Raw genomic sequence first — 57,671 nt, 5'->3', positions numbered from 1 at the left:
CCCCATGCCACGGTCGCGCTCGGCAAAATGCTCCGCCCCGCTCTCTTTCATCTGCTGGCGTATTCGTTGGCTTTCTTCAGTCTCGCGGTATAGCAAGGCGGCTTCGGGCGCGCCGTGCCTTACATTGCTGAGCGCCAACACTTCCACTTCTATCTGCATATCCTTGTTTTTTATACTCACGCGCATGCCGGGCTTCATTTCACGTGCATTTTTGGCGCGGTCGCCATCAATGCGCACCTTGCCGGCATCGACGGCGTCGGCCGCCAGACTGCGTGTTTTAAAAAAACGGGCGGCCCATAGCCATTTGTCTAGTCGGCAACCGTCGTCTTTTTCTGGCGGTGCCTCTTGCTTGCGGTGATGCGTGCGTGGCATAAATCAAAAATGTTGATGGTCTTGTTGTTGCTGGATATAGGCCATACGCGCCTGATTACGTTCCAGCGTTTGCCGGTAGCTGGCGAGTGCAGCTTGCGCGCGTGCCATGAGCGTATCACCCTGATAGGTGCCATCCGCCTCTTGCACGCCGGCTTCGCAGTCGGTCAGATGGGCAATGCCTTCCAGCACATGGTCAATGGCAATAATTTTGAACATGCCATTATTCACGGCCGTGACGACGGTCTCATCCAGCAACAGGTGACGCTGGTTACGTTTGGGGATAATGACGCCCTGCTCGCCGTTCAAGCCCAAGGCCTGACAGACGCGGAAATAGCCTTCGATTTTTTCATTGACGCCACCAATCGGCATCACTTCACCAAACTGATTGAGGGCGCCGGTGACGGCCATGCCTTGCTTGATCGGCAAGCCGGTCAGCGCAGATAACAGCGCAAACAATTCGGCACAGGAGGCAGAGTCGCCTTCTACGCCATTATATTCTTGCTCAAACACCAGCGAAGCGTTCAGGCTCAACGGCGCCAGCGCCCAAAAACTGGCACTGAGCCAGTTTTGCAGAATATAAATGCCTTTGTCATGCGTGGGGCCGCTCATATTTACTTCGCGGTCAATATTGATCACGCCACTGCGGCCAGGATAACAACGGGCGGTAATCCGGATAGGCGAACCAAAACTGGCGTCGCCCAACTCGATATGCGTGAGGCCATTCACCTGCCCGACCACACTGCCATGCACCTGAATCAATAACTCATTATCAATAATCGAGTCACGAATCTGTGTTTCAAAAAACTGCTGACGCAACAAGCGCGCAGACAGGGCCTGCTTGACATGCGCATCGGTCACCAGACGTGCTTCAGCAGCCACTGCAGCACTCTCATGCATGAGCTGATCCAAATGCACAAAGCGCGTACTGATACGGCCTTGGTCCTCTTCCAGCCTGTGCATGAACTGCAACAGCACATTCACCGCCGCGCTCGTAAAATGTGGCATCACCTGTTGCTGGCATTTACGCGCAATATAGCCGGCCACCCAGGCATAATTGTCTAGTGTGGCGGCAACGCGGTCTTCAAACTCGACTTTTACCGGAAAGAAGTCAAAGAAATCGGGCTGCGCTTCAAGGCAGTCGTAATAATCTTCGCGGCTGGCAATCATGACAATTTTGACATGGACCGGCAAGGCGCCATGGCGATTGCCGCCAGCCCCTTGCTGTGCATGGTTGGCCCAGTCTTCAATCTGCACCTCGCGGTTACGCATGAGACGGTAAAGCTTTTCGAGCAAGGCACTGCCGTTGCCTTCGTCTTGCATCAGATCACGCAAATGCAGCAGCAACATGCCTCCATCGGCCTGGTGCACACTGCCGGCACGCAAGCGTAAGAACTCCGGCCATTGCGCCGACTCTCCTGCAGCGGTTTCCAGCATGCCAAACAAGGCGGCAAAGCCGGGATCTTTGTCTTCCACCACAGGCTGCTTGATGCCGGAGGTGAGGTTAGCGCGCTGATCGACCAGCAGATTTACCCGAAAACGCGATAAGAAGCCGTCATTGACCAAGCCGTCAGTGCCGCTGTCGCCCTCACTGCCGACTTGCTGCCAGGCTTGCAGATACCCCAGCACCTCGGGTTTGATCAGATTAAAAAATGGCGATAACTTGGCGCTGCTTAATTGCGAGCGCAAACCATCCACGCGCTCCTCAAGCCAGGTTTCGGCCTGCGAAAAATTGACCTGGCCATTGGCATCCACCCATTGCTGCATCTCTGCCACCAGCGACTTGATAAACGACTCCATCACAGTCCGCAACTGGGCGCCCAGCCCGGCCGGCAGCTTGATGTAGTTGGCGCAGGATTGCTGGCTAAAATCATACAGCGCCACCAGGTCGGTCAGCGTGGTATCAATCCCGGTCATGGCAGAGGCTTTCATCGCCGCCAGTGTGAGTCCGGCTCGACCAGAACCAGGCGTCCCCAGCACCAGCACATTACAACCATCCTGTTGCAGCGACAGGCCCATCATCAGTGTTTTCTGTGCTTCTGGCTGTAGTTTCCAGCCGTAGTCGGTCAGGCTAAGCTCACTCGCATCCAGCAGGTCGGCGGTGGACTCAAATGACATGGGTGACAGTTTGTAGGAAACGGTCATTTCTTCAGGGCTGAGGACTTGCATCATTTAGTGCTGTTTCCATTGTTGTTTTGCTTGTTCATCAGAGGCACGGGCTTCTACCCAGTGTTCGCCAAACGCGCCGATTTCTTTTTTCCAGAACGGCGCATCGGTCTTTAAATAGTCCATCATAAAGGCACAGGCTTCAAAGGCTGCCTGGCGGTGCAAGCTGGTAGCGGCCACCAGCACAATCTGCGCCTGAGCAGCCAATAGGCCGACACGGTGGATGATACGCACCCCAAGCAATGGCCAGCGACTGGCCGCCTGTTGCGCAATACCCTGCAAGGCCTTTTCTGTCATGCCAGGATAATGTTCGATTAACATCTGGCTTAGCTGACCTTCACTGGCGTGCTCTCTTACCCAGCCGACAAAATTCACCAGCGCACCGGCTTCTGGCGAGGCTAGGCGCAAGCGCTGCAACTCGCTGGCCAGGTCAAAATCCTCAGGCTGAACAGAAATATCCAGAAATGGTGGCTTGCTCAAATCAGCCTCCGGTCACAGGTGGAAAAAACGCCACCTCATCACCTTCATCAAAGGTTGCCATATCGTCGACCAGTTCATGATTGATGGCCGCACGCACTACCCCGCTGCCGTTAAACAGTTTTTGCCAGGTCTCGCCGCGGCCAGACAACCAGGACTTCAGTGCGACGATGGTTTCTATCTCATCCGGCAGCTCTACGTCTTCAGAGGAGTAATTCACCACCTCTTTAATGCGTGCAAAATATAAAATGGTGATCTTCATGTAGGGGTGCTCTTTCCAACCTCGTCTAATTCGTCCAGCAATTCCAGCGTTTCCAGACCAGCCTCTGCCAGCTCGACTTTTTCAATCTGGGCGAAGCGTCTGGAAATCTTCTGGCTGCTGATATGCACGTCTTGCGCATTTTCATGCGCCTGCCGGATATTATCAGCCAGTTTTTTCATGCGGGTATCAAAGCGGTCAAAATCTTTACTTAATTTGCCCAGCTCGTCTTTGATGATATGCACCTGTTTGCGCATCTCCACATCTTTGAGCACTGCGCGTGCCGTATTGAGCACCGCCATCAGGGTGGTCGGCGACACCAGCCACACGCGTTTCTGCATCGCGTAATCGACCACATCCCTATGATAGGCATGAATCTCGGCAAACACCGCTTCAGCCGGGATAAACATGACCGCGCCATCGGAGGTCTCGTTGGCGATGATATATTTGCTGCTGATATCATCAATGTGTTTTCTGATGTCGGCCTTGAATAACTTGGCGGCTTGCGCCTGCACCAGATCGCCCTGGCTGCTATCTATCATGCGATGGTAGTTTTCCAGTGGAAATTTACTGTCAACGGCCACTGTGCCAGTTGGCTCGGGCAAAAATAAAGCACAGTCCACGCGTGCGCCGTTACTCAGCGTATGTTGCATGGCAAAACTGCTATTGGGCAACACATTGCGGATCAGCCCTTCCAGTTGCACTTCCCCATAAGCACCGCGGCTGCGCTTATCCCCCAACAGTTCCTGCAAACTGACCACATTCACACTGAGACCATCAATTTTCTTTTGGGCTTCATCAATGGTGGCCAGTCGCTCCATCACACTCACAAAGGTCTCATTGGTTTTTTTGAACCCTTCTTCCAGGCGAATAGACACCTTGCCACTCATTTCCTCCAGGCGGCCATCGACGACTTTGGTCAGTGCTTCAATGCTTTGCGTCAGGCTTTGAGTCGTTGTTTGCAAGGCGGTTTTAAGCAAGTTTTGCTGGGCAATGCCCTGCTCCGACAAGCCATTACGCAAGCTCAGGCTGAGTTGTTCAGTGCTCTGGCTCAAGTGGTCGCGCTGGGCAACCTGTAACGCCTGCATCGCTTCACGCGTCGCGGTCAGCTCTTGCGACAATTGCGCCCGCAAACGGTCTTGCTGGTCGGTATTCAGGCTTTGCAAGCGATCAGCCAGATGATTGAGTGACTGGTGCATCTCCTGCATCATCATGCGGTGTTTCTCTTCAAGCTGCTGCGCCAGTAACTGTGCCAGCGCCTGCTGCGCAGCCTGTTGTTGCCTGCGAGATTGCCACACTAGCATGGCAATAATCACCACTAATAAAAGAAGCTGAATAATTTGAAACGTCATGCAGGCATTATAGCCGATGACTGGGAGGGCCACACTGCCCGGCTGCAAATTCGGCCGCCGGGCGGCAAGCCCATCGCATGCGCTTTGCGATCAGAGCAATCAACACGTATTCTTTGCGATGCCTGGGCATGCAGTCCAGACATCGCTAGCGATCAGGCCGACGCGACTAATGATGATGCGACTGCAAGCCAGGCGCATCGTGCGCTTTGGCCAGCCATTGCATTTCGGAAGGGTTGTGTTCCATATCGCCCAAATCGGCATAATCTACATGCTGGTACTGGCTCAACGCAGTCAAAGAGGTTTTGGGCGCGATTTCGACGGGCTGACCAGGCTTTGCTGCCGGTTGCAGCGCCTGCAACTGTATGCTGACCGTGTGTTGTGGATAGGTATATTCGACCTTGTAGGGCAATTTCAAGGCCGGAATCCACCAGACCTGACTACGGATCCCGTTGCCCAAGGTGCCACTATACTTCTCAATAGCATAGCCATACTGTTCGCTGGCTTCTTCTGCCACTTTTTGCAGGCTGGCCAACTCGCTATCGGTGACCAATTGCGTCTTCAGTTGCCATGTGGCTTCATCCATTTTGATCGCCAGCAGTTTTAAATCCACATCGCTGTAATCAATGGTGCGCTGCTCGTCATGCATCAGGTAAATATAGCTGAATTGCCCACCCGGTTTTTTCTGCCACAAGCTGCTGTGGTGTGCTGGCTCGCCATTTTGATACAACTGACGAATTTCCACCTCATCCTGCTCACGCATCAGCCACCATTGCAAGTGCTTGGCGGCATCGGCCTGGCATGGCAAGGCGCACTGCACGGTGTCATAGCGTGCATTGACGATTTCTTCGGCCTGCGCACCAGCGCTTGCCATCGCCATCACCAGCGCAAAACGGCCAGCGGTTTGTTTCAATCTCATGATGATTCCATTTCTTACTAAAGGCAGAGGGCAGCTTGCGCTGCCCCACTGTTAAAACAATTGATGTTCAGGTCTATTCTAAAGACAGTCGATTAAAAACCGAATGCATCTTTCATGACTTGATAAATGTAGCTTTGCTCTTGTACCCCATGGACCAGATAGGCTTTAGGGCCGACGGCATAAATCGCAACCTCTTCACCAGCATGCGTTTCAGAGCTCAGTGGCACCAGTGCCTCCTGGTGGAAATCTGGGTCCTCAGTATCCACGCCTGACATGTCGACCACGCGGCCTGCAGCAATCGCCTCATTGTAAACCGCATCACCTGGTGAGTTAGTGTGATAGCCTGGGCCGTTGGCAAAGCTCACGGTGGTGTAAGGCTTGCCATCAGCCGCCAGGGTTGGCGTGGTTTTACCTGGCTCAACCACTTTACCCAAAATCGGGTTACCGCGTTTTGGATAGCCGCCTATGGTCAGGGTGTGGCTATGGTCAGCTGTGACAATAATCAAGGTATCGTTCAGATTCACTTTGGAAGCCGCTTCACGCACCGCATCTGACAGCGCCACCGCATCTTTAAAGGTACGGTAAGCATTGCCTGCATGAGAAGCATGGTCAATCCGGCCACCTTCCACCATCAGGAAGAAGCCATTCTGGTTTTTCTTCAAAATGTCGATGGCCTTGCCCGTCATCTCTGCCAAAGAAGGCTCACCAGCGATATCGTTAGGACGGTCTTGCTCGTATTCCATGTGGGAGGGGTTGAACAAGCCCAAGACTTTATTGGTCGTGGCTGGATTCAAGGCATTGAATGCCGATTGATTTTCGATATAGACGCCACCAAACTTGTTCACATATTCTTGCGTCAGGTTACGGCCATCGGTACGGCGGCCTTTGGCGCCTTCGATATCCTTAATACTGTTAGGCAAAAAGTAGCTACGGCCACCGCCAAATACGACATCAACGCCATCGCCAAGCTTGCCATTGCCAAAGTTATCAATCAGTTGTGCGGCAATATCCTTGACGCCATTGCTAGCCGCCGCCGCTGACAGGTTAGCGTTGGCTTCCCAGTCACGGTTGGAAATATGTGCATAGGTGGCTGCCGGGGTGGCATGTGTGATACGGGCAGTCGACACCACACCAGTGGCTTTGCCAGCTTGCTCGGCCTGTTCCAGCAGGGTGGTTACTTTATTCGCATTGATCACAGCAGGGTTAGCCTCATTGCGCGGAACAGACTGGTTCAATGAAATGATGCCGTCATTGGTTTTCACGCCAGAAATAATGGCGGTCATGGTCGGTGCAGAATCCGATGTCTGCTGGTTGGTCGAATAAGTTTTGGACAGGGCCACATAAGGGAACTCTTCAAAAGACAGTTTGTTGCGCTCACCATCCTTGCCTTTGAGCTGACCTTCAAAAATACGCGCGCCAGTGACCGTCGAAATCCCCATACCGTCGCCGACAAACAAAATCACGTTTTTGGCTTTGCGTGCATTCGGTACCAGTTTTTTACTGTCGCTCAGGCTGGCTGCGCCATCGTTGAGCCAGAACTGGGCGTTTTCTTCCGCCATCAAAGGTTGGGTCATGGATGCCCCTAGCAACATGGCCAGCAGAGCAGTACGTTTTAAATTAAACAATGGCATGATTTTTCCTAAAAATATTCGTTATCAATTATTGTGCGCGTCTACGCATGATGGCGGCAATCAGACCAAGCCCCACCAGCATCAAGGCATTGGTATCGGCTTCTGGTACCGCTGACGCCGTTTGCAGGCTGACTTGATCAACGCCCAGTTGCAGTGAGTTCTGATTGGCAACACTGGCAAATCGCAACATGAACTGGCCGCCGCCGGACAGGAGTGGAGTCAAGTCAAACTGGTAGCTCAGGTAGTTGTTGGCTGCCAGCGTGCCATTGGCACCGCCCAGATACAGGCTCTGCAGGACATCGCCCTGGCTGGTAGAAAAAGGATCACTGCCCGCCTTTAAGATATCCACACGGACATGCTGGTTTGGATGATCGGTCGCGTCAACGCTGTAATCCAGACCGCCTGCGTCCACCGCTGTGCTGACTGACTGATTGTTGACAAACATTTGGAAGGTCAAGGTCGCCTGGCTGACCGCAGACGTTGTGAAGTTCTGATACAACACGTTACTGGCCAGGCCGTAATTATCGAGCAAACCGTAATGTGTGCCCTGGTAAGCGCCAACAGTCGTGTTTGCAGTGACTTCAGAAGTGGTGCCTTGCTGTGACAGTACGCTGCCAACCACGCCGGCTTCAGCCACTTGCCAGCCGACGAGGTCATAGGCGTCTACGCCCTGCACCTCAAAGCCACCATTTTGGATTAATTCTGCGGCGTGCGCTTGAGAGAGCAAAGCCGCTCCCACAAACCCAGCCATGAGCCAAGGTTTCAATGTCATCATTCATCCTCTCACAGATGGTTATATTATGTCTTTGTACACTTAACGTGTTTGTCATGTCACAAGTCATTTGCTTGTGTTAGCCCATGCATTCTTGAAAAACTCTGTGTCAGAAAAGTTGCGGAAAAATGAAATTTATATGACGGACCTGACTAGTTTGATGCCGTTCAACACCGCCTAAAATATTAAAAAATGTAAGCCAGCGCTGGTTTCACGGAACCTTCATAAAACCATCACGCCCGCTAGTCATCATGAGCTACGTTTCAGGCGCCGGACCACCGAATGCCTGTTACAAAGCCACGTTAGGATTTTTCGGGCTCAAGAATTGTTCTTGCGCTCTTGATATGGGGATGATTTATGAATTTTTTTCGTTTGTTACCAATTTCAGCAGCAGTATTGATGGCCTTAAGCGGCCAAGCTTTGGCTGCTGCCAGCACCTCTGGTGTCGTGATCGGCTTGCATGGTGCCAAGCTTGCCAATACCTTGGTGTGTATTGACGCCAACCTGAATGCCCGTTGTGACGGCAGTGAAGTCAGCACACAGACCAATGCCAACGGTGAATTTAACCTGGCAGGCAATGGCGCCGTGGTCGCGGAAGCAGGCAAGTTTGTGTATCGCGCAGCGGCACAAAACGCAACTGCGGTCAGCGCGTTGAGCACTGAAATCCTGGCGCTCATGGAAGGCAGCAATCTTGACTACATGACTGCACGTGACCGTCTGGCCGCCAGATTACATGTCAGCGGATCCCAACTCGAAGGTGACTTCACACAAACGAGCACAGGCGCAGACCTTGACAGCCTGCTGACCGAAAACGATGAGTTGCAAAACCGTCTTGCCGAAGCGGTCCGTGAAGCTGGTAGCAAAGGCAACTTGAATAAAGCCCTTAGCAACCGTCTGAATCTGGACAAAATCGAGCATTTTGTGGTGATCTACCTCGAAAACCGCAGCTTTGACAATCTGTTTGGCAAATATCCAGGCGCAAATGGTTTGAATACACCCCAAGCCAAGGCAATCAAACAAGTAGACCGTGACTACACCACCCCCCTGACCACCTTGCCACCCGCTTGGGGCGGCATGCTGGCCAATGGGCAGAAAAATACCGCGGGCCAGGCAATCACCCAGGCACAAACGACCGGTGTTTGGCCGAATGCGCCCTTCCAGGTAGATGCCAGCAGCGACCAGTTTGGCTATGGCCTGGTCACTGGCAACAACATTACCCGCGATTTGTACCACCGTTTTTTTGAAAACGCCATGCAAATCAATGGTGGCCAGAATAACCTGTATGCGGCCTTTAGTGATGCCGGTGGTTTATCCATGGGCTATTTTGATGGCAGCAAAATGCAACTATGGAGCCTGGCGAAAAAATACACGCTGGCAGACAACTTCTACCAAGCTGCATACGGCGGTTCATTCCTGAACCATCAATACCTGGTTTGTGCATGTGCACCAGCGATTTCCGCCGATACCGTCGCCAATAACAAGGCCTCGCTCAATGTATTGACTACGCCAGTGAATGGCGTGCCGCAATTGGCCCGCAATAGCGCCATGAGCGCGTCTGCGATTGGCACCAATGCCACCAACACTTCCTTCAAGAGCGGCAACATCGCGCCACTGGATTACTTTGGTGCAGGTGATGGCTACCGTGCCGTCAACACCATGCAGCCACCCTTCCAACCAAGCGGGAATGCGCCCGTGACCAGTGCAACCGGCAATCAGCTGCTGTATGCCAACCCATCGGCCTCCACAACCTTGCCAGCACAAACCATTACCACGATTGCTGACCTGCTGGATGGCAAGCAAATTAGTTGGAAATGGTACTCCGGCGGCTGGAATGATGCCGTCAACGACCGCAGCAATGTCTACAAATCCAATAGTTTTGGGGTTGCTGACGCCAGCCACGGCGACTTCCAGGCACATCACCAGCCATTCAACTACTATGCGAATTTCGATCCCATAGTACACGGCAGCTATCGTAATAGCCACTTGCAGGACCGTGCTGATTTGCTGAATGACATTACACAAGGCACCTTGCCAGCCGTTTCATTCTACAAACCGATTGGTAACCTGAACCAGCACCCTGGCTACACCAACGTGACCAATGCAGATGATGAAGTCATGACCATCATCAACCAGTTGCAAAACAGCCCGCAATGGAACAACACGCTGGTGTTGATCACCTATGATGAATTTGGTGGCCAGTTTGACCACGCGGTTCCACCCAAAGGCGATTTGGTCGGTCCAGGCACCCGTATTCCTGCCTTGATCATTTCACCTTTCGCCAAAAAAGGGGCCGTGGATCACACCCAATACGACACCGGCTCTGCCTTGCGTTTTATCAGCCACCGTTACTCACTGCCACCATTGGATGGCCTGAAAAAACGTGATGAAACCTTGCAAAGCAATGGCGCCAACATCATGGGTGACCTGACAAACGCCCTGGCATTTTAATCATAAAAAATACAGCGCAATTGAGCCCCTCAATTGCGCTGACTGAATCTTAATTTTTGGAGAAGAATCATGATCAAATCTTTGGGCTTTGCCAGCTTGGTAGCCTTCACCTTGGCATCTAACAGCAGCTTTGCGGCCACCCCTACCATCGTGTTTTCCAGTGCGGACTATGTGAGCGAATCTGCCGCCGTCGGTAGCTATATCATCGACAACACGGATTACCTGGGCGTGCGCCTCACCTTGAGCAACAGTATGGATATTTCCTACATTGGCGGAAACTTTAGCCAATTCTCAGATGGCAATATTTTTGGTGCCATTGTCAAAGCGGGCGACTGGAACAGCAGCACCTTGGCCGCCAACAGCCTGGCACATACGGTTTTTTCTGCCAACGGTGGCGATCAACTCGCGTCCCTGGGCAGCACCGTTCACCTGACAGCAGGCAGCTATGACATTATTTTCGGTTCAGGCCAATTTGGGGCGACTGGCTATAGCGCACTGGTAGATACACAAGATGCGGCCAGCACCAGCAACATGTTCCAAAGCACCGACGCAGGCGTTACCATCAGTGCGCTCTCCGGAAGTGCTGTGCGCGTCACCGCCGCGGCCGTTCCTGAAGCCAGCAACACGGCAATGATGCTGGCTGGCTTGGGCTTGACGGGTCTTATGTTGCGCAGACGTCAGTCCAAATAATCACCTCTTTGTGATCAACAAAGCGGATGAGCAGCTTGTTTATCCGCTTTTTTACTCACTTCAGTCACGACCATGTCCACCTTGAAAACCTTATTGCTCTACCTGTTTTGCCTTGCTGCATTGCCATTGACCGCGCATGAAGATGACGCCTTCTCCGTAGTGCCCGCGCAAGCGTCACAACCCGCCAATGCCTTGTCAGCCGCCGCACGTCACCAGACATTAACCGCACTGGGGAAGCAACTGTTCCATGATAGGCAACTGTCGGCGTCGGGCAAACTATCCTGTGCCAGCTGCCATCAGGCGGAGTATGGCTTTACGCCAAACAACCCCAAACCGGTACAAAAGGGCGGTGAGCATATGCAACTCATGGGGACAAGGGCCGTCCCTACGCTGATGTATTTGCAATCCACACCCCCTTTCACAGAACATTACACTGAAGATGAGGGGCTACAGCCGGGGTTTGATAATGGGCCAGCCGGTGGCTACACTTGGGATGGCCGGGTAAATACCTTGGCAGAACAAGCAAAAATTCCTTTGTTCTCAAGCAATGAAATGGCCTCAACGCCAGCGCTAATCGCAAAAAGAATACGCACCACCTATCCCCAAATGTTCACACAACTGTTTGGCGCAGAAAGTTTGCAGTCAGACGCCGCCCTCACAGATTCGGTTTTATTGGCCTTGCAAACCTACCAGCAAGACGCGGCAGAATTTGCCCCCTACTCCAGCAAGTTTGATCACGTCATGCAAGGCAATGCCAGCTTTACACCGCTGGAAGAAAAAGGCTTTCGGCTATTTATGGATCCCAATAAAGGTAACTGTGCCAGTTGCCACCAGGCAGCAGTCGTCCATGGTGCCCTGCCGCAATTTACCGATCATGGCTATGCTGCGCTGGGTCTGCCACGCAATCCACACATCGCGCAAAATCATGACCGGCACTATTACGACCTCGGCTTGTGCGGCCCGGCCAGACAGGATTTGAATGCAGAGTACTGTGGCTTGTTTAAGGTGCCGACGCTGCGCAATGTGGCGCGCAAAAAAAGCTTTTTTCATAATGGCGTGGTACACACCCTCAGAGATGCCGTGCGCTTTTATGCCGAACGCGATACCGCGCCAGAAAAATGGTATCCGCATGACCGTACCGGCAAGCGCCTCAAATTCAATGACCTGCCAGAAAAGTATCAAGACAATATCGAGATGAAAGCCCCGTTTGGCCAACAGCCTGGTGACCCCGCTCCGCTGGATGCAAAGGAGATCGACGCGATTGTGGCCTTTTTAAAAACGCTCAACGATGAAGCGCGCACTGGCAGCCGCCTGGCCAGAGCACCATAATCGCAGCGCGCTATCCCCAAAAAGAAAAAGCCCCGACGGGTCGGGGCCAAAGAGACTTTAAACTTGAAAAACACGCCACAATTACACAAAAGCATCCAAAATGCTGACAATGAGCAGGATGAGCAATCCAAACCATAATACTTTTAGATTAAACCCTGTCATTTCTTGTGTCCTTGCGATGTGTGTAGAATACTTGCCTGGTTAAGCCGCCACAATGGCCCGTTCGGGTCATCTGTTTCAACCTCCGACCACGCCAGGCCAGACTGACAAATGTGAGCATGACCGCCATGGCTGATTAATGTTTTTACCGAATATCCAGACATTGCAGCCCTTAAACCCACTCCCGTGCCCGACACTCGCTTTTAAGGTAGGCATAGTAAACCGGCGCAGCGACGATGCCCGGCAGCCCAAAGGTGGCCTCCATCAGTAACATGGCGACCAGCAACTCCCAGGCGTGCGCGCGGATTTGCCCGCCAACAATACGCGCGTTTAAAAAGTATTCCAGCTTGTGAATGACGATGAGAAAAGCCAGCGAGCCCATGGCGATCACAAAGGAATGACTGGTACTGACTATGACAATCACAGTATTGGACATCAGGTTGCCCACCACAGGCAGCAAGCCAACCAGAAAAGTAATCGCAATCATGGTCTTGGTGAATGGTAGATGTACACCGCACAACGGCAAAATCACGATCAGGTAAATCGCGGTCAGGCTGGCGTTGACCGCGGAAATTTTCACCTGCGCAAACACGATATTTTTAAACGCCAGCGCAAACAGCGTGATGCGATTGAGCAGGCTTTGCGCAAGCGGTTTATGGTTACCGTGTGTTTGCACATCATGCAAGGCGACCATGGCCCCGATCACCATGCCGATCAGAATATGCGCCAGATGATGCCCGGCCTCCTTGCCCAGCAATTGCCAATCTGCCGAATGTGAACGTAACCACTCAATCACGGTTTGCTGCAAGGTAATCGCATCATCAGGCAAACGCTCGTTGAGCCAGGGCGGCAACACTTTGCGCGAGTCTTCAATGATTTTAGCCAGTTGATCAAACAACATGGCCAAACCGCCGCTGTCACTGCGGATCAGCGTTACAATCCCCATGCCCAAGGCAACCAGCAGACCGATCACCAGCGTGGCAATCAGCATGACTGCCAGCCATTTGGCATATTTACCCGGCAATTTGCGTGCAATGAGCGGCGAAATGACATGTATCAGCTCAAACACCAGCATGCCAACCAGTAACGCGGGCAATAATTGCACCTGCAATACCAGCCACATTAACCCTACCATGAGCAAACAGGTGGCAGTATCCAGTCGTTGGGTTTGGTTCACGTCGAACTCCGGTTCCTCAGTTGTTCAGTCTATTGCGCGACTAAAACTTGGCGCGTATTTGTTGGGCGGCATCCATGGGCAGCTTGAGCAGAAAATGCACAGCCTCATCAAACTGCTTGTCCAGAATTTCGCCCTGGCACTTTTGTACTTCGCGGGTCAGTTCATCTACCCGTTTATAACTGGTTGAGATCTTCAGTTGCACCATCTCGACGAAAGGCATGTTTCCGGCTTGATCCATGGCCTGCTTGGCCGTGCCACCATACGCGCGCACCAAACCGCCAGTGCCTAAATTGATGCCACCATAATAGCGCACCACCGCCACACAGCAATTGACATAATTCTGCCCATCCAGCATTTGCATGATGGGTTTACCCGCCGTGCCTGCCGGCTCACCGGCATCTGAAAACCGCGCGACCATGCCCTCTGGAGTTTTCATGCGAAACGCATACGCCAAGTGGCCGGCAGTTTGATGCTCGCTGGCAAACTGACGTAAAAACAGGGCCAGTTCGCGCTCGTTTTCACAGCGCTTGGCGCGGGCGATAAAGCGGGATTTATTGATGGTTTGATCGGCTTGACCGAGTTGGCTAAACGTTTGCATGACACAGACTTCAGGATAACCCCTGTATTCTACCATCTGCATCGACGCTAATCCGGCTGCTGGCGGGCTGTTTGGGCAAGCCGGGCATGGTCATCACGTCTCCACAGATAGCGACGACAAAGCCTGCACCACGCGACAAACGCAGCTCTCGCACATGCAATACATGATCCGCGGGCACATTGCGCAACTTGGGGTCACACGAGAACGAATACTGCGTTTTGGCGACACACACCGGCAGGCCCTGGCTCACTTCTGCCAGACGGGCAAGTTGCTGTTGTGCCAGCACACTAAAGGTCACCCCGCTGGCGCCATAGAGTTTTTGCGCAATAGTGTCTAGCTTTTCAGTCAGGGACAAATCGTCTGCATACAATAACGAAGGCGTCGATGCTTGTTGGGCCTGGTCAGCCACCGCGTGCGCCAGCGCAATCGCCCCGGCGCCGCCCTGTGCCCAGTGATGGCAGACATGCAGACTGGCGCCCAAGGCTTGCACGGCTGCCTGTACTAACGCGATTTCGGCCTCGGTATCCGCGGTAAAATGATTCAGCGCCACCACCACCGGCAAATTGAAATGCTGGCGTAAATTCGTCACATGCTTGCGAAGGTTGGCCACGCCTACCTGTAGAGCGGCAAGGTTTTCGCGGTTCAAGTCCGCCACATCCACCCCACCGTGATATTTCAAGGCGCGCGCCGTGGCAACGATCACCGCCACATCCGGCCGCAGGCCAGACTGGCGGCATTTGATATCCATGAATTTTTCTGCACCGAGGTCGGCACCGAAGCCAGCTTCAGTCACCACATAATCCGCCAGGCGCAAGGCGGTCTTTGTCGCCACCAGAGAATTACATCCATGGGCAATATTGGCAAACGGTCCCCCATGTACCAGCGCCGGCGACCCTTCCAGGGTCTGTACCAGATTGGGTTGAAAAGCATCTTTAAGCAAGGCAGCCATGGCGCCCTCAGCCTGCAAGTCACTCGCCAGAATCGGGCTGCCTGCTGCACTCAAGCCGACCTGAATCCTTCCCAGTCTAGACGTCAAATCGGCCAGATCGGTCGCCAAGCAAAAAATGGCCATCACCTCACTGGCGACGGTGATATCAAAGCCGGTATGGGTATTATTTTCCAGCGTGAGCCGTCTTAAGGCGCGATCATTCATATCTATACAGCGGCGCCAGCTGACGGTGTCAAACTGCAGCGCATTGCCCTGATATATATGGTTATCTACAAGGGCAGCCAGCAAATTATTGGCCGCACTGATGGCATGAAAATCACCGGTAAAATGCAGGTTAATATTTTCCATTGGCACCACCTGCGCGTAGCCGCCGCCGGTCGCCCCGCCTTTCATCCCAAACACCGGGCCCAAAGAGGGTTCACGCAAACAGGCCATTGCCTGATACCCGGCCTGATTCAAGGCATCGGTCAATCCTATCGTGGTCGTGGTTTTGCCTTCGCCTGCCGGGGTCGGATTGATCGCCGTGACCAGGATCAGTTTGGCTTTGGCAGGTTGCGCCTGCAAGCGGTTGACGGTGGCCTGCGTCAGTTTGGCCATATGCTGACCATAGGCATGCACATCGTCCGCCACCAGCCCAAGTTTGCTGGCTATGTTAACGATGGGCGTTAGCGTGGCGGCCTGGGCGATCGCGATATCACTGAGCATGTCTCTTCCTGACTGACTTCACGGTTAACGCTTGCTTTTGCCATTCCCCATGATGGAGCCTAGCACGCCACGGATAATCGCCCGCCCCAGTTGTGAGCCGATGGCGCGCGCGGCTGATTTGGCCGCAGACTCCAGCACCGAGTCTGAGCGGCTGGTTTTACCGCCCAGGATGCCGCCCAAATCAAAGCCTGAACTTTCTTCCTGTTGTTGTGCCTGCGTCGCAGCACTGGCCTGCTCCGCCCGCTGCTTGAGAATCTCATACGCAGATTCACGATCCACCAGCTTGTCGTATACGCCCACCACCAGAGACTGCGCCATCACCTGCTTGCGCTCCACATCGGTCGCCGGTCCGATCCGGCTCTCGGGTGGACAGACAAACACGCGCTCAACCGGCGTCGGCGCGCCTTTTTCATCCAAAAATGATACCAGCGCCTCGCCCACGCCTAACTCGGTAATCGCTGTGGCAACATCCAGCTTGGGATTGGCACGAAAGGTTTGAGCCGCCACTTGTACCGCTTTCTGGTCGCGCGGGGTAAACGCGCGCAAGGCATGCTGCACCCGATTACCCAATTGACCCAACACCACATCCGGAATATCCAGCGGGTTTTGCGACACAAAGTAGACGCCCACGCCTTTGGAGCGCACCAGGCGCACTACCTGCTCGATTTTTTGCATCAGAATGGTCGGCGCATCATTAAACAGCAAATGCGCCTCATCAAAGAAAAACACCAGTTTTGGCTTTTCCAGGTCACCGACTTCAGGCAGTTTTTCAAACAACTCGGAGAGCAACCACAGCAAAAGCGTCGCATACACGCGTGGCGAATTTAGCAGCTTATCCGCAGCCAGAATATTGATAAATCCCAATCCTTTGCCATCGGTTTGCATCATGTCTTCGAGATTCAAGGCTGGCTCACCAAACAGCACATCACCACCTTCGGTTTCCAGCTGCAACAAGGCACGCTGAATGGCACCAACACTGGCGGTAGAAATATTGCCGTACTGGGTCTGATAGGTGGCGGCATTTTCGGCACAATGTTGCGCCATGGCGCGCAAATCCTTTAAATCCAGTAGCAGCATGCCATTGTCATCGGCGATTTTGAAAATCGCATTCAAGACACCGCCCTGCACCTCATTAAGGTTCAGCATGCGTGCCAGCAGCAACGGTCCCATCTCACTCAAGGTGGTGCGCACCGGATGGCCTTTTTCACCAAACATATCCCAGAACATGACTGGATAGGCTTTATTCGCATAGCCAGTCAGCGCCAGCTGCTGCACACGCGCCTCCACCTTGGCGTTGCCACCGCCAACCTGACTCATGCCAGACAAATCGCCCTTCACATCAGCCATAAATACCGGCACACCAATACGCGAAAACTGCTCCGCCAGGCTTTGTAAAGTGACCGTTTTACCTGTCCCGGTAGCCCCGGCGATCAGGCCATGACGGTTGGCCATTTTGGGCAGCATCACACTTTCGATGTCATTATTTTTTGCGATGAGCATAGGTTGAACCATGGAATGCACTCTTAACAATTAAAGTTAAGTTGAGTATAGGGGATGGCTCTAAAAAGTGGAAGATTGTTGTTTTGCCTTAAATGAGAAATCGTTTAAAAAACTTTTAGCCACAGAGAACACCGAGAAAAGCGATGAGTGTGCACCACAGTAAATCAGAACATAGCGGATTGATGCTGCTCCCTCTGTGGCCTCTGTGTTCTCTGTGGTTAAAAAATGTTTTTATAAGAACTATCAAAAATCCCCACGTCGGGCTTTTTCCATCAACTCAATCAAGGCATTTTCAAGCTGTTGTGCCGAGGCTTGCGCCCTGGCGGTGGGATGCTTGATATTTTTCAAGTCATGCGTGGGTCTGTCCAGGCCCAGATAAAGTTGCCGCTTGCCGTGCGCATCCGGCTTTTCATAAATGGCCAGGCGACAAGGCGCAAACACCAGAAATTCGGGGTGATCGAGGATAATTTCGGTACCCATGCTCAGGTTACAAAAGGTGCGGACTTCTTTGATGCCTTGCGGATCCTGGCCGCGTTGTTTCATATGGTCACCAATCGGGAAGTTTGCAGGGTTTACAAAATTCATGCCCTCAGAGAGCGATTTAAGGCTATCCACCAGATCCTGGTAGCTCACGTCAGGCTGCACCGGCACTTCATAAATGGCGTTATCGAGATCGACGTCTGGCATGCCATGACCAATGACACGGACATGCGCCGGCGCGGCCCAAACCGAGCAATGGATAAAAAAACAGAGGCAACACCATCCCTTGAGGTGACTTAAACGCATGAAAGACCTCTCTATCTGTAAAGACTATGCAGCATTACAGCATGCCGCTACGCAGACCAATGTGACGCGCATCACAAGTCCTGATGCAAGGCCCGTTGCACACTGCGCTTGTCATATTGCGGTGACAGCATGGTAATAAAGTTAAGCATGTAATCACGCAAAAAAGCATCCCTGCGCACACCCAAATAAGTGGTACTGTCAGGAAAAAGATGGCTGCAGTCCAGGCTTTTTAGCGGTGCATCGCGAGTTTCCTCATAAGCCATATTGGCAATCAACCCAATACCCAGCCCCAGATTGACATAGGTTTTGATCACGTCGGCATCAATCGCCGTAAACACCACATTGGGCTGCAAACCGGCATCGTGAAAGACTTTAGACACCAGTGTGCCGCCAGTAAAGGCAAAGTCATAGGTGATCAGCGGATAGTTGACCAGATCTTTCAGGCTGATGGTTTTCTTTTCCAGCAAGGGATGTTGCGACGGCACGACCAGACACCGGTTCCAGCTGTAGCATGGCAAGCACGACAAACGGTCATCCTTGCTGATGTTCTCGGTCGCAATGCCGATATCGGCTTCTCCGGCAGCAACCTGTTCGGTGACTTGCGACGGGTTGCCCTGATGAATCGTCAATTTCACATTGGGATACTGCGCCATGAACTGCTTGACCGCAGCAGGCAGGCGATAACGCGCTTGCGTATGGGTAGTGGCAATGGTCAGTTCACCACTGTCTTCGCGGCTGTATTCGTCGCCCACCCGTTTGATATTCTGCATGTCCAGCATGACACGTGCGGCCAGCTCGACAATTTTACGGCCAGGCTCAGTCACGCCGATGAGGCGTTTGCCATTACGCTGAAAAATCTGCAATCCCAACTCTTCCTCTAACAGCTGAATTTGCTTGCTGACCCCAGGTTGGGAGGTATGCAATGCCTCAGAGGCAGCAGAAATATTCAAATGCTGCCGCACCACCTCATGCACATACCGTAACTGGTGAAACTTCATAGATCACCCTTTATAACCAAAAGCTATATCATAGAAGAATTTATTATTAAATCAACACTTAAAAACTTGTTATGATGCCGCGCTTAACTTTTCAAGATACTCCTCATGGAATTCGGATACATATTGGCAGGCTTTGTCGTGGGCTTTTTGGTTGGTCTGACGGGCGTTGGCGGCGGCTCATTAATGACGCCGATTCTGTTGCTTATTTATAACATCAAGCCCGCCGTCGCCGTAGGAACAGACCTGCTCTATGCCTCGATCACAAAATCTGTGGGGATTTTTGCGCATGGCAAACTGGGGAATATTGACTGGCGTATCGTCAAACGCTTGGCCATGGGTAGCGTTCCGGCGTCTCTGTTAACCCTGTGGGCCTTGCACAGCATGGATTTACAGTCAGGCGCAGTGGTATCCACAATCAAATTCTGGTTAGGCATTGCCTTGATGGTGACCTCAGCGGCCGTGCTGTTACGCAACAAATTAATCGCTTTAGTCTCCAAAGACGAATGGATTCCAGCCCATTATGTACCTCCGGCCACCGTATTACTTGGGGTGGTACTGGGCGCGCTGGTCACGCTGACCTCGGTCGGTGCGGGCGCGCTAGGGGTAACAGCGCTGATTCTGCTATATCCCAAGGAGAAAATCACCACGATTGTCGGCAGTGATATTGCGCATGCCGTGCCGCTGACGCTGGTGGCCGGCCTGGGCCATGCCTCTCTGGGTACCATAGACTACCAGTTACTCGGCACCTTGCTGATCGGTTCCATACCGGGCATTTACCTGGGTAGCCATATGAGCTCACGTGTTGCAGAACACTGGGTACGTATTGCCTTGGCTATGATATTGATTTATGTAGGCTTTAAGCTAGTTTTCCATTAAAATACTGCCTCTTCGCTTTTTGCGAACAAAGTGACTCAAGCATGTACAAATACGATCCTATAGACCAACAAATTGTCAATGAACGTGTCGCCCAGTACCGCGACCAGACCAGCCGCTATTTGGCAGGCGAACTCACGGATGAAGAGTTCCGCCCACTGCGCCTGCAAAATGGCCTGTATATCCAGCGCCATGCACCGATGCTGCGGATTGCCGTACCTTACGGACTCATGTCCAGCAAACAATTACGCAAACTGGCAGACATTGCCAAGCGCTATGACCGTGGCTATGGTCACTTTAGTACCCGTCAGAACTTGCAGCTCAACTGGCCCAAGCTGGAAGATACTCCAGAGATTCTGGCTGAACTGGCGACGGTAGAAATGCACGCTATTCAAACCTCAGGCAACTGCATCCGTAATATCACGACCGACCAGTTTGCCGGCATTGCGCCAGATGAAATCATTGATCCGCGCGCCATTGCTGAAATCATGCGCCAGTGGAGTACCTTCCACCCTGAATTCGCCCTGTTGCCACGCAAGTTCAAGATTGCCGTCTCAGGCACTGAACAAGACCGTGCGATTGTGCAGGCGCATGACATTGGCCTCGAATTTTACAAAGACGCACAAGGCCAGATGGCAATCAAAGTCTGGGTGGGTGGTGGCTTGGGCCGTACACCGATCCTGGGCACCGTGATTCGCGAACATCTGGAATGGCAACATGTGTTGTCTTACTGCGAAGCGGTGATCCGTGTCTATAACATTCACGGCCGTCGTGACAACATCTACAAAGCCCGCATCAAGATTCTGGTGAAGGCGCTGGGCATTGATGAGTTCAGACGCCAGGTAGATGAGGAATGGGCCCACCTCAAAGACGGTCCACTCACCATCACTCAAGCCGAACTAGACCGCGTGGCGCATTACTTTGAGCCCATGCCATACAAAACATTACCAGCGCATGATGCCTCTTTTGATGCTGCCGTAGCCAGCAATCCGGCATTTGCTGCCTGGGTCAAACGTTGTGTCCATGCGCACCGTGTTGCAGGCTATCGCGCGGTGACCTTGTCACTGAAACCACACGGCAAAGCGCCTGGGGACATTACCAGCGAGCAAATGCACGTGGTGGCTGACTTGGCCGATGCCTACAGTTTTGGCGAGCTGCGCTCCTCCCACGAGCAAAACCTGATTCTGGCCGACGTGCAATTGTCCGACCTGTTTGACGTGTGGGAAAAAGCCCGCGCAGCCGGTCTGGCCACGCCTAACATCGGCTTGCTGACGGACATTATCTGCTGCCCTGGCGGTGACTTCTGCAGCCTGGCCAATGCCAAATCGATTCCGATTGCCGAAGCCATTCAGATGCAGTTCGACAATCTGGACTACCTGTATGAAATCGGTGACCTTGAGCTCAATATCTCTGGTTGCATGAATGCCTGCGGCCATCACCATGTCGGCCATATCGGCATTCTGGGTGTGGATAAGGATGGTTCGGAGTGGTACCAGGTCACCATTGGTGGCAAGCAAGGTAATGATGCCAGCATCGGTACCGTGATCGGCCCTTCATTCTCGGCAGAAGAAATGCCAGGCGTAGTCAAACGCCTGATTGAGGTCTATGTGCGTGAGCGTAGCGACGAAGAGCGTTTTATCGACACGGTACGTCGTTTGGGCGTAGCGCCGTTCAAGGCCCACGTCTACGCTGAGAAGGAGTCTGCATAATGAGTCAATTAATTCAACTGGGCAGCAACGGCCAGGCCAGCATTGTGGCAGATACCTGGACCCGCGTGGTCCCACCGGCCCCGGCTGAAGAGTCTGTCCGCAAGCAGGCCGGTAAAGTCGTGCTGTTCAAACTGACTGGCGAGCAAACCTATAGTCCTGAACAAATTGCCAATACGCAGATACCAGCCACCGGCAAAATTCTGGTGCCGCTCGCTGTCTGGCAGGCCCGCAAGACAGAGTTGCAAGCGCGCCTGGCAGCTGGTGAGCTCGGCATTGTGCTGGCCACCAACGAAACCGCCGAGACACTGCAAGCCGAATTTGCAGATTTGAATACCTTGCCAATCATTGCGATTTATGTGGAACGCTTTGCCGATGGCCGCATTTTCACCTTGGGCAACTGGCTACGCACGCGTTATGGGTTTAAAAACGAATTGCGCGCGATTGGCGATGTATTGCGTGATCAATTGTTCTTTCACAAGCGCGCAGGCTTCACCAGCTTTTTAATTCGTGCTGACCGCTCGGCCGAAGATGCACTGGCCAGCCTGAATGACTTCAGCCAGCCCTATCAGGGTGCGGTAGGTGATGTGCCAGTGTGGAGAAGGATACAGCGCGCATGAGTTTCGGCGTCAGCATGCTCAAACCGGCAGCCAGCAATCCTGCAACGCGCCCTGAGCTGACAGAAGCCCTGGCTGCTTCTGTCCAGGCCAAGCGTGCCCAAGTAGTAGCCCTGCTTCAGTCTGCGGCAGCAGAGTTTCCGGCCATCACTTTTGCCAATAGCTATGGTGCTGAAGACATGGTGTTGACTGACATGATCGCCAAAGAGGCCCTGCCCATCGAGATTTTCTCACTGGACACGGGTCGACTGCCCGCAGAAACCTACACCCTGATGGGCGAAGTTGAGCACACCTATGCCACCAAACCAGTGGTGTTTTTCCCCAAGCATGAAGCCGTAGAGCAGTATGTGCGTACCCAGGGCATCAATGCTTTCTATGAAAGCATTGAACTGCGTAAGGCCTGCTGCCATATGCGCAAGGTGGAACCGCTGCAACGTGCACTGTCTGGCAAACAAGCCTGGATCACCGGCATGCGTGCTGAACAAGCTACCACTCGCAGCAATTTGCCTGTCCGTGAATTTGACGCAGGCAATCGCTTGGAAAAATTCAACCCGCTCAGTGACTGGACAGAAAAGGAAGTCTGGGCCTATATCCGGTTGCATGAAGTGCCTTACAACGCCCTGCATGACCAGTTTTACCCCAGCATTGGCTGTGCGCCTTGTACGCGTGCCGTCGCCATGGGTGAAGATATCCGTGCCGGTCGCTGGTGGTGGGAAGATCCGACCAGCAAAGAGTGCGGTTTGCACGTAAAGAAATAGTTAACTGCCGGTAAACGTTAAACGTGTATCTACGTTGATCGGCGGTAAAAATTTGATTGGTAATAAATTAAGATGACAACGAAACAACCTTTATCACATCTCGACTGGCTCGAAGCTGAAGCCATTCATATCCTGCGTGAAGTGGCTGGTCAGTGCGCCAACCCTGTGTTGCTGTTCTCCGGCGGCAAGGATTCGTTGTGCATTTTGCGTCTGGCAGAAAAAGCCTTCCGCCCAGGTCGCTTCCCTTTCCCGCTCATGCATATCGACACCGGTCACAACTATCAGGAAGTGGTCAATTTCCGTGACCAGCGCGCTGCCGAGCTAGGCGAGCGCCTGATTGTGCGTTCAGTGGAAGACTCCATGAAGCGTGGCACTGTGGTGCTGAAAACGCCGGATGAGCCACGCAACAAACATCAGTCGGTGACCCTGCTGGAAGCCATTGAAGAGTTCGGTTTTGACTGCTGCATCGGCGGCGCCCGCCGTGATGAAGAAAAAGCGCGCGCCAAGGAACGGATCATGAGTTTCCGTGACGAGTTTGGCCAATGGGATCCGAAAAACCAGCGCCCGGAATTATGGAACCTGTACAACGCCCGTGTGCACAAAGGGGAAAACATCCGCGCCTTCCCGATCTCAAACTGGACGGAAATGGATGTCTGGCAATATATCGAGCGTGAAAAACTGGAGCTGCCTAGCATCTACTTTGCCCACCAGCGCGATGTGGTGATGCGTCATGGTGCGATTTTCCCGGTCAACGTGCCGCTGACTTCTGGCGAATTGATCAACCAGCCCAAGGCCGGTGAAGAAGTCATCAACATGCAGGTACGTTTCCGTACCGTCGGTGACGTCACCTGTACAGCGCCCGTCATTTCTGATGCCGATGATGTGAGCAAAATCGTGCTAGAAACCGCCACCACCACCATTACCGAGCGTGGCGCAACGCGTCTGGACGATCAAACTTCCGAGGCTTCGATGGAGCAGCGTAAGAAAGAAGGTTATTTCTAATATGACAACACAACACAACGACTCTTTGCTGCGCTTCATGACCTGCGGCAGCGTGGATGATGGCAAAAGCACGCTGATTGGCCGCTTGCTGTATGACACTAAAACCATCCTGGCAGATACGCTCAACAACATTGAACGTACCTCGAAAAAACGCGGCATGGAAGCCGTGGATCTCTCCTTGCTGACCGATGGTTTACAAGCCGAGCGCGAACAAGGCATTACCATTGATGTGGCTTACCGCTATTTCAGCACTGGCACCCGCAAATACATCATCGCCGATGCCCCTGGTCACGAGCAATACACCCGCAACATGGTGACCGCCGCATCAACGGCTAACCTGGCGATTATCCTGATTGATGCCCGTAAAGGCGTACTGACCCAAACCCGCCGCCACAGTTATCTGGCGCATCTGGTCGGCATTCCCCATATTGTCGTGGCAGTGAACAAGATGGATCTGGTCAATTATGACCAAGCCGTCTTTGACAAAATCAAGGCGGATTACACGGCATTCGCCACCGAGATCGGTCTAGCGCAAGCGCGTGACATCAAATTCATCCCCATGTCTGCACTCAATGGTGACATGCTGGTAGACCGTCTGGAGAATCTGAACTGGTACCAGGGCGAAACCTTGCTGGAGCTGCTGGAAGCGGCCCCGGCTTCAAATAGCGAGGCATCAGAAGCCTTCCGCTTCCCGGTACAGTTTGTCTGCCGCCCACATGATTCAGCCAATCCCGACCTGCATGATTTCCGTGGCTTTATGGGGCGCGTTGAGTCCGGCGAAATCGCCGTCGGTGATGCGGTCACAGTATTGCCGAACGGTTACCAGTCTAAAGTCAAGGCGATTCAACTGGGTGCCGAGCAACTGCAACGTGCGCAAACGGAGCAAAGCGTAACCCTACTGCTTGAAGATGAGATTGATACCTCACGCGGCGATATGATCGTGAAAACCAGTCAAGCGCCTGAAGCCGTCAAACACATTGAAGCACATGTCTGCTGGCTGTCAGAAACCCCATTGTCGCCGGCACGGACTTACATAGTGCGTCACACCACACGCGAATCCAAAGCGAAAATCGGCAGCATTCAATACAAGGTGGACGTCAACACGCTGGAGCAACAGGCGACTACTGATCTCAAAATGAATGATATCGCCCGCGTAAGCTTTAAGCTGGCGCAACCGCTGATGGTAGACAGCTATGATAAAAACCGTGCCACCGGCGCGTTTATCGTCATTGACGAGAGCACCAACAACACGGTTGGCGCAGGCATGATTGTCTAAACCAGCGCAAGCGGATGTCACACAAAGCCATCCATCGTCAATTTGGCTAAATTGCAATAAAATATCGTTTTGGCCCTAAAAGCCCACAAAGGATTTAAAACATGACTTATGTAGTAACCGAAAATTGTATTCAGTGCAAATATACCGACTGCGTAGATGTGTGCCCGGTAGACTGTTTTGTTGAAGGCCCTAACTTTCTGGCAATCAACCCGGATGAGTGCATTGACTGCACGCTGTGTGTGGCCGAATGCCCGGCAGAAGCCATTTTCTCTGAAGATGATGTGCCAGCCAACCAGCAGCACTTTATCGAACTCAATGCCCGTCTGGCAAAAGTCTGGCCGACCATTACCGCACGCAAAGAACCCTTGCCGAATGCCGATGAAATGAATGGCAAATCCGGCAAGACTGAACTGCTGGTCGAATAAGTTTTTCTGGCCTTGAGGTCACAAAAAAGCCGCTTTTTAAAAAGCGGCTTTTTTATTGCGACTGGCATCCAAGTGCTTAACTGTCCATGGCTATGAGCAGTTTTTTAACTGGTGCATAACTGCGCCTGTGCTCAGGCGTGACGCCATGTAAGGCCAGTCGCTCAAGATGCAACGCGGTGGGATAGCCTTTATGCTGGGCAAAGCCATACTCTGGATATTGCGCGTCTAATTCCAGCAATGAAGCATCTCTAGCCGTCTTGGCCAAAATAGAGGCTGCCGAAATTTCAGCCACTTTGCTATCGCCTTTGACAATGGCCTCACAAGGGATCTGGAATGCAGGTTTACGATTGCCGTCTACCTGGATCAGTGTGGCCTGTATATGAAACTGGTCGCACATGGCCTGGTAAGCGCGCTGCATGGCGAGCAGACTGGCCTGCAAGATATTGATCCGATCAATGTCTTGCGCGCTGACGTTGGCAATACCCCAGGCCAAAGCCTGTTCTTTGATGGTGATCGCCAGTGCATCACGCTTGGCTTCAGATAACTTTTTCGAGTCTGCCAGGCCTGCGATAGGTCTGGACGGATCCAGAATGACTGCGGCGGCATACACTGCGCCAGCCAAAGGCCCCCTACCTGCTTCATCAATACCACACAGGATATGCATCGCAGTTAAGCCTGTAGAAATTGTCTAATCACAGCCGCCGCCTTTTGCGCGCTGTTTTGCTTGAGCTGCGCGTGAATATGGCGATACTTTTCTTGTAGCGCACTCAAGCCAACTTTATCAGCCAGCAGATTGTAGAGTGTTTGCGCAATGCGCTCCGGAGTCGCGTCATCCTGCAGCAATTCAGGCACAATAAACTCACCAGCCAGGATGTTAGGCAAGCCAACATAAGGCTGCAGACGCATGCGTTTAAGCAATTGCCAGCTCATATTAGACATCTTGTAGGTAATGACCATCGGCTTCTTGAGCAACGCAGCTTCCAGTGTTGCTGTGCCTGAGGCGACCAGCACCGCATCTGCGGCTGTCATCGCATCATGTGCGTGGCCGAACATGATTTGCAGGTCTATGCTGGTCTCAGGTTTTTGCGTTAATAACTGGTGCCAGGCACTGGTAAAAATATCGCGGGTTTCTCGCGTCACCAATGGCACCAGAAACTGCGCTTGCTGGCCGTTTTCACGCATCAGGCGATCAAATACAATCGCAGTTTCCAGAACAAGTTCTGCATGAAACGTCACCTCTGACTGGCGGCTACCAGGCAGCATCGCAATGACCACTGTGTCTTTTTTGAGTTTGAGTTTCTCGCGGGCTTGCTCAACAGGCGGCTCCATCGGTAGCGCATCCGCCAGAGGATGGCCGATATAGGTGACAGGCACGCCGACCTGCTGGTAAAGCGCAGGTTCAAACGGAAACAAGGCGAGCATATGTGAAACCGCCCGCTTGATTTTGTGAATCCGGTTTTTACGCCACGCCCAGATAGAGGGGCTGACATAATGCACAGTCGCGATGCCCTTGGCTTTGAGCTTACGCTCCAGCCAAAAGTTAAAGTCTGGGGCATCAATACCGATGAACACATCGGGCTTTTCAGTGAGAATCTGCTTGTACAACTGGCGACGTAACTTGAGCAGGCCCCATAGATGCTTGAGCACTTCAAGATAGCCACGTACCGATAAACGTTCGATCGGGAATAAGGATTTGGCACCCAGGCTCATCATTTTAGGACCCGCAATGCCAAAAATCTCGACGTCAGGTTGCGCTGCTTTCAGCTCCTGAATCAAGTGATAGCCCAGCAAGTCTCCGGAGGCCTCTCCCGCCACCATTGCAATCTTAGCCATAATGTGTGTGAATTAACGGACAATGCCGCGCGTGGTCTGCGCGAGAAAACGGGTCATCAAGCCAATTTCCGGGCAGGATGTTTCCATGTCAGCCAAGGCCGCTTTTGCTTCTTCTAACGACAAGCCTTGACGATAAAGCACTTTATAGGCGCGCTTGATTTGCTGTATGGTCTCAGCACTAAAGCCTCTACGCTTGAGGCCCTCGGCATTAATCCCATGCGGCTGCGCGTCATACCCCGCTGCCGTCACATAGGGCGGAATATCCTTGAACACCACAGACCCAACCGCGGTAATAATATGCTCACCGATCTGGCAATATTGGTGGATTAAGGTAAAGCCGCCAAGAATGGCATGATCATAAATAGTGACATGCCCTGCCAGCGAGGAGTTATTCGCCATGATGGTATGGTTGCCAACGATGCAATCATGGGCAATATGTACATAAGCCATAATCCAGTTATGACTGCCGATTTTGGTCGTGCCTTTATCCTGAACCGTGCCACGATTAAAGGTACAAAACTCCCGGATGACATTGTGATCACCGATTTCAAGCAGCGTAGGCTCATCCTTGAATTTTTTGTCTTGTGGCTTTGCCCCTAACGATGAAAATTGAAAAATCTCGTTATGCTTACCAATCCTGGTGGGGCCTTCAATCACCACATGTGAGGCGATTTTGGTACCCGCATCAATACGGACACCCGCACCTATGGTGCTATAAGCGCCCACTTCGACCGAACTATCCAGCTCGGCTTTGGGATCAATTATTGCGGTAGGATGAATCAAACTTTGCATGTTTCGCCTGCTACGCCCTCATGAGCGCAGTATCATATCGTTATTTTTCAATGGCTTTCAGGATACACATCATGTTGGCCTCGGCCACCACTTCGTCTCCTACTTTGGCCACGGCGACATATTTCCAGATACCCTTCAGGATACGGTCAATTTTGACATTGAGCACGATCTGATCGCCTGGGGACACCGGCTTTTTAAAGCGCACATTGTCTATGCCAGCAAAATAATATACGGAGTCATTGGTCGGCTTGGTACCCATCGTTTTAAAAGACAGAATGGCTGCCGCCTGCGCCATGGCCTCAACAATCAAGACGCCAGGCATCACAGGGTGGTATGGAAAATGGCCTGGAAAATAAGGCTCGTTGACCGAAACGTTTTTGACGGCGGTGATCTCTTTACCCAACTCCATAGACAGGACGCGGTCAACCAGCACAAACGGATAACGGTGTGGTAAGTGTTCTAATATCTCATGAATATCCATGCTATTCATTGGGTTCTCAGCCATAGTCTCTCTCAATCTTTTGAATGTCTCTGTATATTGCTAATTGCTTGCTCAAGCTGCTTGAGCTTGAGCTGATATTGTTCCAGATGCCGGATATTGGCCGCGGTCCGCAACCAGTCTGCATGTTTTTGGAATGGCATGAGCGCCGTATAAGTGCCGGCCTGCTGGATAGAGCGCATAATCATGGAGCCAGGCGAGATGGTGACACCATCTGCAATCTGCAGATGGCCCAGAATCATGGCCGCGCCACCGATTTTGCAATGCTTACCGATCACTGCACTTCCTGCGATGCCCACGCAGCCAGCAATCACCGTATGCGCGCCAATGCGGACATTATGGGCGACCTGTATTAAATTGTCCAACTTCACACCGTCTGCAATGACAGTGTCATCCAAAGCGCCACGATCGACTGTGGTATTTGCACCGATATCCACGTGATTGCCGATCACTACCCGGCCTACCTGCGGTATCTTAACCCATTCGCCCTGCGCTTCTGCGTAACCAAAGCCATCATTTCCAATAATACAGCCAGAAAACAAATGGCAATGGCTGCCAATCTGGCTGCCATGCTTGACCACCACACGCGGTTCCAGCACGGTATGCGACCCAATGCTTACATCGTCTTCGATCACGCAACCGGCACCAATTCTGACACCTTCGCCCAGAACAACGCGGTCCCCAATATAGACCTGCGCCTCAACGGTTAACTCAGACGCATGCTGTACCCCTTGCCCAAGCACGGCTGTTGCATGAATCTGGTTCTGATAAGTACGCGGCGGATTCAATAGTGCGGACAGCCGCGCGAAGTACGCATAAGGATTATCCGTCAGAATGCAGGGCAGCGCCGTTAAATGCTGATGCTCAGGCCGTAAAATGATGGCAGATGCCTGGGTGGCCTGTAAGGATTGTGTGTATTTGGTATCGTTAAAAAAGGCAATGCTGCCTGGCTGCGCCTGCGACAAGGAAGCCATGCGAGACACGGTCAGGGCTGTCGCATGTTGTGATTGCTCGCCAACGCATAGCTCACCGCCCAGAGACGCAACAATCTCTTGTAATGTAAAGTGTTGCGCCATAAAAAACAACCCTAGAAAACAACCTTAGAAAAATAACTCGAAAACAACATAACTGAACAACGAACAACCCTTAGCCAGGCAAAATCTCTATTTTTTACCTAGCAATTTCAGCACTTTGTCCGTGATATCAATACGCTTGCTGGCATAAGCAATCCCACTGTAGGCGACCAGATCATAGCCTTCGCTCTCCGCCACAGTCTGCACTGCTTTATTAATACGCTCCTGCAACAAGGCCAGCTCTTCATTTTTGCGCAAATTAATATCTTCACGTAATTCACGCTGCTTGCTCTGAAACTCAAGGCGTGAATTGTTCAATTGACGCTCTTTCTGGCGGCGATCAGACTCAGTCAAATTCGAACGATCATGATCGAGCTGTGTTTCCAACTCACGAATCTGTTTTTGCAGCTTATCAAGCTCCAGTGAACGCGGACTAAACTCTTTTTCAAGCTTTTTACCCGTCTCTGCCGTTTGCGGCGCCTCTTGCAGAAGCTTGTCCACCTGCACATACCCGACTTTGTAATAATCGGCGGCTTGCGCATGCGCACAACACAATATGATCGCTAACACGCTAAACCAAATGCTTCTCATGCGAGTCCTCCTTTCCGCGGCAGGGTGATGAGTGATTCCACACAGCATGCGTTAGAACTGCTGTCCAAACTGGAATTGCAGCATTTGTGTGTTGTCATAACTTTTACTATTCAAAGGCTTGGCCAGTACCAGTTTCAACGGCCCAAATGGTGATACCCAGGTCACGCCAGCACCGGTTGAGAAACGCAAATATTCAGAGTTGATCGGATCATCCTGCCCGTAAACCCCCCCTGCATCCAGAAACACGCTCAGTCTGAACTGACTAGACTGGGTAATAAACGGTACTGGCATAAACAATTCTGCATTGCCTAAAATCTCTTTGGTGCCACCCAGCGCATAAGTTGAACCCGACGTTGAGTTGAATCCTCGGGGTCCTAATGAAGAGTTCACAAAGCCGCGGACACTATTTACACCACCCAGGTAGAAGTTTTTAAAGAATGGATAGTTTTTGCCGCCATAACTATTGGCGTAACCCACTTGCCCGTTCAGCATAAAAGTAAAATTATCATTTAACTCTTTATACCATGCATGCTGGTAAGTGGTTTTGTAATACTGCAGATTGAGCCCTGGCACACTGACCTCGCCAGAGAGTCTTTGTAACACACCGCGATGCGGGAAAAGAATGTTATCCCTGGAGTCAAAGGTCCAACTGGCATTGGCCACTAAAGAGTTACTGTCGCAACCATTGGTATTGCCGCAGAAGTTAATGTATTGGATCGGACTGCTGCTGCTCAAGCTGACATTGGTAAAGTCTAGCGTCAACCCGGCATTGACAAAGTCTCTTTCTGACAGTGGCATCCCGAAATTCACACCCACGCCGTAAGAACGGCTGCTGTAGGTACCCACATTTAACAGGCTACTGTTTGTGTTGGCGGTGTTGACATCACGCCGGTAAATATCAAAACCACGACTGATGCCATCAGGGGTGAAGTATGGGTTGGTATAGGATAACGAGTATGTTTTATTGTAGTTACTAGTATTGACTACCAACGCGACACGGTTACCGGTGCCAAGGAAGTTCGGCTGGTTGACGTTGAAGCCCAGAATCACGCCACTGCTACTGGACAACCCGGCACCAAACTGCACGCTGCCGGTGGCCTTTTCAGCAACCGTCACGTTCATATCGACCTGATCATTGATCCCCGGGACAGAAGGCGTCTCCAGCTCCACCGTATCAAAGAAGTTTAAGCGCTGGATACGCTCTTTTGAACGTTTTATTTTATCCCCTGCATACCAAGCAGACTCCAGTTGACGCATCTCGCGTCTGACCACCGCGTCACGCGTACGCGTGTTGCCTTGTACGTTAATCCTTCTGACATAAACTTTACGGCCGGGATCAACAAAGAAGGTAAATGCAACGGTATGCTCTTGTTTGTTGATCTCGGGCACCGCGTTGACATTGGCAAAGGCATAGCCTTCTTCGCCAAGCTTGTCATTGATGTTTTTGCTGGCGTCGGTGACTTTTTGGCGATTGAATACTTCACCATCCTGAATATTAATCAGTTTGCGCAGCTCTTCTTCTGGCAGCAATGTCTCGCCAGCCAACTTGGTTTTGCTGATATTGTATTTATCACCCTCGGTGATATTGATAGTGATATACACGTCCCGCTTGTCTGGCGAAATGGAAACTTGCGTGGAATCAATGGCAAATTCCAGATAGCCCTGATTCATGTAAAACGAACGTAACGCTTCCAAGTCAGCCGTCAGTTTTTGCTTGGAATACTGGTCATCCTTGTTCCACCAGCTCATCCAGTTTGGGGTCGTCAGTTGAAAGTTTGCACGCAAATCCTGCGTCGTAAACAGATGATTACCTACGATATTGATATCGCGGATTTTGGCTGCTGGGCCTTCGGTAATCTCAAATCGGATAGCGACGCGGTTGCGCTCCAGCGGACTTGCCGTGGCTTTAACCTCTGCGCTGTACTTGCCTTGTGACAGATACTGGCGCTTGATTTCCTGTTCAGCGCGATCTAACTGGGCTTTATCAAAAATCTGCCCTTCGGCAATGCCGATCTGCTTCAGGCCCTCTTTGATTTTGTCCGTTTGAAACGATTTGTTTCCGCTAAAATCAATTTGTGAGATAGAGGGGCGTTCCTGAACGGTGACAACCAGGACATCGCCTTCATTTTCAATACGCACATCCTTGAAAAATCCGGTGGCATAGAGGGATTTAATCGCTTGCGCAGCTTTTTCATCACTCATGACATCGCCCACCTGCATGGGCAGGTAGTTAAATACAGTCCCAGCCTCGGTGCGTTGCAAACCTTCAACGCGGATATCTGAAATGACAAACGGTTCTGTGGCGTAAGCGCTGAAATGCATCACCCCAGCTAACAAACCCAACCACAATTTGGAACTTGATTTTATTCTCATTAACTATGCTTTCAACCAATCAGGTAGCGATTAATGTCGTTAAAAAAAGCAATTAACATTAACGCGCCCAATATACCCAAACCCAGTCGCTGACCAATCGCCAGCACACGTTCAGGTAACGGTTCTCCTCGTATCAACTCCGCCATATGATACAACAAATGACCGCCATCCAATACTGGAATCGGTAGCAGATTCATGACCGCAATACTGATACTGAGCAAAGCAATAAAGCCGATGTAGGGTTTAATGCCCATATCGGCCGACTCACCAGCTGCATCGGCAATACTGACCGGGCCACTGATCGCCTTGAGTGATGCCTGACCCGTGACCATTTTTCCCAGCATTTTGAGGGTGAAGGCAATGGTCTCCTGCATTTTTTCCAACGCCCGGCCCGCCGCCTGCATCAGGCTAAAGTGCCTGACCACTTGATAAGGCGTCAAATCTACCGCTGCCATATCCACAGCCGCCCCCAGACGGCCAATTTTCTGACCGCCTTGCAGGGTCAGTTCTGGCAACAGTTTGACTTCATAGGACTTTTCAGCCCGCTGGTATTCCAACTTGAGCGCTTGCTCGGGACTCGCACGGACCAGTTTGACGAATTGCTGCCAGTCTGCAATTGGCTTTTGATTCACCTTGAGGATACGATCACCAGGCTGCAAGCCACTTTTCTCAGCCACCGAGCCAGGCAAGACCTCCCCAATCACTGCTGGCACCGTCGGCATCAAGACGGCCAAACCCACTTTCTGCATCACCTCGCCATCTGGCTCGCCCGCTAACTGTTGCAGCGGCAATTGATGCTGATGCAGCTCGCCTTGCGGGGTTTTGGTCACGACACGCAGGCTACGGTGTGCCATCCATTGATCCAGCATTTGCCACTGCACCTCTTGCCACGTCGCCACCGGTTGACCATCCAGCGATACAATCAGGTCGCCTTGGCGCAGTTTGGCGGCCGCTGCCAATGAGCCAGGCTCGACCGGACCAATCAAGGGTTTCAGGCCAGTCTCGCCTTGCGCAATCAATCCCCAATAACACACGAATGCCAGGAGCAGATTGGCCAGCGGGCCGGCAAATACGATCCACATTTTGGCCGCAATGGACTGACGATCAAAGGCCTGTGACCAATCCACATCGGGACGAGAAGGCATTTCAGTCGCTTCACGGCTATCCAGCATTTTGACGTAGCCGCCGAGCGGGATCCAGGAAAAAACCCATTCTGTAGCCTGGGGATGGGCGTGAAACTTGAAAATCGGCCGACCGAAGCCGATGGAGAACTTCAGGACACGCACGCCACAACTGCGGGCGGCCAAATAGTGGCCAAACTCATGGATAGTCACCAGCACGCCTATGGCGACAATAAAAGCCCAGACCGAAGTCATACACTCGCCACCTTGCGTAAGGGGCTGACCGCCTGCGCAGCCAGCGCATGCTCTACAAACTGTCTGGCCTGCTGATCAACCGCCAGCAATTGCTCAATGGAGCTGACTGTTTCGACCGGCAGCGATTGCAAGGTACGTTCTATCAGGCATGGAATATCCAGATAATGGATTTTTTCCTGCAAAAAGGCAGCGACCGCCACTTCGTTGGCGGCATTCAGGATTGCTGGCGCCGTGCCCCCTGCGGCCAAGGCCTCATAGGCCAGACGCAAACAGGGGAAACGTTGCGTATCGGGCGCCTCGAACTCCAGCTTGGCGACGTCAATCAAACTCAAGGGTTTGACCCCAGAGGCAATTCGGTCTGGATAGCCCAAGCCATAGGCAATCGGCGTACGCATGTCGGGATTACCCAGTTGCGCCAGAATGCTGCCATCCACATAAGAGACCATAGAGTGAATCACACTTTGTGGATGCACAACGACTTCTATCTGATCTGGACGCGCATCAAACAACCAGCGCGCCTCGATCACTTCCAGCCCCTTGTTCATCAAGGTGGAGGAGTCTATCGTAATTTTTGCACCCATCACCCAGTTAGGGTGCTTGAGCGCCAAGGCAGGCGTCACTTCCTGCAATTGTGTCTGTGTATACCCGCGGAACGGGCCGCCTGACGCGGTGAGAATAATCTGATTCACACCGACATCTGCCAGCGCATGATAGCTCTGACGCGGCATGGCCTGAAAGATCGCGTTATGCTCGCTGTCAATCGGCAACAAAGTGGCCTGACCTTGCTTGACAGCATCCATAAACAATTGGCCAGCCATCACCAGAGTTTCTTTATTTGCCAGCAGGATTTTCTTACCCGCACGGGCCGCGGCCAAGGCAGGCAACAATCCGGCCGCCCCAACCACGGCCGCCATCACGATGCTGACGTCTTCATGCGCAGCGACTTCACTCAAGCCATCTACGCCAGACAATACCTCCACCGGCAGTTGCTCGGCAGCCAGGCATTGTTTTAGTTGTCGCGCGGCTTCAGCATTCTGCATCACAGCAAATCTTGGCTGGTATTGGGCACACTGTTGCAACATGAGGTCAACCCGACTGTGTGCTGCCAGCGCGAACACGCCATAGCGCTCAGGATGCTGGGCAATCACATCCAGCGTCTGCTGACCGATGGTGCCAGTGCTGCCTAGTATGGTGACGTATTGCAAATCAACCTCTTAAAATGAATGAGCTTGCGCGCAGAAATGAAACCAGAACAGCAGGCACAGCCCGACCGGCAACGCTGGCACAACGCCATCGACCCGATCCAGCAAGCCGCCATGCCCAGGCAAAAACTGTCCACTATCCTTGAGGTTGGCTCGGCGCTTGAAAAATGACTCAAACAAATCGCCATAAATACCCACCACCGTCACCAGCCACAAGCCTGGGAAAATCCAGCCTGTAGCCACCCAGCCGCTGCCATACAAAATCCCCGCATAGCCGGTGACGGCGATTAACGCCCCAAGCACGCCCTCCCAGGTTTTGCCTGGACTAATCGCTGGCGCCAGTTTATGATGGCCAAATTGTTTACCCGCAAAATAAGCCGCACTGTCAGCCAGCCAAATGGTGGAAATAATCACCAGCAGCACATAGGGATTCACCGCTTTTGCGACAACCAGCGCCATCCATAACGACAGCATCAGTCCGGCACCCACCCATGCATTCACAAAGGCACTGTTAAAAAAAGTATTGAAGTATAAGGCCACTGGCACAATCAATAGCCAGAATAGGCTGGCAAGTGCAAATACCTGTAACGATTGATAAAAAAACCAGTGAAAGCCCAGGTTAAGCAGGCCAAACAACAGGACCACGCCCGCCAGACTAGAAATTGCCAGATACACCGTGGTTTGCACACGATTAAACTGCAAAAAGCCAGACCATTCACGCAGGCAGACCAGCGACAATCCCAACATAATCAGGGCCCAAGCCAGCAATGGCAGCAAAAATAAGGCTGGCAAAAACAATCCCAGCAAGACAACCGCGGTCACAATTCTTGTTTTTAGCATATCCTTGCTTTTAGTCTCTCTAGGCGTCGCTACCATCAACCAGTTGCTCACTGGTGCGGCCAAAGCGGCGTTCACGTTGACGGTATGAAGAGAGTGCGGCTTCAAAGGCGTCATCATCAAAATCGGGCCACAAGGTGGGCGTAAAATACAATTCAGTGTAAGCCAACTGCCAGAGTAAAAAGTTACTGATACGGGTTTCACCGCCGGTGCGGATAAACAAATCCGGCTCTGGCGCATATGGCATGGAAAGGTAAGGCAGCAGATCACACTCCTCGATCTGCTTGAGGTCAGGTTGTGCCTGCATTAACTGGTTCATGGCATTGACCACATCCCAGCGCCCACCGTAATTGACAGCAATCGTCAACACCAATCCGGTATTGGCAGCCGTTTTCGCTTCGGCCTCGATCATTTTTTGCTGTAATGCCGCGTTAAAGGCAGTACGATCACCAATCAGTTTCAGGATCACGTTGGCGTCATGCAGTTTCTTGACTTCGCGGTCCAGGGCCTCCAGAAACAGGCTCATCAGAAAAGTCACTTCCTCCTGCGGGCGGCGCCAGTTTTCACTGCTAAACGCAAACAGGGTGAGGTAGTTGATTTGCAGCCGGACACAGGCCTTGACCATGGCGCGCACAGATTCCAGGCCACGTTGATGCCCGGCGACACGGGGCAAAAAACGTTTTTTGGCCCAGCGCCCATTGCCATCCATAATGACGGCGACGTGCTGGGGCACTTCCTGAACAGGCGGGACTTCTTTGGTAGAGCTGGAGAAAAAACCCAAAACAGTTTCCGTTCGCGCAAATGGCTGTTAAACAGCCATCAGGTCCGCTTCTTTTTGTTGCAGAATTTTATCGACTTCCGCCACGGCTTTGTCTGTCATTTTTTGCACTTCATCTTGTGCGCGGCGCTCATCATCTTCAGAAATAGCTTTGTCTTTAATCAGTTTTTTCAGCGCATCGTTTGCATCACGGCGCACATTACGGATCGCCACTTTGGCGCCCTCGCCTTCCTGACGCACAATTTTGGCGAGGTCGCGGCGACGCTCTTCGGTCAACATTGGCATAGGTACGCGAATCAAATCACCATTGGTAGCAGGGTTAAGCCCTAAATCACAGTCTCTAATCGCTTTTTCAACTTTGGCAATCATGTTTTTTTCGTAAGGCTGCACATTCAAGGTACGTGCATCTCCCAAATTGACATTCGCAACCTGATTGACTGCCACCATAGAACCGTAGTACTCCACCATCACATGATCCAGCAAGCCGGTGTGTGCACGGCCAGTACGGATTTTTGCCAGATCCACCTTCAGGGACTCCAGCGATTTATGCATTTTCTGCTCGGCAGATTTTTTAATGTCTTCAACCATTTGATTCTCCAATCGACGCGCGGGGCTTAAGCCATCACGCGCGTGCCTTCATTTTCACCCAGAATGACACGCTTCAACGCGCCTTCTTTAAAGATACTGAATACCGCAATCGGCATTTTCTGATCTCGGCACAGCGTAAATGCAGTTGCATCCATCACTTTGAGGTTTTTATTGATCGCCTCGTCGTAGGTCACCATATCATAACGGGTCGCTGTCGGATCTTTTTTCGGATCTGCCGTGTAAATGCCATCGACCTTGGTCGCCTTCAATACAATTTCGGCATCAATCTCAACGCCGCGCAAAGCAGCTGCCGTGTCCGTGGTAAAAAACGGGTTACCAGTACCCGCGCCAAAAATCACCACCTTACCTTCTTCCAGGTAACGAATGGCTTTACCGCGGATATAAGGCTCAGCGACCGCCTCAATATTCAATGCACTCTGCACACGTGCTGGCAAGCCTGCGTGCTTCATGGCATCCTGCAAGGCCATCGCGTTCATCACCGTGGCCAGCATACCCATGTAATCCGCAGTTGCCCGGTCCATACCCTCTGCGGCAGGGGCAACACCGCGAAAAATATTGCCACCGCCGATGACTATGCCTACCTGTACGCCCATACTGACGATTTCTTTGACTTGCGCAACAATAGCCGTCACTGTTTCGCGATTAATGCCATATGCGTCATCGCCCATCAGCGCTTCACCTGATAACTTGAGTAATATGCGCTTGAAAACAGGTTGTGCCATAATTATTTTCCCAAACTCAAAAATGTGCCTATTTAATCACAAAAACGTCATTTTTTGGATGTTGCAGGCGCAATTAGAAATAAAACTAGTGATTCGCGGTAAAACCACAAGGCTGATCCATAAAAACCAAAATTCAGCCATAAAACAAAATTCAGCCATAAAAAAAGTGGAATCCTAAGATTCCACTTTTTGTGAGACGCGACTAGCCAGTCAATTAGACTTTTGCAGCAGCAGCCACTTCAGCCGCGTAATCGACTACGGCTTTTTCAATGCCTTCACCCACGATGTACATGCTGAAAGAAGCCACGCTTGCCCCTTTGGATTTCAGCAATTGCTCAATGCTCAGCTTGTCATCTTTCACAAAGGCCTGGCTCAGCAAAGTCACTTCTTTCAAGAACTTCTGCACCGTACCTTCTGCAATTTTTTCCAGCATGGCTTCTGGCTTGCCAGCTTCTTTGGCTTTTTCGATAGCCACACGACGCTCGGCTTCAATCAGCGCAGCATCCACACCACTGGCATCCAGCGATTTTGGTTTGGCTGCAGCAATATGCATTGCAATGTCTTTACCCAGCGCTTCGTCACCACCCACCAGATCAACCAGCACACCAATTTTGCTACCATGCACATAGCTGAACAATTGGCCTTGTGCTTGTGTACGCACAAAACGACGTGGGGTGATGTTTTCACCAATTTTACCAACCAGTTGCGCACGCACAGACTCCGCTGTTTCGCCACGCAATGGCAATGCACCGACAGCATCAATGTCAGCAGGATTGTTTTCGTTCACAGTTTGCGCCAACTCGCTCACAAACTTGAGGAATTCTTCGTTCTTGGCGCAGAAGTCAGTTTCAGAGTTTACTTCGATCAGTGTACCCAGTTTGCCATCAGCGGTAATGCTGATGCCTACGGTGCCTTCTGCAGCCACACGGCCAGCCGCTTTGCTTGCCTTGTTACCAAAGCGTACACGCAGAATTTCTTCCGCACGGGCCATATCGCCTTCAGCTTCTGTCAAAGCCTTTTTACAGTCCATCATTGGGGCATCGGTGCGCTCACGTAAGTCTTTCACCATGCTTGCGGTAATTTCAGCCATTTATTTGCTCCTTTTATTCAACGACCTGAGCGGTCGCCATCAATATTCTTTTCACTATACAGGGGCTGTGTGACAGCCAGATTGCGCCAGACACCAGCGCATTTACGTGCCCATTCTGTCAGCCTATGCAACAGAAAACACAATAGAAAAAGGGGCGATGCGCCCCTTTTCATGCTACCGGGAATTACTCAGCCACTGCCTCAGCAGGTGCAGCTTCTTCCTGTGCAGCCTTCACGATTTCAGAAATCGCGTTTGCACGACCTTCCAACACGGCATCAGCCATGCCACGTGCGTACAAGCGGATTGCGCGTGAAGAGTCATCGTTACCAGGGATGACATAAGTGATGCCATCTGGTGAGTTATTGGTATCCACGATACCAATCACTGGAATACCCAGTTTACGTGCTTCAGTAATCGCGCCGCTTTCATGACCAACGTCGATCACAAAAATCGCATCTGGCAAGCCACCCATCTCTTTAATACCACCGATGGAACGCTCCAGCTTTTCGATTTCACGCTTGATGCCCAAAGCTTCTTTTTTACCGAACTTGTCGATGCTGCCATCAATCATCATGGCTTCAAAGTCTTGCAAACGCTTGATAGATTGCTTCACGGTTTTGAAGTTGGTCAGCATACCACCCAACCAGCGATGGTTCACATACGAACAACCAGCGCGCTGTGCTTCTTCTTTCACGATATCGCGGGCTTGACGCTTGGTGCCCACAAACAGAATACGGCCCTTGTTTGCTGCCAAAGTGCGCACATATTTCTGTGCTTCTTCAAACAGTGGCAGGGTTTTTTCCAGGTTAACAATATGAATTTTGTTACGATCGCCAAAAATGAACTCTGCCATTTTCGGGTTCCAGTAACGAGTTTGGTGACCAAAGTGAACACCGGCCTCCAACATTTGACGCATAGTCACGGACATGATTTTATCTTTCCATTCAAAGGGTTATTCATAAACTTGCAATCAAAAACACCGTATTTAACGGCACCCAATGTGATTGCAAGCAAGTGTTTGACAAAAAAGTCAATCCAAAATTATAGCGCTTAATCCGAATACTATCAAGCACTTAAGCATTTCCAGCTAAGCTGGCGTCCCCGTCAGGACTCGAACCTGAAACTAGCCCTTAGGAGGGGCTGGTGATATCCTGTTTCACCACGAGGACAGCGGCGCTATTTTAAACGCTTGTCTGCAAAACGACCACCCCGTTATTCAAAATCGCTGACGCCTCCCTTAGCCAGCTTGCCGAGCCCGATGGCTGTGAGTAACATGCACCTACAAACTTTCTAACTGACAGACAGAGATATGGATACTAACTCTATCAATCGTTATGCCTCGGCGATACGCGAGGCAATTGTTGCGCATGAAGCGGATATCGAATGCCTGGACCGCGAAATAGGCGATGGCGACCACTACATTAATATGAAGCGTGGCTGTGAAGCGATTGCAGGACTGGCAAACGAACTCAATGGCCTAGACGCATCTGATGCCCTGAATAAAATTGGCATGAAATTACTGAGCACCATAGGCGGGGCATCTGGGCCGTTATTTGCAAGCTTTTTTATGGCCATGGGCAAATCGCTTAAAACCAGTGAAGCAATCAGCATCAACCACCTTGCCGCCGCATTTGACGCTGGTGTACAAGCCATTATGCAACGGGGCAAAGCCCAGACCGGTGAAAAAACCATGCTGGATGTGCTGGTCCCCGTCGCCCAGACCTTTAAACACATGGCAGAACAAGGCCACACCCGCCCGGAAATTGCAGCCGCCCTGAAAAAGACAGCCAGTGAAGGTCTTGAGTCCACGCGCAATATGCTGGCCACCAAAGGTCGCGCGGCTGGATTGGGTGAGCGCGCCATTGGTCATCTCGATGCGGGGGCAAAAAGCTGCCAGGTCATGATTCATGCAGTATGCGATCTCGTGCTTGCCGGTTAAGGGCATTGCAGATCAAGTTTGCCCCACTCACCCCTCTACGCGGCGCACTGGGTATCAGGCTTAGCTTAGCCAGCTGTGCACGGTTTTAATCACGGAGCGAAAAATGAAAAAATTTTTAAATCAGGTTGACCAGATGCTGACTGAAAGTCTGACTGGCTTTGCCACTGCACATCGCGAGCTGGTGCAAGTGCAATTTGAGCCGACCTTTGTCAGCCGCAAACAAAAAGCACAAAACAAGGTCGTGCTGATTTCCGGTGGCGGTTCAGGCCATGAACCTTTGCACGCGGGCTATGTGGGCAAAGGCATGCTGGATGCCGCCTGTCCAGGCCAGGTATTCACCTCACCTACCCCAGATCAGATGCTGGCGGCAGCCGAAGCGGTGCATGCGGATAAAGGCGTCCTGTTTATCGTGAAAAACTACGCCGGGGATGTCATGAATTTTGAAATGGCGGCTGAAATGCTGCCGTTTGAGCATGCCACGGTGCTGACCTCGGATGACTGTGCCGTCGTCAATAGCACCTATACCTCAGGTCGCCGCGGCGTGGCAGGCACCGTCATTGTCGAAAAATGCGTCGGTAGCCTGGCGGAAAGCGGCGCTGACCTCGCTGCCTGCAAGGCGCTTGGCGATAAAATCAATCTACGCACTTCCAGCATAGGCGTCGCCCTGACCAGCTGCACGGTTCCTGCGGCAGGGAGACCCACCTTCGATATCACTGAAGCTGAAATTGAAATGGGGGTAGGCATCCATGGTGAACCAGGTCGTCGCCGTGAAGCCATGCATGCAGCAGACGCCATCGTCACGGACATGGTCGCCGCGATTGTGCATGATATTGAAGCCAAGCAACTGCTTGGTGCGGGCGATATCCTGCTTTTGGTGAATGGCCTGGGCGCGACACCGCTAATGGAGTTATACCTGATTTATCACGCAGCCGCAGAACAGCTGACCGCCAAAGGTTATCAAGTCACCCGCAGTCTGGTTGGCAACTACACCACCGCCATTGACATGGCAGGCGCCTCAATCACGGTTTGCCTGCTGGATCAGGAAATCCTAAAGCACTGGGACAGCCCAGTGCATACCGCTGGCTTGCGCTGGGGCTGCTAACCCGATTAGCTACCTTAAACGCTGACCATAGTCATTCCGCTCACAGGCAGCAAAGGCACCTGCATTAATTTATTTTAAATCGCCATTTTCTCGCACATTATGATTGCTTCCTGCTTGCGGCAGGTGTATGTTAATCCAAGGGATGCAAATCCACTGTTCATATCAGTGTGGACATAACAATAAACAAAAGCAGTATATTTGAGTGATGATGCATGGCAGCAACAAACCTGTGGCGGATTTCCTGAATTCAGATTCAGTCTCGGCTTCATTTTTCAGCAAATCAGACTGGACCGCCTGATGAAGCGCCTGCTCAACCACAAACAATCGCTGACGCTGGATGTCATGTTGCAAATGGCGATCAGGCTCAGCATCGTCATCGTCGCGGTCAGTGCACTCACTTACTGGCACATCTACAAAACGCTGGTGGCCTCCACCATTGATGGCCTCGAACATTACATCCATGAACGCGGCCAGCGTGAAAGTGCCATTTTCAAGTTGGCCGAGTCCAATCACCAGATTTTCAGGGCCACCTTTCTCGCGCACTGGCAACAAGATTTTTTCTACAATGACCGCTTCTTCTGGCAAGTCTTCCAGCGCATGCCAGACCACACCATACACCTGCAAAAAAAAGCCTACGATGGCTTTTATAATCAATCCGGCCTGATCAGCAAAGACGTCACCGCATATATCGGCGCCAAGGCCCCGATTGCCAATGAGGATTTCAGGAAGAAATTACTGTTGTCGTATGTCATGGTCGATCACTTTGGCACGTCGTGGACCAAGCAGTTTGCCAACTTGTATGCCTCCATGCCAGAAAATGTCAATATTGTGTACTGGCCAGGCATGCGTTGGGCCGACAACGCGAGCAGCAAACTGGATGTTCTCACTGAAGAGTGGGTTTACATCACCACCCGGCAGCGCAATCCTGAGCGCAAGAGTGTCTGGACTGGCCTCTACTTTGACCCGACCGCCAATGAATGGATGGTGTCACTGGAGACCCCTATTGATATTACTGAGACAAACACGCTGAATGTGGGGCATGACATTTTGCTCAATGCCCTGTTTGACCGCGTGTTTAATGACCATCTGTCAGGGACCTACAATTTTATCTTCCGCGAAGATGGGCGCTTGATTGCCCACCCGGCCAAAGAGACAGAAATGAACCGTACACGGGGCATGCTGATGATCCCTGACCTCAAAGACGCGCACTTGAGCCAGCAGTTTCAGGTCCTGACTCAATCCATCAAAAACAGGCAGCAGGCTTATTTTATTGTTGAGGACGATGACGCATTTCTGGCAGCCACACAAATAGAAGGCCCTGGCTGGTGGTTTGTCACGGTCTACCCAAAATCTTTATTGTCTGCACCGTCCATGAGTGCCGCCAGGTTTATCCTGATTGTCAGTGTACTGGCATTGGTGATAGAGCTGATCATGCTGTATCTGGTGATGAAGAAAAAAGTCATTCAACCGCTGGAGACGTTTATGGCGGCCTCCAGCGCCATTGAAGCGCAGCAGTATGAAAAAATCACCAACCACACCCTACCCTTGCCCTTAAAGTTGCAAAACGAGATTGGCAAGCTGGCGAGGATGTTCAAAAGCATGTCTGGCAGCTTGCAACAATACCGCAATGAGATGCAACGCCTGAACCATTCGCTGGAAGATCAAGTAAAAATCAGAACCCGGGCGTTGCAGCAGGCAAAAGACAAAGCAGAAAAAGAGGCTACCATAGACAGCCTGACGCAAATCCCCAACCGCCACTCTTTTTATAACCGTGCCAAAGCCATACTGCAACAAGCAGACCATACCGGTGCACCACTGTGCTTCCTGATGCTGGATATTGATTTCTTTAAAGTGATCAATGACTCTTACGGCCATCCGCAAGGCGACCAGGTGCTGATTGCCTGTTCACGGACGATTGAAAATGCCATCCGCGACAAGGACTTGCTAGGTAGACTGGGCGGTGAGGAGTTTGCCGTGGTCTTACCCGCCACAACAGCCGAAGAAGCGCGCGTGATTGCTGAACGCATCCGTACCTCGATCGCAGAGTTACGCTTTTTTACCCCACAGGGCGGCCATGAATTCAGCACGACGATCAGCATAGGTATTTCGTGCGCGAATGAAACGATTTATGCCTATGAATTGCTTTACAAGCATGCCGACCTGGCCCTTTATCAGGCCAAGCAAACCGGACGTAACCGGGTGATTTGCTACAACAGTCAATGGCAACCACCCGTCACAGACGCGCAAGCCTGGAATGCAGGCGAATAAAGCGTTTGTCAGTCAGACCTGGCCCAGCAACTGCTGCCCCAGTAACTGCTGCCAAAGTGCCTTGACCACGGTTCTCTGCGGCAACAATTCCGTATCCTCAACGATGGCTTCTTGCCCTTGCAATTTGGTGTGATGGATCAGTCTCCGGTATTCCCGGTAGGCTGTCGCCACCGCTTCCGCCATGGTTGCGGAGTCAATCAGCCCCAATTCGGCACAACGCTCCAGCAAGCCGATATTGCCAATATTTTCGGCCAGGCCGGGATGCTTAGCCCCGTGCAATAACACCAGATATTGCACCATAAACTCGACATCAATAATGCCGCCTGGCCCTTGCTTGAGATCAAAGCGGCCAAGCTTGGACTTGTGGGCTTCGCGCATTTTCTCGCGCATGTGCACAATATCTTGCTTGAGCGCAGTTGCATCTCGCGGCTGCACGATGATCTCACGGCGGATCTGTTCAAAGGCCGCGCCGATGTGTTCCAAGCCCGCCACAAAACGTGCACGCGTCAGTGCCTGATGCTCCCATACCCAGGCTTTATGATGCTGATACTCCCTGAACGCGGCCACCGTACTGACCAGCAAACCACTATTGCCATCTGGGCGTAACTGCAAGTCGGTCTCATACAGCAAGCCGGCATTGGTCAGCGTGTTAAACCAGGTATTCAGGCGCTGAGCAAAGCGCGCATAGACCTCCGGGGCCTGCTCCGCGTCATCTTCATATAGAAAAATAATATCCAGATCCGAGAGATAGCCTAATTCTTTGCCGCCCAGCTTGCCGTAGCCGATCACGGCGAACTGGGGCGTATCGCGGTGTTTGATCGCCAGGTTTTGCCACACGGTCTGTACACTGACCTGCAAGATCACGTCGGCCAGTGCGCTTAAGTCGTCCGAAATCGCCTCCAGCGACAACGCTGTCATCACATCCTGTGCCGCAATTTTAAGCACGCTGGCATGCTTGAAATGTCGCATCGCATCCATTTGCGCTTCCACATCGCCGTGCAAGGCTTGCATCTGGCTTAGCAGCTCGGTTTTCAATTGGGCGGCATCCAATCGCTTGAACAAGGTCTGCTTATTGAGCAACTCATCCAGCAAAATGGGGTGGGCAGAGACATACTGTGCAATCCAAGGGCTGGCGGCACACAGTTTGACGATCAGCGACAGGGCATCAGGAAACTCTGCCAACAAAGCCAGATAGCTGGCGCGGCGGCAAATACTTTCCAGCAAGTCCAGCGTACGAATGAGTGCGGTATCCGGCGAGGTACTCTGTTGCTGTGCAGCTTCCCGCAACAGTAAGGGCATCAGTTGATCCAGCCGGCGACGGCTTTGTTCGGGCAATTGCTGGATGCGTTGGCTCGCCCGCGTCTGCTGCAACAAATGCACGATATCGCTGCCACGCGTATACCCTTGCGCAGCCAGCCATTGCTCACTGTCAGCGGCACTCAGCGTCCCTTGCCAAACAGCCGTTTCCTGTTGTAAATCCTGTTGCTGTTCGTCCTTAAAGGTTTCATCAAAAAAACGTTGTATGCGGTCTCTATGCAGATTGAGTTCGACTATAAAACTGGACCAGTCCGGCTGCTTGAGCATCTGCAGCAAGTAACCACGGTAGGTCTCAGACTCAGGCAAATCCTGGGTTTGCTGATCGTCGATGTACATGAGTCTATGCTCTAGGTTGCGCAGATAGACGTAACTTTGCTTGAGCGCAGAGACTTCGTCTGCGGGCAACATGCCGCGCATCGCCAAACAATCGAGCACCGCCAGCGTCGGCTTGATTTGCAAATCCGGCACTTGACCACCACGGATCAGCTGGAACAACTGCGCGATAAACTCGACCTCGCGGATGCCGCCCCGCCCCAGCTTGATATTGTCCGAGAGCTTGCGCTGCAGCACATCGCGCTGAATTTGCAGCTTGAGGTCGCGCATGGAGGCATAAGCGTTAAAATCCAAGTACTTGCGGAACACAAACGGCTTGATCAGCTTGGTCAGCGCAGCTTCTGGCCCATGGATGACCCGGCCTTTAATCCAGGCGTAACGCTCCCACTCCCGCCCATAATTCTGGTAGTAATCCTCCAGCGCATCGAGGTTGCAAACCAGCGCGCCTTCCGAGCCAAACGGGCGCAAGCGCATATCCACGCGAAATACAAAGCCTTCCGCCCTGACTTCATCCAGCGCCACAATGACCTTTTTACCCAGTCGCGTAAAAAAGTCCTGGTTACTGATGGACTTTTCTCCATTGGTGTTCCCTTCTTCTTCATAGGCAAAAATCAGGTCTATATCAGAGGAGACATTCAATTCACGCCCGCCCAGCTTGCCCATGCCGACCACGATCAGTTGCTGCGGCTCGCCCTTGGCTGAGCAAGGCTGACCATAGATATCAGCCAGGCGGGCGTGGTAGAAGGTGATAGCCGCGGCAATTGCCGACTCGGCCAGCGCGCTTGTGGTTTCCACCACCTCGGCAAAATCCGCCAGACCATTCAGGTCACGCACGATCAAATGTGCCATCAAGCGCTGCCTGATCAAGCGGATTTGTTGCAGAAAAACAGATTCTTCACTATTTTTTTCAATTAAAAACAGATCTTTGACATCTTGAGTCTTATATGTCTTATATAAGTTATCTAACAGATCAGTTACAAAATCTGGATGTTTTGTAACGAATCTGGCAAAAAAGGGGCTACAAGCAGCCGCATGCAGCAAATAGGCGGCCTCTGTAGACGCGACCTGCTTTTCTGTTAGAATTTGGGCAAGCTGTTGCATGGGCTGTGGCTCTAGTAACGGGATGTGTGCTCGGAGAGTTTGTCAATCAGAACCAAAATAATAACACCTGAGGTTCGCTCACACTTTCATTTTTTGACATTGATTTTTGGGGGACGCTATGTCTATCGAATCTGTACTTCATGAACACCGCGTATTCGCACCGGGCAAAGAGTTTTCAAGCCAGGCCGCGATCGGCAGCATGGAGGAATACCAACGCCTGTGCCAGGAAGCGGCACAGGATTACGAAGGATTCTGGGCCAAACTGGCTCGCGAGCTATTAATCTGGCACAAACCGTTTACCAAGACACTCAATCAGGACCATGCCCCCTTCTACAAATGGTTTGAAGATGGCGAGTTAAATGTGTCCGCCAACTGCCTGGACAAGCACCTGCAAACCATCCCCAACAAAACCGCCATTATTTTTGAGGCGGATAACGGCGATGTGCGCAGCGTGAGCTACAAAGAACTCTACCACCAGGTCTGCCAGTTTGCGAATGGCCTCAAGTCACTCAAGCTGGTCAAGGGTGACCGCGTCATTATCTATCTGCCCATGGGCATTGAAGCCGTGGTCGCCATGCAGGCCTGTGCCCGTCTGGGCATTATTCACTCGGTGGTGTTTGGCGGCTTTTCTGCCAAAAGCCTGAATGAGCGGATTATCGATGCTGGCGCGGTGGCGGTGATTACCTCAGACGGCCAATACCGTGGCGGTAAAACGCTGCCGCTCAAACAAGCAGTCGACGAAGGCATTGCCATGGGCGGCTGTGACAGCATCCGCCATATGGTGGTGTTCAAGAAAACCGGCATGGACGTCGCCTGGGATAGCAACTGTGTCTGGTGGCATGACCTGATTGCAGGCCAAGCCGACACCTGTGAGCCGGTGATGGTAGACGCAGAACATCCGTTGTTCCTGCTCTACACCTCAGGTTCGACCGGTAAACCCAAAGGCGTGCAACATAGCTCGGCGGGCTATCTGCTGCACGCCATGAACACCATGCGCTGGACCTTCGATATTAAGCCCAACGATATTTACTGGTGTACGGCCGATGTGGGCTGGATCACCGGTCACAGCTATGTCGCTTACGGCCCGCTTGCCATGGGGGCGACCCAGATTGTGTTTGAAGGTATTCCGACCTATCCGAATGCAGGGCGTTTCTGGGAAATGATTCAGCGCCACAAAGTCAGCGTGTTCTACACCGCGCCCACCGCGATCCGCTCCCTGATCAAAGCCGGTGAAACCGACTTTACCACGCACCCCAACCACTTCGATTTAGCCAGCCTGCGTTTGCTGGGCACCGTCGGCGAGCCTATCAACCCCGAAGCTTGGATGTGGTACTACGAACAAGTGGGCGGCAATCGCTGTCCGATTGTAGATACCTTCTGGCAAACTGAAACCGGCGGCCATGTGATAACCCCGCTACCAGGTGCGACTCCCTTGGTGCCAGGCTCCTGCACCCTGCCCTTCCCTGGCATTGATATCGACGTCGTAGATGAAACCGGTAAAGCCATTGCCTGGGGCAATGGCGGTCTACTGGTGATTAAAAAGCCGTGGCCCTCCATGATCCGCACCATTTACAACGATCCCGAACGTTACAAAGCCAGCTATTTCCCGGCTGAACTGGGTGGCAACCTGTACCTGGCGGGGGATGGCGCCGTGCGTGATGCTGACACTGGTAATTTCACCATCATGGGCCGCATTGATGACGTATTGAACGTGTCCGGCCACCGCCTGGGCACCATGGAAATCGAGTCTGCGCTGGTCGCCAACCATTTGGTGGCCGAGTCTGCGGTGGTCGGCAAACCGCATCCGATCAAAGGTGAGTCTGTGGTGGCTTACGTCGTGCTGAAAGGCAAGCGCCCAGAAGGCGAAGAAGCCAAGAAGATCGTGGCCGAATTGCGTGACTGGGTAGGAAAAGAAATTGGCCCGATTGCCAAGCCGGATGAAATCCGCTTTGGCGACAACCTGCCCAAGACTCGCTCGGGCAAAATCATGCGCCGTTTGTTGCGTAGCCTGGCCAAGGGGGAAGAGATTACCTCTGACATTTCGACCCTGGATAACCCGGCCATCCTAGAACAGTTGAAACAGGCCGTGAATTAACCGTCTACTGACGATGGAAGGGTTAATTATTCTGATTATTTTCGCAGCGGTGGCGATCTTCCTCATGCGAAAATAATCCGGCTAAGTGTTTGATTAGCCAACCCAGATTTTATATCTGGGCGGCAGACCTACTTGAATGTCAACTTGCGCAGTTCGCGTCTTTTCTGCTTAATTTTTTTGGCAATAGAATGACTATTGCCAAAAAAATTGCACAAAAACCCATCAAACTGCACGTCGTTGCCTTTTCAAGTCCCAATATAAAATCTGGGTTAAAATAGCACTTTTTTCCAAAGCGCTATTTTTTCATGTCCAGTTTGCAGCAAGAAGTTGAACGCCGCCGTACCTTTGCCATTATTTCGCACCCGGATGCGGGTAAAACCACCCTCACCGAAAAACTGCTGTGGTTTGGTGGCGCGATTCAGGTCGCGGGTGAAGTGCGTGGTCGTAAAGCCGCCCGTCATGCCACCTCGGACTGGATGGAACTGGAAAAGCAGCGCGGCATTTCCGTTACCTCATCTGTGATGCAGTTTCCCTATCGTGAACACATGGTGAATTTGCTGGATACCCCCGGCCACGATGACTTCTCCGAAGATACTTACCGCACCCTGACCGCCGTGGACTCGGCCGTCATGGTCATTGACTCGGTCAACGGCGTCGAAGCGCAAACCATCAAGCTGCTCAATGTCTGCCGCATGCGCGACACGCCCATCATCACTTTTATCAACAAGCTGGACCGTGAAAGCCGCGCACCGATAGAGTTACTTGATGAAATCGAGACCACCTTGGGGATGGAATGCGCGCCCATGACCTGGCCGATTGGCATGGGCAAGACCTTCCGCGGCGTCTACAGCCTGGTGAATGACAGTATCTTGTTCTTTGATCCCCGTGCTGAAAAAGGGACTTCTGAAACGATTCAAGGCCTGGATAATCCACGTCTGGACGAGCTGATTGGCTACCAGGCGCAAGAATTGCGCGTTGATATTGAGCTGGTCCGCGGTGCTTCCAACGAATTCAACAAAGAGCGCTATCTGAGCGGCAAGCAAACGCCTGTGTTTTTTGGCTCCGCGGTGAACAACTTTGGCGTGCAATCCTTGCTGGATGCAGTAGTAGATTTATCGCCACCGCCACAGGCACGCAACACGGCGACACGCGCAGTCGCCGCCAACGAAGACAAGTTTGCCGGCTTTGTCTTCAAAATTCAGGCCAATATGGATCCCAAACACCGTGACCGCATTGCCTTCTTGCGCGTGTGCTCTGGCCGCTTTGAACGTGGTATGAAAATCAAGCAAGTCGCCACTGGCAAGATGCTCAACGTTAACAACGCCATCACCTTTATGGCGCAAGACCGCACCATCATGGATGAAGCCTATTCTGGTGACATTATTGGTATTCCCAACCACGGCACCATCAAACTTGGCGATACCTTTACCGAAAATGAGGCTCTCAAGTTCATTGGCATTCCGTCATTTGCGCCTGAATTTTTCCGGCGTGCACGGATTAAAAATCCGATGAAAATGAAGCAGTTACAAATCGGCCTCAAACAGTTATCCGAAGAAGGCGCGGCGCAATTATTCCGTCCGCTGCTGTCGAATGACCTGATTTTGGGCGCAGTGGGGATGCTGCAGTTTGACGTGGTAGCACACCGTCTGGAGCATGAATACGGCGTCGATATGGTATTTGAGCCCTATGACTGCTATACCGCGCGCTGGCTCAAAGGCTCGGATGCGGATTTGAAAGCCATTGCAGATAAATATGGCTTTAACGTTGGCCTGGATAGCGCGGATGATTATGTCTACCTGGCACCCAACCGCGTCAACCTGCAAATGGCGCAGGAACGTTACCCGGATATTCAGTTTATGGAAACGCGCGAAATCGCCTAGCGAATCGCTTTATTATTCGTATAGCCTCTTCCATCGCCCCGCCAAGCACCGCTTACGGGGCGTTTCTTTTACTCGTGCGCAGTGTTTAGACGACTTTTGACCCGTTGCTCAAGATCATCCATCAGCGTATAAATCAGCGGTACGACAATCAGGCTTAACAAGGTGGAGGTCACCAGCCCCCCTATCAGCGCATAAGCCATGGGCGTACGGAATCCAGTCCCCGCCCCGGCGCCGATGATCACTGGCAGCATGCCCGCAATCATGGCAATCGTGGTCATGATAATCGGTCGGCTACGCTGCTGGCAGGCGGCAATGATCGCCTCAACTCTGGACAAGCCTGCGGAGCGGCATTCAATGATGGCGTCGACAATAAGGATGCCATTTTTGCCGACGATGCCCATCAACATGAGGATGCCGATCACTGCAGGCAGAGAAAGCGCCTGATGGGTGAGCGCCAGCGCCAATAGCGCGCCACAGATGGATAAGGGCAAGGCCATCATGATGGTAAAGGGCTGCAAGAGCTTTCTGAACAGCAGTACCAACACCATCCATACCAGGAACAAGCCGCTCAGCATGGCCATGCTAAAGGTACTGAACATTTCACTCAGCATTTCGGAATCGCCAGTTTCACTGAGGCTGATGCCCGCAGGCAACTGCTGCAGGGTCGGCAATTGCAGTACCGTCTGCATCGCATCGCCCAAGGAAATGCCATTCAGATCAGCAGAAATGACGATTTGCGGCATACGGTCATAGCGCGTGATGCTGGCATAGTCATGCATCAATGCCAAATTGGCCACAGCATCCAGCGCGACAATCTGCTGGGTATTGGTCGTCACCGGCAACTGACGCAAGAATGCCAGCGCAGACTGCTCAGGCAATCTTACAGCACAGCGGACGGGGACGGACTGATTATCCAGCAACACATGTGCCAGTTGTTCTTCACTGCCGCCTTTCAAGGCGATCTGCAGCTCCTCGGCAATCGCACTGGTGGTGACGCCCAGACGCGCCGCTTCATGCGGCTTGGGCGTCACCACCAGATTGCTTTTCATGGCCGGCACCGTGGACAACACGTTAGAAAACGCCGGCAGTTTGCGCATGTCATGTTCCAGTGCCAACGCAGTGCGGTACAAACGTTGCGAGTCGTGCCCGGTTAATACCAAACCAAAAGCCTTGCTGCCATTTTCATTTAAGGCACTAAGTCTCACATTGGGTACGCGGCGCAACTCATATAGCGCCTGCAGCTTGAACTGATCGACACTGATGTTGCGCTGTGACCGCGCCACCAGCTTGACTATCATGGTCGCGCGATTGACTTGTCCTGCAACCATGGTCTCGGCGTCACGTCCACCAATCCAGGAGTAGACGCTGCTAACCTCAGGCTTGCTTAGCAAGGCTTCAGTCACCTGCTCAATCGCAGCATCGGTTTGTTTTAACTGTGCTTCTGCAGGCAGCTCCACCTGCAACATGAAAAAGGCTTTATCTTCTTGCGGCATAAAGTCTGCTGGCAAGATCAATAACAGACTGGCCGAAAGCAGCAGCAACAGCCCCACTAGCAACAGGCTGATCCGTCTATGCTTGAGCGACTGTTCCAACCATCCTTGATAAAAGTGATACCAGCGGCCTTGCTGTGCCACTGGCGGAGTCGACTTTAGAAAGTAGGCGGCCATCACCGGTGTGATGAAACGTGCGACCAATAAGGAGAAAAAAGTCGCCGTTGCAACCGTGATGCCAAATTGAATGAAATACTGGCCAACCAGCCCGCCCATAAAACTGACCGGGACAAACACGGCAATAATGGCAAAACTGGTGGCAATCACGGCCAGGCCAATTTCATCCGCCGCGCGCATGGCGGCTGGATAAGGCGCTTGGCCGTTTTCCATATGGCGGATAATGTTTTCAATCTCGACAATAGCATCATCGACCAAGACCCCCGACACTAGTGACAGGGCGAGCATGCTGACCAAGTTCAAGGAAAACCCCAGCCAGTGCATGACAATAAACGTTGGGATTACAGAGAGAGGAATGGCAATAGCGGCAATCAGGGTGGCACGGGTGGAGCGCAAAAAGGCGTACACCACCAAACCTGCCAACAACACGCCTTCCAAAAAGGACATCATGGCAGAAAAGTACGTTTTTTTGGTAAAGTCGATCTGCGTCTGCACCCGCTCGGCCTGGATATGCGGCTGCGTCTGTTGCCAGCGCTGTATGGCCTGCTCAATCGCCTCTGCGACTTTTAATTCATCTGCTTTCGCCGTTCTGTAAATGGCAATGCCGATGGCCGGCTGACGATTAAGCCGCGTTAATTGCTGGGCAGGTTTGAAGGTATCAAGTAAATTGCCGAGGCTGGACAAGGTGACATAGCGATGCTCTCCCACAGCTATTTCCAGATGCGCCAGGGCATCCACAGATTGCGGATCCCCTTGCACGCGTAGCGATGTCTGTTTGCTGCCCATGCTAAACTGCCCAGCCGGAGCCTGCGCAATATAGGCCTGTATTTGCTTATTCACCGTGGCGACACTGACTCCGAGTGCATATAGCTTCTCCGGTAACAGCTCAATGTGAATTTCGCGGTCATAGCCGCCCTGACGTTCAATTTTCTCCACGCCCTCCACCGCCATTAAAGCGCTGACCAGGCCTTTGTCTACCTGTTGCGTCAGCGAGGGCAGTGAAAGCGTGCCGGATTGAAAGGCATAGGTCATTAATGGCGTATTGTCATCTTCGGACTGCTGGATCAGGGGTTCTCCCACATCGCTGGACCATTGACGGCGTAGGCTGGCAATTTTCTCGCGCACCAGTGACAACACAGTACGGATATTGGTGCCATATCGAAACTCAATCTGCGTGACTGAGACGCCGTTTTCGATATAGGACGTGACATGCTTGATATTCGGGATATTGGCCACAGCATTTTCTACCGGGATGGTCACCTGTCGCTCAATGGTTGAGGAGGAGGCGCCCGGCAATGCAATGGATACCGAGACGACTGGAATTCTGACCGTGGGCATGCCGTTCACCGGCAAACGATGGAAACAATCCGCGCCCCAAACAAGCAGGATGAAGGTCGCCAAGGCAATCAGCAAAGGGTTGGCGATCGCCCAGGAAGAAAGCTTTAATTTCACTTAGTGTACTGCCGCAATGACGTTGACTGGTTCACCTTCACGGATAAACCCGGCAAATTTATCAATGAGGCGCATGCCAGGACTGACCCCGGACAGTATCTCCACTTCCCCATCCAAACGCTGCCCAATAGTAACGGCAATGCGCTTGGCATGTCCTTGCTCGACGCTGTAGACATAATACTGGTCGCCTTCTACGGCAATCGCACTATCTGGCACACGGATGGCATTGCGTTGCGGCAGGGTGACCAGCACGGTAGCGGCTTGCCCTGGGCTCAGCCCCGGGGCCTTGGAAAAAGCAACCTTGAGATGCAACATCTGGTTTTCATCATGCACCATGATGCCTTTTTTACGGATATGGCCAGCATAGCGACGATCAGCATCCTTGATTTTTACCTGCACTGGCATGCCATGCGTTAAGGACGCAGCCACCTCAGCGCTGGTTTCGATGTCGACCTCGAGCGTGCCATCTTTGGCCAGTAAAAACTGGGATTGATTGGTTTGACTGAGCAATTGCCCGACCACCGCGTTTCTTTGAATCACCAACCCTGACACCGGGGCGACCAACTCTGCCTGTTTGATTTTGAGATCCGCTTCATCCACCTGCGCATTGGCTGACAACAGATCGGATAAGGCCATCCTTAAACGGTTGCGGGCGGTGTTAAGCTTGCTCTCTGCGGCCTGTTCGGTCTGGATACGTTGCTCCAGTAATTCTTTTGAAATCAGCCCATCCTCTGCGACTTTTTCACCGCGGACGCGTTCAGTCCGCGCCTGGTCCAGGGTTTTCTTGGCATCATCGAGCGCCGCTTCCGCTTCACTAAACGCCACAATCGCCCGCTGCTTGCTGGCAAGCGATTGTACCCGCTGCACTTTGGCCAATTGGGTATCCACCACCGCCAGCTGCTGACCGGCCTTGACGTGATCGCCCTCGTCCACCAGCACTTGGGTAATGCGGCCTTGCATCATGTCCGCGTACACCGGCACCTGCTCCTGCGCAACCACTTTGCCAAACAATTCCAGCGTCGAATTGAGCGGTTTGTTTTCCACGGTGATGGCTGTCACCGTCAGTGCTGCATTGGCGGGTCTGGCTGATTCCGAGTGCGTGCTAAAGTGCCAGACCATCAAGATGGAGGTCACCACCACGATGGCTAAGGCCATGCGTGTGTGCAAAAACAGGGGCAATTGATCGATTAGCCGTTTATTCATGATTGCCTTGATTATTGTGTTTTATCCGTCGCCTGTTGATCTGGATTCAAACCCGCAGTCCCAGAGAGCGCTTTATTTGCATACGCATACCCCCTCATCCAAGCCTGCTTGGCGTCTATATATTGTAATAAGGTCTGCTGGTTTCGCATATCCTGCTTAAACACATCCATTTTGCTTAAATAGCCAGCATCCACCGCACGTCTTAACTTGGCAGACTGTGTCTGCCACCGACTGAATGCTTGCGCTTCCGACAGTAATTGGGCTCGGCTTTCATTAAAGTTTATCAGGGCATTTTCTGTTTCTTCTATCGCGAGTAATACTGCCTCTTTGTAAGCCAGCAAGGCCTCTCGTAGTTGAGACTCCCGCTGATTCACAACTTCTCGGCGCAACCCCCAATCCAATAAGGGGATATTGATAGAAGGCGCTAAATAGGCTAATTTACCTGTACGGCTCCACCTACCGTCAGACACTTTCCCAGCAAGCATCAGCGCACCCTCAAGAGATAACTTAGGGTACAGGTCAGCCTTGGCAACCCCCACAGCGCCTGACGCTTTCAGCACCTGTGATTCAGCCATTTTGATATCTGGACGTTGGCGAATAATCTCTGCGGGCGTGGTTGATGGTAATGATAAAGATTGCGCATCCGCATTCAATGCTCCCACAGGGCGAGACTGTAATTCAATCAACCACTCATCAACAGGCTCTGCCTGACCACACAATACAGCAAGCTTTTGCAATGCCATCTCTTGACTGAGGCGATTTTGTCGCCGCATACGCTGTGTGCCATGCACTTCCTCAATAAAGGATTGCGCAAACTCAGGCGAGGTAAAACCACCGCTCACCCCTTTGTTAGCCAACTCCCACAGATTTGAATAGCCCGCTTCAGATGCCGCCAGCTGCTTTTCGCGCTGGACTGCAGCCTCAAGCTCTGCATAGACGCGAACCAGTTCAGCCGTTAATGAAAGCTGCTTACTGGAAACATCAGCCTCTGCAATTTGCAAGTCAGCTTGGGTGATTTGCCGTTGGCCGCTACCCTTGCCAAAAATCGGTAACTCCCAGACCAAATCAAAACCTGCCAAAAAAGAGCCAGAAGCTGCGTTGTGCGACTGACCAGAAGAACTGTTACTGGCAGCCATCATGCGTGAAAAACTATTCGGACCCGCATATAAACTCAATTGTGGTTTTTCAGTCGTCAGCTCATGCGCTTGAAGCGAGCGTGCATAACTGATGCGCTCACTAGCTTGCTGCAAGGTCAAATTCTGCTTAAGCGCGGTTTCCATCACCTTATTCAGCAGTGGGTCCTTGAATGCAAGCCACCAAGCCTGTTGCACCTCTGAAGTTTGGGTGGCAGATGCGTTATGCGCCTGACGCCACTGAGAGGGCGCTGGCGTATCCAGTGCAGGCATCTCGGTATGAAGGCACGCGCTCAAGCTGACCGCAGCCAGCACACTTATCGTGGTCGCCCGCATGCCTGAAGTGGTGATTGCTGAGTCACTATCTCCCCTGACCAGCCGAGCTGGCTGACTTATTAAACGCACTGCATGCATAAGCATATCCAGCCGCATTACATGTTAACCCTCAAGGGTATCCAGACCGAACCA

48 protein-coding genes and 1 tRNA gene (1 of these 49 running past the window's edge) are annotated in these 57,671 nt (G+C 52.2%); 15 read left to right on the top strand and 34 right to left on the bottom strand.

Annotated elements, in window-relative coordinates; all coding sequences use genetic code 11:
* The 8 genes from ACT53C_RS08895 to ACT53C_RS08860 all read right to left on the bottom strand — a co-directional run.
* Positions 1 to 372: the 5' portion of an RNA-binding S4 domain-containing protein gene (locus ACT53C_RS08895; protein ID WP_476145596.1), read on the bottom strand. The gene continues 54 nt to the left of window position 1, outside the view; 372 of the gene's 426 nt are visible here — the first part of the coding sequence; it begins with the start codon at positions 370 to 372; its stop codon lies beyond the left edge, outside the window.
* 3 nt (positions 373 to 375) lie between these two features.
* Positions 376 to 2,541 carry a Lon protease family protein gene (locus ACT53C_RS08890; protein ID WP_275355674.1) on the bottom strand — a complete coding sequence of 722 codons (2,166 nt, stop codon included), beginning with the start codon at positions 2,539 to 2,541 and terminating at the stop codon, positions 376 to 378.
* Positions 2,542 to 3,015, bottom strand: a complete 474-nt coding sequence (locus tag ACT53C_RS08885) for a molybdenum cofactor biosynthesis protein MoaE (RefSeq protein ID WP_476145595.1) — start codon at positions 3,013 to 3,015, stop codon at positions 2,542 to 2,544.
* Position 3,016: 1 nt separating this feature from the next.
* Complete coding sequence (gene moaD, locus ACT53C_RS08880; protein WP_275355676.1) at positions 3,017 to 3,274, bottom strand: molybdopterin converting factor subunit 1; 258 nt, start codon at positions 3,272 to 3,274, stop codon at positions 3,017 to 3,019.
* Positions 3,271 to 4,623: a DNA recombination protein RmuC gene (locus tag ACT53C_RS08875; RefSeq protein ID WP_194748054.1), complete on the bottom strand. Its 1,353-nt coding sequence runs from the start codon at positions 4,621 to 4,623 to the stop codon at positions 3,271 to 3,273. Before ACT53C_RS08875 ends, moaD begins: the two co-directional genes overlap by 4 nt.
* A gap of 166 nt (positions 4,624 to 4,789) precedes the next feature.
* A complete protein-coding gene (locus ACT53C_RS08870) occupies positions 4,790 to 5,539 on the bottom strand; it encodes a hypothetical protein (RefSeq protein WP_476145594.1) in 750 nt (249 codons plus the stop codon).
* 92 nt (positions 5,540 to 5,631) lie between these two features.
* Positions 5,632 to 7,170, bottom strand: coding sequence for an alkaline phosphatase (locus tag ACT53C_RS08865; RefSeq protein WP_476145593.1), 1,539 nt, complete (start codon positions 7,168 to 7,170; stop codon positions 5,632 to 5,634).
* A gap of 28 nt (positions 7,171 to 7,198) precedes the next feature.
* Positions 7,199 to 7,945: a PEP-CTERM sorting domain-containing protein gene (locus ACT53C_RS08860; protein ID WP_476145592.1), complete on the bottom strand. Its 747-nt coding sequence runs from the start codon at positions 7,943 to 7,945 to the stop codon at positions 7,199 to 7,201.
* 354 nt (positions 7,946 to 8,299) lie between these two features.
* Here ACT53C_RS08860 and acpA point away from each other — a divergent pair, with 354 nt between their 5' ends.
* The 3 genes from acpA to ACT53C_RS08845 all read left to right on the top strand — a co-directional run bounded on the left by acpA (position 8,300) and on the right by ACT53C_RS08845 (position 12,409).
* The gene (gene acpA / locus ACT53C_RS08855) at positions 8,300 to 10,390 is read left to right on the top strand and encodes an acid phosphatase (RefSeq protein WP_476145591.1); all 2,091 of its coding nucleotides are present in this window, start codon (positions 8,300 to 8,302) and stop codon (positions 10,388 to 10,390) included.
* Between the two features lie 69 nt (positions 10,391 to 10,459).
* Positions 10,460 to 11,080: a hypothetical protein gene (locus tag ACT53C_RS08850; protein ID WP_476145590.1), complete on the top strand. Its 621-nt coding sequence runs from the start codon at positions 10,460 to 10,462 to the stop codon at positions 11,078 to 11,080.
* Positions 11,081 to 11,152: 72 nt separating this feature from the next.
* Entirely contained in the window at positions 11,153 to 12,409 is a 1,257-nt protein-coding gene (locus ACT53C_RS08845; protein ID WP_476145589.1) for a cytochrome-c peroxidase, read from the top strand.
* Positions 12,410 to 12,740: 331 nt separating this feature from the next.
* Here ACT53C_RS08845 and ACT53C_RS08840 read toward each other — a convergent pair whose 3' ends face one another.
* The 6 genes from ACT53C_RS08840 to ACT53C_RS08815 all read right to left on the bottom strand — a co-directional run bounded on the left by ACT53C_RS08840 (position 12,741) and on the right by ACT53C_RS08815 (position 19,281).
* Positions 12,741 to 13,745 (bottom strand): AI-2E family transporter, encoded by a 1,005-nt coding sequence (locus ACT53C_RS08840; protein WP_275355687.1) that lies wholly within the window; start codon positions 13,743 to 13,745, stop codon positions 12,741 to 12,743.
* 40 nt (positions 13,746 to 13,785) lie between these two features.
* Positions 13,786 to 14,343, bottom strand: coding sequence for an IMPACT family protein (locus tag ACT53C_RS08835; RefSeq protein WP_476145588.1), 558 nt, complete (start codon positions 14,341 to 14,343; stop codon positions 13,786 to 13,788).
* A gap of 10 nt (positions 14,344 to 14,353) precedes the next feature.
* Entirely contained in the window at positions 14,354 to 15,997 is a 1,644-nt protein-coding gene (locus tag ACT53C_RS08830; RefSeq protein ID WP_476145587.1) for a formate--tetrahydrofolate ligase, read from the bottom strand.
* Positions 15,998 to 16,021: 24 nt separating this feature from the next.
* The gene (locus tag ACT53C_RS08825) at positions 16,022 to 17,509 is read right to left on the bottom strand and encodes a helicase HerA-like domain-containing protein (protein WP_476145586.1); all 1,488 of its coding nucleotides are present in this window, start codon (positions 17,507 to 17,509) and stop codon (positions 16,022 to 16,024) included.
* Positions 17,510 to 17,740: 231 nt separating this feature from the next.
* Complete coding sequence (locus tag ACT53C_RS08820) at positions 17,741 to 18,283, bottom strand: DUF302 domain-containing protein (RefSeq protein ID WP_476145585.1); 543 nt, start codon at positions 18,281 to 18,283, stop codon at positions 17,741 to 17,743.
* A 71-nt stretch (positions 18,284 to 18,354) separates the two neighbouring features.
* On the bottom strand, positions 18,355 to 19,281 hold the full coding sequence (locus ACT53C_RS08815) for a CysB family HTH-type transcriptional regulator (protein WP_379075667.1): 927 nt from the start codon (positions 19,279 to 19,281) through the stop codon (positions 18,355 to 18,357).
* Between the two features lie 105 nt (positions 19,282 to 19,386).
* Between ACT53C_RS08815 and ACT53C_RS08810 the strand changes: the two genes are divergently transcribed.
* The 7 genes from ACT53C_RS08810 (at position 19,387) to fdxA (ending at position 25,938) form a co-directional block, all read left to right on the top strand.
* Positions 19,387 to 20,157, top strand: a complete 771-nt coding sequence (locus ACT53C_RS08810) for a sulfite exporter TauE/SafE family protein (RefSeq protein ID WP_476145584.1) — start codon at positions 19,387 to 19,389, stop codon at positions 20,155 to 20,157.
* A 41-nt stretch (positions 20,158 to 20,198) separates the two neighbouring features.
* Positions 20,199 to 21,863: a nitrite/sulfite reductase gene (locus ACT53C_RS08805; protein WP_476145583.1), complete on the top strand. Its 1,665-nt coding sequence runs from the start codon at positions 20,199 to 20,201 to the stop codon at positions 21,861 to 21,863.
* Positions 21,863 to 22,480: a DUF934 domain-containing protein gene (locus ACT53C_RS08800; RefSeq protein ID WP_476145582.1), complete on the top strand. Its 618-nt coding sequence runs from the start codon at positions 21,863 to 21,865 to the stop codon at positions 22,478 to 22,480. Before ACT53C_RS08805 ends, ACT53C_RS08800 begins: the two co-directional genes overlap by 1 nt.
* Positions 22,477 to 23,235 carry a phosphoadenylyl-sulfate reductase gene (locus tag ACT53C_RS08795; protein WP_476145581.1) on the top strand — a complete coding sequence of 253 codons (759 nt, stop codon included), beginning with the start codon at positions 22,477 to 22,479 and terminating at the stop codon, positions 23,233 to 23,235. The genes ACT53C_RS08800 and ACT53C_RS08795 overlap by 4 nt, the downstream gene beginning before the upstream one ends.
* A 72-nt stretch (positions 23,236 to 23,307) precedes the next feature.
* Complete coding sequence (gene cysD / locus ACT53C_RS08790; RefSeq protein ID WP_476145580.1) at positions 23,308 to 24,237, top strand: sulfate adenylyltransferase subunit CysD; 930 nt, start codon at positions 23,308 to 23,310, stop codon at positions 24,235 to 24,237.
* 1 nt (position 24,238) lies between these two features.
* Positions 24,239 to 25,513: a sulfate adenylyltransferase subunit CysN gene (cysN, locus tag ACT53C_RS08785; protein ID WP_194748083.1), complete on the top strand. Its 1,275-nt coding sequence runs from the start codon at positions 24,239 to 24,241 to the stop codon at positions 25,511 to 25,513.
* 101 nt (positions 25,514 to 25,614) lie between these two features.
* A complete protein-coding gene (fdxA, locus tag ACT53C_RS08780; protein ID WP_194748085.1) occupies positions 25,615 to 25,938 on the top strand; it encodes a ferredoxin FdxA in 324 nt (107 codons plus the stop codon).
* Positions 25,939 to 26,014: 76 nt separating this feature from the next.
* Here the strand turns inward: fdxA and rnhB are convergent, their stop codons facing one another.
* The 16 genes from rnhB to ACT53C_RS08700 all read right to left on the bottom strand — a co-directional run bounded on the left by rnhB (position 26,015) and on the right by ACT53C_RS08700 (position 40,882).
* Positions 26,015 to 26,602 carry a ribonuclease HII gene (rnhB, locus tag ACT53C_RS08775; protein ID WP_476145579.1) on the bottom strand — a complete coding sequence of 196 codons (588 nt, stop codon included), beginning with the start codon at positions 26,600 to 26,602 and terminating at the stop codon, positions 26,015 to 26,017.
* Positions 26,603 to 26,607: 5 nt separating this feature from the next.
* Entirely contained in the window at positions 26,608 to 27,771 is a 1,164-nt protein-coding gene (gene lpxB / locus ACT53C_RS08770; RefSeq protein WP_194748087.1) for a lipid-A-disaccharide synthase, read from the bottom strand.
* 12 nt (positions 27,772 to 27,783) lie between these two features.
* On the bottom strand, positions 27,784 to 28,563 hold the full coding sequence (gene lpxA / locus ACT53C_RS08765) for an acyl-ACP--UDP-N-acetylglucosamine O-acyltransferase (RefSeq protein ID WP_476145578.1): 780 nt from the start codon (positions 28,561 to 28,563) through the stop codon (positions 27,784 to 27,786).
* Between the two features lie 40 nt (positions 28,564 to 28,603).
* Positions 28,604 to 29,068 carry a 3-hydroxyacyl-ACP dehydratase FabZ gene (gene fabZ / locus ACT53C_RS08760; RefSeq protein ID WP_194748091.1) on the bottom strand — a complete coding sequence of 155 codons (465 nt, stop codon included), beginning with the start codon at positions 29,066 to 29,068 and terminating at the stop codon, positions 28,604 to 28,606.
* Positions 29,069 to 29,076: 8 nt separating this feature from the next.
* The gene (gene lpxD / locus ACT53C_RS08755) at positions 29,077 to 30,138 is read right to left on the bottom strand and encodes a UDP-3-O-(3-hydroxymyristoyl)glucosamine N-acyltransferase (RefSeq protein ID WP_476145577.1); all 1,062 of its coding nucleotides are present in this window, start codon (positions 30,136 to 30,138) and stop codon (positions 29,077 to 29,079) included.
* 87 nt (positions 30,139 to 30,225) lie between these two features.
* Positions 30,226 to 30,726 (bottom strand): OmpH/Skp family outer membrane protein, encoded by a 501-nt coding sequence (locus ACT53C_RS08750; protein WP_476145576.1) that lies wholly within the window; start codon positions 30,724 to 30,726, stop codon positions 30,226 to 30,228.
* Between the two features lie 51 nt (positions 30,727 to 30,777).
* The gene (gene bamA, locus ACT53C_RS08745) at positions 30,778 to 33,099 is read right to left on the bottom strand and encodes an outer membrane protein assembly factor BamA (protein ID WP_476145575.1); all 2,322 of its coding nucleotides are present in this window, start codon (positions 33,097 to 33,099) and stop codon (positions 30,778 to 30,780) included.
* An 11-nt stretch (positions 33,100 to 33,110) separates the two neighbouring features.
* Positions 33,111 to 34,475, bottom strand: coding sequence for an RIP metalloprotease RseP (gene rseP / locus ACT53C_RS08740; RefSeq protein WP_476145574.1), 1,365 nt, complete (start codon positions 34,473 to 34,475; stop codon positions 33,111 to 33,113).
* The gene (ispC, locus tag ACT53C_RS08735) at positions 34,472 to 35,680 is read right to left on the bottom strand and encodes a 1-deoxy-D-xylulose-5-phosphate reductoisomerase (protein WP_476145573.1); all 1,209 of its coding nucleotides are present in this window, start codon (positions 35,678 to 35,680) and stop codon (positions 34,472 to 34,474) included. Before ispC ends, rseP begins: the two co-directional genes overlap by 4 nt.
* A 9-nt stretch (positions 35,681 to 35,689) precedes the next feature.
* Positions 35,690 to 36,517: a phosphatidate cytidylyltransferase gene (locus ACT53C_RS08730; protein WP_476145572.1), complete on the bottom strand. Its 828-nt coding sequence runs from the start codon at positions 36,515 to 36,517 to the stop codon at positions 35,690 to 35,692.
* 19 nt (positions 36,518 to 36,536) lie between these two features.
* Entirely contained in the window at positions 36,537 to 37,295 is a 759-nt protein-coding gene (uppS, locus tag ACT53C_RS08725; protein ID WP_476145571.1) for a polyprenyl diphosphate synthase, read from the bottom strand.
* Positions 37,296 to 37,322: 27 nt separating this feature from the next.
* A complete protein-coding gene (frr, locus tag ACT53C_RS08720) occupies positions 37,323 to 37,892 on the bottom strand; it encodes a ribosome recycling factor (protein WP_445241971.1) in 570 nt (189 codons plus the stop codon).
* Positions 37,893 to 37,906: 14 nt separating this feature from the next.
* The gene (pyrH, locus tag ACT53C_RS08715; RefSeq protein WP_194748107.1) at positions 37,907 to 38,623 is read right to left on the bottom strand and encodes a UMP kinase; all 717 of its coding nucleotides are present in this window, start codon (positions 38,621 to 38,623) and stop codon (positions 37,907 to 37,909) included.
* 214 nt (positions 38,624 to 38,837) lie between these two features.
* Positions 38,838 to 39,713 (bottom strand): translation elongation factor Ts, encoded by an 876-nt coding sequence (tsf, locus tag ACT53C_RS08710; protein ID WP_275355717.1) that lies wholly within the window; start codon positions 39,711 to 39,713, stop codon positions 38,838 to 38,840.
* Positions 39,714 to 39,897: 184 nt separating this feature from the next.
* Positions 39,898 to 40,641 carry a 30S ribosomal protein S2 gene (gene rpsB, locus ACT53C_RS08705; protein WP_194748110.1) on the bottom strand — a complete coding sequence of 248 codons (744 nt, stop codon included), beginning with the start codon at positions 40,639 to 40,641 and terminating at the stop codon, positions 39,898 to 39,900.
* Between the two features lie 165 nt (positions 40,642 to 40,806).
* Positions 40,807 to 40,882: transfer RNA gene (locus ACT53C_RS08700), tRNA-Arg, on the bottom strand.
* Positions 40,883 to 41,022: 140 nt separating this feature from the next.
* Here ACT53C_RS08700 and dhaL point away from each other — a divergent pair.
* The 3 genes from dhaL (at position 41,023) to ACT53C_RS08685 (ending at position 45,022) form a co-directional block, all read left to right on the top strand.
* Positions 41,023 to 41,652, top strand: coding sequence for a dihydroxyacetone kinase subunit DhaL (gene dhaL, locus ACT53C_RS08695; RefSeq protein WP_194748112.1), 630 nt, complete (start codon positions 41,023 to 41,025; stop codon positions 41,650 to 41,652).
* A 103-nt stretch (positions 41,653 to 41,755) separates the two neighbouring features.
* Positions 41,756 to 42,754, top strand: coding sequence for a dihydroxyacetone kinase subunit DhaK (gene dhaK / locus ACT53C_RS08690; protein WP_476145570.1), 999 nt, complete (start codon positions 41,756 to 41,758; stop codon positions 42,752 to 42,754).
* A gap of 198 nt (positions 42,755 to 42,952) precedes the next feature.
* Positions 42,953 to 45,022, top strand: coding sequence for a GGDEF domain-containing protein (locus ACT53C_RS08685; protein ID WP_476145569.1), 2,070 nt, complete (start codon positions 42,953 to 42,955; stop codon positions 45,020 to 45,022).
* 12 nt (positions 45,023 to 45,034) lie between these two features.
* Here ACT53C_RS08685 and glnE read toward each other — a convergent pair whose 3' ends face one another.
* Positions 45,035 to 47,773 (bottom strand): bifunctional [glutamate--ammonia ligase]-adenylyl-L-tyrosine phosphorylase/[glutamate--ammonia-ligase] adenylyltransferase, encoded by a 2,739-nt coding sequence (gene glnE / locus ACT53C_RS08680; protein WP_476145568.1) that lies wholly within the window; start codon positions 47,771 to 47,773, stop codon positions 45,035 to 45,037.
* A 118-nt stretch (positions 47,774 to 47,891) separates the two neighbouring features.
* On the opposite strand from glnE, the gene acs reads away from it, so the two are divergent.
* On the top strand, positions 47,892 to 49,868 hold the full coding sequence (gene acs, locus ACT53C_RS08675) for an acetate--CoA ligase (RefSeq protein ID WP_476145567.1): 1,977 nt from the start codon (positions 47,892 to 47,894) through the stop codon (positions 49,866 to 49,868).
* A 305-nt stretch (positions 49,869 to 50,173) separates the two neighbouring features.
* Positions 50,174 to 51,748, top strand: coding sequence for a peptide chain release factor 3 (locus ACT53C_RS08670; protein ID WP_275355729.1), 1,575 nt, complete (start codon positions 50,174 to 50,176; stop codon positions 51,746 to 51,748).
* A 68-nt stretch (positions 51,749 to 51,816) separates the two neighbouring features.
* On the opposite strand, the gene ACT53C_RS08665 is transcribed toward ACT53C_RS08670, so the two are convergent.
* Genes ACT53C_RS08665 through ACT53C_RS08655 form a run of 3 tightly spaced genes read right to left on the bottom strand, consistent with a single transcriptional unit; the run spans position 51,817 to position 57,617 of the window.
* Positions 51,817 to 54,867 carry an efflux RND transporter permease subunit gene (locus ACT53C_RS08665; protein ID WP_476145566.1) on the bottom strand — a complete coding sequence of 1,017 codons (3,051 nt, stop codon included), beginning with the start codon at positions 54,865 to 54,867 and terminating at the stop codon, positions 51,817 to 51,819.
* The gene (locus tag ACT53C_RS08660) at positions 54,868 to 56,070 is read right to left on the bottom strand and encodes an efflux RND transporter periplasmic adaptor subunit (RefSeq protein ID WP_476145565.1); all 1,203 of its coding nucleotides are present in this window, start codon (positions 56,068 to 56,070) and stop codon (positions 54,868 to 54,870) included.
* Positions 56,071 to 56,081: 11 nt separating this feature from the next.
* Entirely contained in the window at positions 56,082 to 57,617 is a 1,536-nt protein-coding gene (locus ACT53C_RS08655) for a TolC family protein (protein WP_476145564.1), read from the bottom strand.
* Between the last annotated feature and the right edge of the window lie 54 nt (positions 57,618 to 57,671).

Source organism: Methylophilus sp. DMC14 (genome assembly GCF_056314085.1).
Note: the sequence above shows the minus strand (reverse complement) of the source record. Positions and strands in the feature narration are given on the sequence as shown.

Bases quoted from the DNA above. Each gene is read 5' to 3' on its own strand.
- lpxD (WP_476145577.1), bottom strand. From the start codon at position 30,138: ATGGCGCAACACTTTACATTACAAGAGATTGTTGCGTCTCTGGGCGGT.
- ACT53C_RS08835 (WP_476145588.1), bottom strand. From the start codon at position 14,343: ATGCAAACGTTTAGCCAACTCGGTCAAGCCGATCAAACCATCAATAAA.
- rnhB (WP_476145579.1), bottom strand. From the start codon at position 26,602: ATGCATATCCTGTGTGGTATTGATGAAGCAGGTAGGGGGCCTTTGGCT.
- lpxB (WP_194748087.1), bottom strand. From the start codon at position 27,771: ATGGCTAAGATTGCAATGGTGGCGGGAGAGGCCTCCGGAGACTTGCTG.
- ACT53C_RS08820 (WP_476145585.1), bottom strand. From the start codon at position 18,283: ATGCGTTTAAGTCACCTCAAGGGATGGTGTTGCCTCTGTTTTTTTATC.
- ACT53C_RS08655 (WP_476145564.1), bottom strand. From the start codon at position 57,617: ATGCATGCAGTGCGTTTAATAAGTCAGCCAGCTCGGCTGGTCAGGGGA.
- ACT53C_RS08800 (WP_476145582.1), top strand. From the start codon at position 21,863: ATGAGTCAATTAATTCAACTGGGCAGCAACGGCCAGGCCAGCATTGTG.
- pyrH (WP_194748107.1), bottom strand. From the start codon at position 38,623: ATGGCACAACCTGTTTTCAAGCGCATATTACTCAAGTTATCAGGTGAA.
- fdxA (WP_194748085.1), top strand. From the start codon at position 25,615: ATGACTTATGTAGTAACCGAAAATTGTATTCAGTGCAAATATACCGAC.
- ACT53C_RS08660 (WP_476145565.1), bottom strand. From the start codon at position 56,070: ATGAATAAACGGCTAATCGATCAATTGCCCCTGTTTTTGCACACACGC.
- ACT53C_RS08750 (WP_476145576.1), bottom strand. From the start codon at position 30,726: ATGAGAAGCATTTGGTTTAGCGTGTTAGCGATCATATTGTGTTGTGCG.
- ACT53C_RS08730 (WP_476145572.1), bottom strand. From the start codon at position 36,517: ATGCTAAAAACAAGAATTGTGACCGCGGTTGTCTTGCTGGGATTGTTT.
- ACT53C_RS08870 (WP_476145594.1), bottom strand. From the start codon at position 5,539: ATGAGATTGAAACAAACCGCTGGCCGTTTTGCGCTGGTGATGGCGATG.
- lpxA (WP_476145578.1), bottom strand. From the start codon at position 28,563: ATGCAAAGTTTGATTCATCCTACCGCAATAATTGATCCCAAAGCCGAG.
- ACT53C_RS08815 (WP_379075667.1), bottom strand. From the start codon at position 19,281: ATGAAGTTTCACCAGTTACGGTATGTGCATGAGGTGGTGCGGCAGCAT.
- ACT53C_RS08670 (WP_275355729.1), top strand. From the start codon at position 50,174: ATGTCCAGTTTGCAGCAAGAAGTTGAACGCCGCCGTACCTTTGCCATT.
- cysD (WP_476145580.1), top strand. From the start codon at position 23,308: ATGACAACGAAACAACCTTTATCACATCTCGACTGGCTCGAAGCTGAA.
- cysN (WP_194748083.1), top strand. From the start codon at position 24,239: ATGACAACACAACACAACGACTCTTTGCTGCGCTTCATGACCTGCGGC.
- glnE (WP_476145568.1), bottom strand. From the start codon at position 47,773: ATGCAACAGCTTGCCCAAATTCTAACAGAAAAGCAGGTCGCGTCTACA.
- moaD (WP_275355676.1), bottom strand. From the start codon at position 3,274: ATGAAGATCACCATTTTATATTTTGCACGCATTAAAGAGGTGGTGAAT.
- ACT53C_RS08825 (WP_476145586.1), bottom strand. From the start codon at position 17,509: ATGGTTCAACCTATGCTCATCGCAAAAAATAATGACATCGAAAGTGTG.
- ACT53C_RS08860 (WP_476145592.1), bottom strand. From the start codon at position 7,945: ATGATGACATTGAAACCTTGGCTCATGGCTGGGTTTGTGGGAGCGGCT.
- ACT53C_RS08845 (WP_476145589.1), top strand. From the start codon at position 11,153: ATGTCCACCTTGAAAACCTTATTGCTCTACCTGTTTTGCCTTGCTGCA.
- ACT53C_RS08810 (WP_476145584.1), top strand. From the start codon at position 19,387: ATGGAATTCGGATACATATTGGCAGGCTTTGTCGTGGGCTTTTTGGTT.
- ACT53C_RS08830 (WP_476145587.1), bottom strand. From the start codon at position 15,997: ATGCTCAGTGATATCGCGATCGCCCAGGCCGCCACGCTAACGCCCATC.
- tsf (WP_275355717.1), bottom strand. From the start codon at position 39,713: ATGGCTGAAATTACCGCAAGCATGGTGAAAGACTTACGTGAGCGCACC.
- acpA (WP_476145591.1), top strand. From the start codon at position 8,300: ATGAATTTTTTTCGTTTGTTACCAATTTCAGCAGCAGTATTGATGGCC.
- dhaK (WP_476145570.1), top strand. From the start codon at position 41,756: ATGAAAAAATTTTTAAATCAGGTTGACCAGATGCTGACTGAAAGTCTG.
- ACT53C_RS08890 (WP_275355674.1), bottom strand. From the start codon at position 2,541: ATGATGCAAGTCCTCAGCCCTGAAGAAATGACCGTTTCCTACAAACTG.
- bamA (WP_476145575.1), bottom strand. From the start codon at position 33,099: ATGAGAATAAAATCAAGTTCCAAATTGTGGTTGGGTTTGTTAGCTGGG.
- ACT53C_RS08795 (WP_476145581.1), top strand. From the start codon at position 22,477: ATGAGTTTCGGCGTCAGCATGCTCAAACCGGCAGCCAGCAATCCTGCA.
- ACT53C_RS08875 (WP_194748054.1), bottom strand. From the start codon at position 4,623: ATGACGTTTCAAATTATTCAGCTTCTTTTATTAGTGGTGATTATTGCC.
- ACT53C_RS08850 (WP_476145590.1), top strand. From the start codon at position 10,460: ATGATCAAATCTTTGGGCTTTGCCAGCTTGGTAGCCTTCACCTTGGCA.
- rseP (WP_476145574.1), bottom strand. From the start codon at position 34,475: ATGACTTCGGTCTGGGCTTTTATTGTCGCCATAGGCGTGCTGGTGACT.
- dhaL (WP_194748112.1), top strand. From the start codon at position 41,023: ATGGATACTAACTCTATCAATCGTTATGCCTCGGCGATACGCGAGGCA.
- ACT53C_RS08865 (WP_476145593.1), bottom strand. From the start codon at position 7,170: ATGCCATTGTTTAATTTAAAACGTACTGCTCTGCTGGCCATGTTGCTA.
- ACT53C_RS08805 (WP_476145583.1), top strand. From the start codon at position 20,199: ATGTACAAATACGATCCTATAGACCAACAAATTGTCAATGAACGTGTC.
- rpsB (WP_194748110.1), bottom strand. From the start codon at position 40,641: ATGTCCGTGACTATGCGTCAAATGTTGGAGGCCGGTGTTCACTTTGGT.
- fabZ (WP_194748091.1), bottom strand. From the start codon at position 29,068: ATGGCTGAGAACCCAATGAATAGCATGGATATTCATGAGATATTAGAA.
- acs (WP_476145567.1), top strand. From the start codon at position 47,892: ATGTCTATCGAATCTGTACTTCATGAACACCGCGTATTCGCACCGGGC.